Source organism: Spartinivicinus ruber (genome assembly GCF_011009015.1).
GTDB classification, from domain to species: Bacteria; Pseudomonadota; Gammaproteobacteria; order Pseudomonadales; family Zooshikellaceae; genus Spartinivicinus; species Spartinivicinus ruber.
In genome coordinates this window covers 6,076,595-6,134,265 of the sequence record NZ_CP048878.1, presented here as the reverse complement: position 1 = coordinate 6,134,265, position 57,671 = coordinate 6,076,595, and the positions used below count along the sequence as shown (strand labels likewise).

The 57,671-nt window shown below is 41.8% G+C and carries 45 protein-coding genes (2 of these 45 running past the window's edge); 23 read left to right on the top strand and 22 right to left on the bottom strand.

Annotated features, from left to right (window positions below; translation table 11 throughout):
• The 9 genes from hemW to G4Y78_RS27630 all read right to left on the bottom strand — a co-directional run.
• Nucleotides 1-347: the 5' portion of a radical SAM family heme chaperone HemW gene (gene hemW / locus G4Y78_RS27670; RefSeq protein ID WP_230425660.1), read on the bottom strand. It extends 799 nt beyond the left edge of the window; 347 of the gene's 1,146 nt are visible here — the first part of the coding sequence; its start codon is at nucleotides 345-347; the stop codon falls past the left edge of the window.
• A gap of 48 nt (nucleotides 348-395) precedes the next feature.
• Complete coding sequence (locus G4Y78_RS27665; protein WP_163836167.1) at nucleotides 396-1,001, bottom strand: XTP/dITP diphosphatase; 606 nt, start codon at nucleotides 999-1,001, stop codon at nucleotides 396-398.
• A gap of 7 nt (nucleotides 1,002-1,008) precedes the next feature.
• The gene (locus G4Y78_RS27660) at nucleotides 1,009-1,458 is read right to left on the bottom strand and encodes a DUF4426 domain-containing protein (RefSeq protein WP_163836166.1); all 450 of its coding nucleotides are present in this window, start codon (nucleotides 1,456-1,458) and stop codon (nucleotides 1,009-1,011) included.
• Nucleotides 1,459-1,632: 174 nt separating this feature from the next.
• Nucleotides 1,633-2,223, bottom strand: coding sequence for a methionine biosynthesis protein MetW (metW, locus tag G4Y78_RS27655; protein ID WP_163836165.1), 591 nt, complete (start codon nucleotides 2,221-2,223; stop codon nucleotides 1,633-1,635).
• Complete coding sequence (gene metX, locus G4Y78_RS27650) at nucleotides 2,213-3,370, bottom strand: homoserine O-succinyltransferase MetX (RefSeq protein WP_163836164.1); 1,158 nt, start codon at nucleotides 3,368-3,370, stop codon at nucleotides 2,213-2,215. Before metX ends, metW begins: the two co-directional genes overlap by 11 nt.
• Before the next feature lie 233 nt (nucleotides 3,371-3,603).
• Nucleotides 3,604-5,574 carry a dynamin family protein gene (locus G4Y78_RS27645; protein WP_163836163.1) on the bottom strand — a complete coding sequence of 657 codons (1,971 nt, stop codon included), beginning with the start codon at nucleotides 5,572-5,574 and terminating at the stop codon, nucleotides 3,604-3,606.
• A gap of 379 nt (nucleotides 5,575-5,953) precedes the next feature.
• Entirely contained in the window at nucleotides 5,954-6,559 is a 606-nt protein-coding gene (locus G4Y78_RS27640; RefSeq protein ID WP_163836162.1) for a YggT family protein, read from the bottom strand.
• A gap of 41 nt (nucleotides 6,560-6,600) precedes the next feature.
• Nucleotides 6,601-7,428, bottom strand: a complete 828-nt coding sequence (proC, locus tag G4Y78_RS27635) for a pyrroline-5-carboxylate reductase (RefSeq protein WP_163836161.1) — start codon at nucleotides 7,426-7,428, stop codon at nucleotides 6,601-6,603.
• Between the two features lie 18 nt (nucleotides 7,429-7,446).
• Nucleotides 7,447-8,136 carry a YggS family pyridoxal phosphate-dependent enzyme gene (locus tag G4Y78_RS27630; protein WP_163836160.1) on the bottom strand — a complete coding sequence of 230 codons (690 nt, stop codon included), beginning with the start codon at nucleotides 8,134-8,136 and terminating at the stop codon, nucleotides 7,447-7,449.
• A 231-nt stretch (nucleotides 8,137-8,367) separates the two neighbouring features.
• On the opposite strand from G4Y78_RS27630, the gene G4Y78_RS27625 reads away from it, so the two are divergent.
• Together G4Y78_RS27625 and G4Y78_RS27620 are read left to right on the top strand one after the other, a co-directional pair.
• On the top strand, nucleotides 8,368-9,402 hold the full coding sequence (locus G4Y78_RS27625) for a type IV pilus twitching motility protein PilT (RefSeq protein ID WP_163836159.1): 1,035 nt from the start codon (nucleotides 8,368-8,370) through the stop codon (nucleotides 9,400-9,402).
• 193 nt (nucleotides 9,403-9,595) lie between these two features.
• Nucleotides 9,596-10,735 (top strand): PilT/PilU family type 4a pilus ATPase, encoded by a 1,140-nt coding sequence (locus G4Y78_RS27620; protein WP_163836158.1) that lies wholly within the window; start codon nucleotides 9,596-9,598, stop codon nucleotides 10,733-10,735.
• Here the strand turns inward: G4Y78_RS27620 and ruvX are convergent.
• The 4 genes from ruvX to gshB form a co-directional block, all read right to left on the bottom strand.
• Nucleotides 10,732-11,199 (bottom strand): Holliday junction resolvase RuvX, encoded by a 468-nt coding sequence (gene ruvX, locus G4Y78_RS27615; protein ID WP_230425659.1) that lies wholly within the window; start codon nucleotides 11,197-11,199, stop codon nucleotides 10,732-10,734. The two genes, G4Y78_RS27620 and ruvX, sit on opposite strands and share 4 nt — an antisense overlap.
• Before the next feature lie 199 nt (nucleotides 11,200-11,398).
• On the bottom strand, nucleotides 11,399-11,974 hold the full coding sequence (locus G4Y78_RS27610; protein ID WP_163836157.1) for a YqgE/AlgH family protein: 576 nt from the start codon (nucleotides 11,972-11,974) through the stop codon (nucleotides 11,399-11,401).
• Between the two features lie 65 nt (nucleotides 11,975-12,039).
• The gene (locus G4Y78_RS27605) at nucleotides 12,040-12,918 is read right to left on the bottom strand and encodes an energy transducer TonB (RefSeq protein ID WP_163836156.1); all 879 of its coding nucleotides are present in this window, start codon (nucleotides 12,916-12,918) and stop codon (nucleotides 12,040-12,042) included.
• Nucleotides 12,919-13,061: 143 nt separating this feature from the next.
• A complete protein-coding gene (gene gshB, locus G4Y78_RS27600) occupies nucleotides 13,062-14,018 on the bottom strand; it encodes a glutathione synthase (RefSeq protein WP_163836155.1) in 957 nt (318 codons plus the stop codon).
• 320 nt (nucleotides 14,019-14,338) lie between these two features.
• Here gshB and pilG point away from each other — a divergent pair, with 320 nt between their 5' ends.
• The 8 genes from pilG (at nucleotide 14,339) to G4Y78_RS27560 (ending at nucleotide 27,063) form a co-directional block, all read left to right on the top strand.
• A complete protein-coding gene (gene pilG, locus G4Y78_RS27595) occupies nucleotides 14,339-14,734 on the top strand; it encodes a twitching motility response regulator PilG (protein ID WP_163836154.1) in 396 nt (131 codons plus the stop codon).
• A gap of 83 nt (nucleotides 14,735-14,817) precedes the next feature.
• Nucleotides 14,818-15,192, top strand: a complete 375-nt coding sequence (gene pilH / locus G4Y78_RS27590) for a twitching motility response regulator PilH (RefSeq protein WP_163836153.1) — start codon at nucleotides 14,818-14,820, stop codon at nucleotides 15,190-15,192.
• 11 nt (nucleotides 15,193-15,203) lie between these two features.
• Nucleotides 15,204-15,746, top strand: coding sequence for a chemotaxis protein CheW (locus G4Y78_RS27585; protein ID WP_163836152.1), 543 nt, complete (start codon nucleotides 15,204-15,206; stop codon nucleotides 15,744-15,746).
• Between the two features lie 94 nt (nucleotides 15,747-15,840).
• Nucleotides 15,841-17,877, top strand: a complete 2,037-nt coding sequence (locus tag G4Y78_RS27580; RefSeq protein WP_163836151.1) for a methyl-accepting chemotaxis protein — start codon at nucleotides 15,841-15,843, stop codon at nucleotides 17,875-17,877.
• Nucleotides 17,878-17,935: 58 nt separating this feature from the next.
• The gene (locus G4Y78_RS27575; RefSeq protein WP_163836150.1) at nucleotides 17,936-18,805 is read left to right on the top strand and encodes a CheR family methyltransferase; all 870 of its coding nucleotides are present in this window, start codon (nucleotides 17,936-17,938) and stop codon (nucleotides 18,803-18,805) included.
• A 15-nt stretch (nucleotides 18,806-18,820) separates the two neighbouring features.
• Nucleotides 18,821-25,480 (top strand): Hpt domain-containing protein, encoded by a 6,660-nt coding sequence (locus tag G4Y78_RS27570; RefSeq protein WP_163836149.1) that lies wholly within the window; start codon nucleotides 18,821-18,823, stop codon nucleotides 25,478-25,480.
• Nucleotides 25,473-26,543: a chemotaxis protein CheB gene (locus G4Y78_RS27565; protein WP_163836148.1), complete on the top strand. Its 1,071-nt coding sequence runs from the start codon at nucleotides 25,473-25,475 to the stop codon at nucleotides 26,541-26,543. Before G4Y78_RS27570 ends, G4Y78_RS27565 begins: the two co-directional genes overlap by 8 nt.
• A 58-nt stretch (nucleotides 26,544-26,601) precedes the next feature.
• On the top strand, nucleotides 26,602-27,063 hold the full coding sequence (locus tag G4Y78_RS27560) for a chemotaxis protein CheW (protein ID WP_163836147.1): 462 nt from the start codon (nucleotides 26,602-26,604) through the stop codon (nucleotides 27,061-27,063).
• Nucleotides 27,064-27,615: 552 nt separating this feature from the next.
• On the opposite strand, the gene G4Y78_RS27555 is transcribed toward G4Y78_RS27560, so the two are convergent.
• The 3 genes from G4Y78_RS27555 to G4Y78_RS27545 form a co-directional block, all read right to left on the bottom strand.
• Nucleotides 27,616-27,975 (bottom strand): hypothetical protein, encoded by a 360-nt coding sequence (locus G4Y78_RS27555; RefSeq protein WP_163836146.1) that lies wholly within the window; start codon nucleotides 27,973-27,975, stop codon nucleotides 27,616-27,618.
• Nucleotides 27,976-28,169: 194 nt separating this feature from the next.
• Entirely contained in the window at nucleotides 28,170-29,006 is an 837-nt protein-coding gene (locus tag G4Y78_RS27550; RefSeq protein ID WP_163836145.1) for a hypothetical protein, read from the bottom strand.
• 339 nt (nucleotides 29,007-29,345) lie between these two features.
• Nucleotides 29,346-29,612, bottom strand: a complete 267-nt coding sequence (locus G4Y78_RS27545) for a DUF4404 family protein (protein ID WP_163836144.1) — start codon at nucleotides 29,610-29,612, stop codon at nucleotides 29,346-29,348.
• 364 nt (nucleotides 29,613-29,976) lie between these two features.
• On the opposite strand from G4Y78_RS27545, the gene G4Y78_RS27540 reads away from it, so the two are divergent.
• The 7 genes from G4Y78_RS27540 (at nucleotide 29,977) to G4Y78_RS27510 (ending at nucleotide 48,170) form a co-directional block, all read left to right on the top strand.
• Complete coding sequence (locus tag G4Y78_RS27540) at nucleotides 29,977-31,140, top strand: hypothetical protein (RefSeq protein ID WP_163836143.1); 1,164 nt, start codon at nucleotides 29,977-29,979, stop codon at nucleotides 31,138-31,140.
• A gap of 235 nt (nucleotides 31,141-31,375) precedes the next feature.
• Nucleotides 31,376-34,075 (top strand): retention module-containing protein, encoded by a 2,700-nt coding sequence (locus tag G4Y78_RS27535; RefSeq protein ID WP_163836142.1) that lies wholly within the window; start codon nucleotides 31,376-31,378, stop codon nucleotides 34,073-34,075.
• A gap of 246 nt (nucleotides 34,076-34,321) precedes the next feature.
• Nucleotides 34,322-42,154 carry a retention module-containing protein gene (locus G4Y78_RS27530; protein WP_163836141.1) on the top strand — a complete coding sequence of 2,611 codons (7,833 nt, stop codon included), beginning with the start codon at nucleotides 34,322-34,324 and terminating at the stop codon, nucleotides 42,152-42,154.
• A gap of 233 nt (nucleotides 42,155-42,387) precedes the next feature.
• Nucleotides 42,388-45,387 carry a retention module-containing protein gene (locus G4Y78_RS27525; protein WP_163836140.1) on the top strand — a complete coding sequence of 1,000 codons (3,000 nt, stop codon included), beginning with the start codon at nucleotides 42,388-42,390 and terminating at the stop codon, nucleotides 45,385-45,387.
• Complete coding sequence (locus G4Y78_RS27520; protein ID WP_163836139.1) at nucleotides 45,377-46,159, top strand: DUF2927 domain-containing protein; 783 nt, start codon at nucleotides 45,377-45,379, stop codon at nucleotides 46,157-46,159. The genes G4Y78_RS27525 and G4Y78_RS27520 overlap by 11 nt, the downstream gene beginning before the upstream one ends.
• Nucleotides 46,160-46,239: 80 nt before the next feature.
• Nucleotides 46,240-47,559, top strand: coding sequence for a TolC family outer membrane protein (locus tag G4Y78_RS27515; protein WP_222937599.1), 1,320 nt, complete (start codon nucleotides 46,240-46,242; stop codon nucleotides 47,557-47,559).
• On the top strand, nucleotides 47,547-48,170 hold the full coding sequence (locus G4Y78_RS27510) for an OmpA family protein (RefSeq protein ID WP_163836138.1): 624 nt from the start codon (nucleotides 47,547-47,549) through the stop codon (nucleotides 48,168-48,170). The genes G4Y78_RS27515 and G4Y78_RS27510 overlap by 13 nt, the downstream gene beginning before the upstream one ends.
• Before the next feature lie 6 nt (nucleotides 48,171-48,176).
• On the opposite strand, the gene G4Y78_RS27505 is transcribed toward G4Y78_RS27510, so the two are convergent.
• The 4 genes from G4Y78_RS27505 to G4Y78_RS27490 form a co-directional block, all read right to left on the bottom strand.
• Nucleotides 48,177-48,521, bottom strand: coding sequence for a hypothetical protein (locus G4Y78_RS27505; RefSeq protein ID WP_163836137.1), 345 nt, complete (start codon nucleotides 48,519-48,521; stop codon nucleotides 48,177-48,179).
• 81 nt (nucleotides 48,522-48,602) lie between these two features.
• Nucleotides 48,603-49,157: a hypothetical protein gene (locus G4Y78_RS27500; protein ID WP_163836136.1), complete on the bottom strand. Its 555-nt coding sequence runs from the start codon at nucleotides 49,155-49,157 to the stop codon at nucleotides 48,603-48,605.
• A 19-nt stretch (nucleotides 49,158-49,176) separates the two neighbouring features.
• Nucleotides 49,177-49,803, bottom strand: coding sequence for an NUDIX domain-containing protein (locus G4Y78_RS27495; protein ID WP_163836135.1), 627 nt, complete (start codon nucleotides 49,801-49,803; stop codon nucleotides 49,177-49,179).
• A 16-nt stretch (nucleotides 49,804-49,819) separates the two neighbouring features.
• On the bottom strand, nucleotides 49,820-50,401 hold the full coding sequence (locus G4Y78_RS27490; RefSeq protein WP_163836134.1) for an adenylyltransferase/cytidyltransferase family protein: 582 nt from the start codon (nucleotides 50,399-50,401) through the stop codon (nucleotides 49,820-49,822).
• A gap of 463 nt (nucleotides 50,402-50,864) precedes the next feature.
• Here G4Y78_RS27490 and G4Y78_RS27485 point away from each other — a divergent pair, with 463 nt between their 5' ends.
• The 3 genes from G4Y78_RS27485 to G4Y78_RS27480 are packed head-to-tail and all read left to right on the top strand — an operon-like array spanning nucleotide 50,865 to nucleotide 51,648.
• Entirely contained in the window at nucleotides 50,865-51,224 is a 360-nt protein-coding gene (locus G4Y78_RS27485; RefSeq protein ID WP_163836133.1) for a transporter substrate-binding domain-containing protein, read from the top strand.
• Nucleotides 51,217-51,339: a hypothetical protein gene (locus G4Y78_RS31470; protein WP_268935031.1), complete on the top strand. Its 123-nt coding sequence runs from the start codon at nucleotides 51,217-51,219 to the stop codon at nucleotides 51,337-51,339. Before G4Y78_RS27485 ends, G4Y78_RS31470 begins: the two co-directional genes overlap by 8 nt.
• A gap of 39 nt (nucleotides 51,340-51,378) precedes the next feature.
• A complete protein-coding gene (locus tag G4Y78_RS27480) occupies nucleotides 51,379-51,648 on the top strand; it encodes a hypothetical protein (protein WP_163836132.1) in 270 nt (89 codons plus the stop codon).
• Nucleotides 51,649-51,768: 120 nt separating this feature from the next.
• Here the strand turns inward: G4Y78_RS27480 and G4Y78_RS27475 are convergent, their stop codons facing one another.
• Together G4Y78_RS27475 and G4Y78_RS27470 are read right to left on the bottom strand one after the other, a co-directional pair.
• A complete protein-coding gene (locus G4Y78_RS27475) occupies nucleotides 51,769-53,685 on the bottom strand; it encodes a flavin monoamine oxidase family protein (protein ID WP_163836131.1) in 1,917 nt (638 codons plus the stop codon).
• Nucleotides 53,686-53,890: 205 nt separating this feature from the next.
• Nucleotides 53,891-55,051: a DUF1624 domain-containing protein gene (locus tag G4Y78_RS27470; protein WP_163836130.1), complete on the bottom strand. Its 1,161-nt coding sequence runs from the start codon at nucleotides 55,049-55,051 to the stop codon at nucleotides 53,891-53,893.
• 288 nt (nucleotides 55,052-55,339) lie between these two features.
• On the opposite strand from G4Y78_RS27470, the gene G4Y78_RS27465 reads away from it, so the two are divergent.
• The 3 genes from G4Y78_RS27465 to G4Y78_RS27455 all read left to right on the top strand — a co-directional run.
• Nucleotides 55,340-56,191, top strand: coding sequence for a GNAT family N-acetyltransferase (locus tag G4Y78_RS27465; protein WP_163836129.1), 852 nt, complete (start codon nucleotides 55,340-55,342; stop codon nucleotides 56,189-56,191).
• Between the two features lie 496 nt (nucleotides 56,192-56,687).
• Nucleotides 56,688-56,957, top strand: a complete 270-nt coding sequence (locus G4Y78_RS27460) for a MoaD/ThiS family protein (RefSeq protein ID WP_163836128.1) — start codon at nucleotides 56,688-56,690, stop codon at nucleotides 56,955-56,957.
• Between the two features lie 5 nt (nucleotides 56,958-56,962).
• Nucleotides 56,963-57,671: the 5' portion of a HesA/MoeB/ThiF family protein gene (locus G4Y78_RS27455; RefSeq protein WP_163836127.1), read on the top strand. 56 nt of this gene lie beyond the right edge of the window; 709 of the gene's 765 nt are visible here — the first part of the coding sequence; it begins with the start codon at nucleotides 56,963-56,965; its stop codon lies off the right edge, out of view.

Below are 57,671 nucleotides of genomic sequence, written 5' to 3'. Positions count from 1 at the left end.
TGAAAAAAGCCGGAGAATTTTTCTTGTTCAAAAGTGCCTGGGTTAGCTTCCAGGGTTACTTCTATATTTTCAGCAAAAGATATATGTGACTTTAATCGAATTAATAAGTCTGCTATTCCTTTAGCTGAGAGCAGGCTTGGGGTGCCGCCACCAAAAAAGATACTCTGTAGTTCTCTGCCTTGGATATAAGGCTTTTCGTGAAGAAAATCATCAAGTAAAGCGTCAATATATTCATTTTCAGGCAGTTGTTGAGGGGATGTGTGAGAGTTAAAGTCGCAGTAGGGACATTTTCGCACACACCAGGGCACATGAATATAGAGACTTAATGGAGGTAATTGACTAATCACAATTTACGGCTTCATATATCCCGAGTATAAAAACTAATTAGTGGACATTTAACTTTGTTTGAGCTTTGTTAACAGTTGTTGCATTGCTTGAGCGCGGTGACTGAGCTTATTTTTTAAGTTGGCAGGCAGCTCTGCTGAGGTGCAGTGCTCGGAAGGCACAAAAAATAAAGGGTCATAGCCAAAGCCATTATCACCACGAACTTCTTCTAAAATAATCCCTTCCCATGTGCCATGACATATCAGCGGAGTAGGGTCTTCTGGGTGTTTTAGATATACCAATACGCAGTGAAAGTGGGCTGTACGCTCATTGAGAGATTTACCTTCTAGAAGCTGCAGCAATTTTTGGTTGTTGTCTGCATCAGAGGCATCTTCTCCTGCAAAACGAGCAGAATAAATGCCAGGGGCTCCGTTAAGTGCATCTACTTCTAGACCTGAATCGTCTGCTAGGGCAGGTAATCCGGCAATTTTGGAGGCGTGCCTTGCTTTTAAAATGGCATTTTCAACAAAAGTAAGACCAGTTTCTTCTACTGACTGGATGCCAAACTGTTTTTGGGGAAGCATTTTAAAATTAAGCCCCCCGAGTAAATGTTGGAATTCGTTCAGCTTACCTAAGTTATTGCTAGCTAGTACCACTTGCTGAATATTGCCTGACATAAAAAAATTATTCCTCGTATAGCTTGTGGTTAAAGTTAAGCTCAAAAGGGGCTTTATTAGGATCGGGTTGAATTTCTACACTGAATTTTAACTGTTCTTCATTGGTAAATTCAAAAGGTGCTAAATAATAGACAGCAGAGCCTTCTTCGATTTTTTTAAACGATAGTTTTTGTGCCTGTTGAATTAAATTGATGACTTTACCATTTAAAATAGCACTTACAGGCTTGCTGCTATCTTGTTGCTTTTTTTGTACGGAAATATTAACCACCCCCTCGCGCTTTCCTCTGGGGATACCATATTGAGCAGCTATATTGGGCTGTAAAAATGTGCTGTTAAAAACGGAATAATGAACTGTATAGTTATTAAACGATTTTGTTTCTGCGCTGATGGATGAGCTTAATAAAAATGCAAAAACCACACTAACTAAACCCGCCAGACTTGGTCTTATTTTCATCATTTTTGGTAGCCTTTGTTGTGGCGAGGCTTATTAACCTGAGAGTCAGGCTGATAGGCCTAAGTTGCTAAAAAAATTGTTATTGCTTAATTCAAGTATACAAGGGCCTGTTAATATTTGCCTCTAGCAGTATCTTCGGGCAAATGTGATTAGGTCCTAGTTTGATACCCGCTCGCACTAACGTGTAAGATGATAAATGGCAATTTCCCCAAAAAGGTTTGGCATTAAGCGAGATATCCAGTCACCTCGGTGGGTTTGATCAACTACCATGCGATTAAGTATGCGCACCTGCTTTTGTTGGCAAAGCTCTTCAAAATCTTTAAAGGTACAGAAATGGATATTGGGTGTATTGTACCAAGTGTATGGCATAAACTTGGATACAGGCATTTTACCCCTTTGAGTAAGATAAAGACGACAGCGCCAGTGACCGAAATTAGGAAAGGTAATTATACACTCACGACCAATTCTCAGCATTTCTTCTAGCACTAAATGAGGATAGTGAACAGCCTGGAGCGCTTGTGCCATTAAAACTGTATCAAAACTGTTGTCGATAAAATTGCTTAGCCCTTTGTCTAAGTCTTGTTCGATAACATTAATCCCTTTTTCAATACATCGTTCAATATTCTCTGGGTCAATTTCTAGCCCATAACCTTGAGTTTGTTTATGCTCTTTTAAATACTTGAGAAAAGAGCCATCACCACAGCCTAAGTCAAGAACTCTGGAGTGTGAGTCAATCCATGCTTGAATGATTTGAAAGTCAGTTCTCATTGGATTTCACCTCATCGGCAACTCGAGCTAGATAGGCTTTAAAGGCATTTTTATAACGTGGAATTGGTAATAAAAAGGCGTCATGCCCTTCTGGGGCATTAATATCCAGATAACTCACATCTTTTTTAGCTGAAAGCAATGCATCAACGATTTCTTTTGAGCGCTCTGGCAAGAAGCGCCAATCTGTTGTGAAAGACATGATAAAAAATTGGCACTTGGCCTGTCTTAATGCAGCTACCAGGTCATCGTTGTAATCTTTAGCTGGATCGAAGTAATCGAGAGCCTTGGTCATTAACAAATAGGTGTTAGCATCAAAATTTTCGGAGAAAATTTCACCTTGGTAACGTAAGTAGCTTTCGACCTGAAATTCTGCGCCAAAATCAAAGTTAATTTTTCCTGAGCGCAAATCCCGACCAAACTTTTGCCGCATTGCATCATCAGAAAGATATGTAATATGCCCGACCATTCTGGCCAACATTAAACCTTTTTTAGGATAATCATTTTGCTGTTTGTACCAGCCTTGATGAAACCCTTCATCAGACATAATGGCTTGCCTGGCTACTTCGTTAAAGGCAATATTTTGTGCTGTTAATTTTGGGGCAGAGGCTATAACTACTGCATGTTTGAGCCGATCAGGATAATCAATAGACCACTGTAGGGCTTGCATGCCTCCTAAACTACCTCCAATAACTGCGGCCCACTGTTGAATGCCCAACATATCAGCCAGCCGAGCTTGGCTTTTCACCCAATCTTTCACTGTAACTATCGGAAACTCGGGGCCATACAGCTTTTTGCTATCAGGATTGACGCTATTTGGTCCAGTAGAGCCATGACAGCCACCTAGATTATTGAGTGCCACCACAAAGAAGTGGTTGGTATCAATGGGCTTGCCAGGACCAATGTAGTTATCCCACCAGCCTGGTTTTCGGTCTTCCATGCTATGATATCCAGCTGCGTGATGATGACCGCTTAAAGCATGGCAGATCAGAATGCCATTAGATTTGTTGCTATTTAGCTGACCATAAGTTTCGTAGGCTAGCTCATAATGAGATAGGGTTTGGCCACAAGTAAGCTCCAAAGGACTGTTAAAAATGGCTAGCTGAGGCTCAACTAAACCTACCGAGTCAGGTGGGATTTGTTCTGGCATGATTAGCTTACTTCACTCCTAAACAGTATTTCTTTTTACATAAAGACTGTTGGGCATATCGAACGAACCAGTCGTATACCAAGTTGGTTAGGTGGAGAAAACTGACCCAAAGAAAGATGTACCTTACGTGAAGGGTATAATAAACAGATGTGCTGACTATAGCTATTGGCTGAGTAAGTTATTTGGCAGGCTTTTGTGACACCCTCTGAGGAGAGGGTGTTAAGTAAGAGAAGTTAAAGAGTTGAAGGCCAATCAGCGGGTAGTGTTGACTCTGCTTCAACCCCATTACCATTGTTGGATTTGCCTAAAAATCCATCGGCAAGTTCGAGCTGCTTCGCTGTATCATTAATAAATAAGCTGATCTTTTCGGAGCGCCAAAGAATACTTTGTGCATCCATAGTCAGGTTACGAAGCTGAACCATTTGCTGCTCTGTGAGCTGTTTTTGTTCTAGGGTATGTTGTAGCAGTGGCTGCAACACATCATTAGCCCAGTGAGTGGTATCTTGTTTTAGCAGCTTTAAAGTCTGGTTAATTTGGTTTAACAGCGTATTAAACAGGCGAGTAATAATAACTTTTGCTTCTGGTGATTGAGCGGTAAGCTGTTGATTAAAGCCTTCAGAGCGCGTTTGTAAAGACCTGAACTGTTGGGTATAGAACTCCAAGTCAATATTCGGTACAGGGAGTTCAAGCTCATCATGCTCTGGCTGATAACGTTCATATAATGAGCTGGCCATTTTGTTGGCCATACTCACTTCAAGCTTTAAGTTATTTAAGTCTAAATACAAAGCTCTAAAAAAATCGGCGATGCCTTGAGCAAGACCTGCTCCTGGCGTCCATTGGGTATTAACAGTATTTTTCAGTTTATTGGATAGCCGGTTAAACTGCGGTGTGTTAGCTGCAGTGTCTAATAACTCTGCTTGTCTGGATAATAAGCGGCGATTGGATTTTAAAGTCAGTAGCCGCTTATGGTAATTTTGATATTCCGCTTTAGTTTGATTGTTCAACTCTTCAATAATGGCTTTGTTTTCGCCAGAGCTTTTACCAATTAACTGGTGCTGGGCTTTTAAATCTTCCAGCCGTAGCTGCATTGAGTCCCTGCTGTTTTTCATCATGGTAAGGGTGCTTAGCAGGATTGGTGTCGCAGCTAGTTTAGATTGGTGTTGACTGACACGCTCACTCAATACTTGTTCTAATGCATCAATGTTGCTTCGATCAATTTGACGTTGGTTTTTGCGTACTTTGCCTAATAAAGCGTGTTTAGCGGAAACTGGTAAAATCTTTTCTGCTGCTAAACCTAGTTTTTTAGCGATAGATTTTTGGCGCTGGGCAATAGTCAGCTGAGCGTAGCGCTCACCCTCTAAGTCATCCCAAAGCAGGTCAGTTTTATTTAATACAGTTAATAGTTGAGCAGAGGGATCATCCTGAATCTGCTTCAGATAAAACTTCCATACAGCTAGATCACCAATGCTGATATTTTTTTCTGCGCTTACTACAAACACTACTGCATGACTGTGGTTAAGAATATCAAGTGCTAGCTCAGGCTCACATCCATAGCTGTTTAGGCTTGGAGTATCGATAATTCGCAATCCATGATTAAGCTGGGGGTGATCAAAACTGATAATGGCATAACGCCATGCAGGAATAATCACTTTGCCTGGCATGGCTTCACTAGCTTCAAGGGCGCCAGGGCTAAAGCCCAGTTGCCGTGCTTCTTCATAGCTAGCTTGACGGTTACGTGATACTTCATTAAAGGCCTTAGCCATTTCTGCCGGGTTATTGCCTGGTAGGTTGATCGTTACCCACTCATCAGGTGACGCTTTGTAATTAGCTATGGTCCGTTCTGTTTTACGGGTTTCAATAGGCAATAACCTTATATAGGCATTGGTTATGGCTTTATCAGATAGCACTTCCGTTGGGCACATAGTGGTACGGCCGATTTCAGAAGGAAACAGCTTTTGGCCAAAATGCGAAAAAAATAAAGAGTTGATTAGTTCTGTTTTGCCCCGCGAAGACTCACCTACAAATGATAGGGTAATGGCGTCTTCAACCAGTTTTTGTTTGGCTCGTGAAATGAGATCTTCAATTTCAGGGGAACTTAGCTGGTTTTTAGATAACCAACCAGTATATTGAGTTAGCTGGCTGTTGGCTTTCCGTTTCCACTCAATATGTTGCTCAAGTTGTTTTGTCAAACTGCTCGTGTTCATTGCTTGGTACCACTACCTTTTAATGCGGCGACTTCCTTAAAGCTGCATATTCAAGCAGGCTGTGTTAAAGACTGCATTTTATTTGATTGATATTTAGCCAGCTTTTTCAGGCCAGACGAGGGCCTACTATTTAATTAAACGAAGAGCTGCGGAAAGGGTCAATTAATCACTACAAGAAAATTACAGCACTGTGATAGATGACACGAATTTCAGCCGATAAGTGAAATTGATTGTCCAAATAGTGTGAAAGCTGTAGGGGCTGTTTCAGGTGATTTAGGCTAGCAGGTGTCGTATTCCAAAAGTACAGCACCACTTATGTATACCTGAAGAGTTTGTACTATAAGTGGCGCAAGTTTACTTAAGTAGCGGCTAGCCTCGTTTATACATAACCAAGAAAGAATCTTAAACCATAGTCAGCCATAGCAATATTGCGCAGTGTACCAACAGTGATTAGTTTTAGAATATATATCCCTAAAAACACCACCATGATTGAAAAGTCCAAGCCTCCCAGTGGAGGAATAACTTGTCGTATCCGTCGACACATAGGTTCAAATAGCTGATTAAGCATCATTAGAGCTGGGCTGTAACTTCCTGGTGCAATAAAGCTAGCAATGACAATGATTATGCCTGCAAATACATAAAAATTAAGTAGGATGCTGAACAGCCCAGCAATAGCTGCCACTATCACCATACCAACATTTAAACTGACTGGCGAAATTCCACCAATAAGTGAGATTAAATAAACCAATACTATTTGCACTAACAGTGCCAGCACCAAACTGGCTGTATCAGCCCCTCCCATACTTGGAATAAATCGTCTTAACGGAACAAGCGGGGGATTTGTTACTTTTACCACTGCCTGAGAAATAGGGTTGTAAAAATCGGCTTTAATCAGTTGTAAGATAAACCTGAGCAGGATGGCTAATACATATAATTCACCAATAAACCATATGATTAGGCCTAATACCATTTGCAGTGTATCCATAAGTTTTTTCTAATCCTTAGTGCTAATCGTAAAGGGTTGGATTATTTGTATTCAGTTGCCATTGATACTGAACGTTGATAACAGGCTTCCATTGCATCGTTTACCAGAGATTCAAAACCGTTTTGCTCAAAAAAACGAATAGCTTGTTCGGTTGTGCCTCCTGGAGACATAATTTGTTGCTTTAACTCTGTAACACTGTATTCGCCTTGTTGTGCCATTAAGCCTGCACCAATGGCTGTTTGTGAAGCAAGCTTAATTGCATCTTGTTCAGCTAGCCCCATTTTTTTTGCAGTGGTTACCATTGATTCAAGCAATAGAAAGAAATAAGCCGGTGCACTACCTGATACGGCAGTAACGGCATGAAGTAATGTTTCAGCTTCAACCCAAGTGCTGGTACCAATGGTAGCAAACAATGCAGTAATAAAATCTTTATCTGCTTGCGTCGTATGCTCATTGGCGTATAAACCTGCTGCCCCTTTACCGACTAAAGACGGTGTATTGGGCATGCTACGGATAATTGCAAGTGATTCATCACCTGCCCAGCTGGCTATTTGGTTGGTAGGAATGCCTGCTGCGACAGAAACCAACAGGGGCTTTTTGCTGATAATGATAGGCGCTAAATCAGCCAGCACATCCTTCAACTGTTTTGGCTTGACTGCTAATACTACGATGTCTGCTTGTTCTATAGCTTTCTTATTATCTGTCGTTAGCTGAATTCCCCATTGGCTAGGTAAATTATCCAAAGTGGCCTGAGTGCGTGCTGTTGCCCAAATTAATTGTGCTGGATAATTTTGCTGAACTAGTCCGCCAATGATGCTTCTGGCCATATTGCCAGCCCCAAGAAAGGCGATTGTTTTATCTGCTTTCATCTATATTAATTCCTGTAATTACTGGCTTCGAGCACCAAAGATTGCCGTACCCACTCTGACATAAGTGGCGCCTTCTAAAATGGCTGCTTCCAAATCATTGCTCATGCCCATTGATAAAGTATCAAGCGGCTGTGTTGGTAGCTGTCGCTGTAGCTTATGTAAGGCATTAAACAAGCGTGCAAAATTTGCTCGCTGTTCAGCGTGGTCATTTGTCGGAGCTGGGATAGTCATTAACCCTCTCAGTGACAAGTAAGGTAACCTGCTTGTTGCATTAGCTAAATCGGCTAATTCGTTAAGAGAAACACCTGACTTGCTGGCTTCACTGCTAATATTGACTTGTAAACAAATATTTAAAGGAGAGGCGGCAGTTTCTGCTCTAGCTTCATTAAGGCGAGTGGCAATTTTAAGTCGATCCACGCTATGCACCCAATCAAAGTGTTGGGCGATGGGCTTGGTTTTGTTGGACTGAATAGGACCAATAAAATGCCAGATCAATGGTAAATCTTGAAGGCTTTGTTGTTTATCAATTGCTTCTTGAAGGTAGTTTTCACCAAATTCAGTTTGGCCTGCTTCATATGCATCACGAATTAACTCAGCAGGTTTGGTTTTGCTAACCGCAAGCAGTTTTACTTGTTGCTGATGTGGGCTGGCTACAGCTGCTTTCGCAATTTGTTGACGAACAGAGCGTAGATTGTTTGCTATGGTCATTAATAAACACTTTCAAGCTACATGATGTTTCAGTTATACCCTTGGCGAATGTATTTTAGCTTCCCGTTGGGTGTACAAACATCTCTGATAATAAACTATGTACTGACAAATCAAAATGTTAGGGTCTGTTGACGTCAAGCGTTGTATAATTTCTACAGTTACTGACACTTGTTGTAAGAAAATTGGTAACAGCCGTAATAAAAGAAAGCAAAAAATAACTGAGGAACTAGCATGGACATAACTGAGTTGCTTGCCTTCAGCGCCAAGCAGGGGGCATCTGACTTACATATTTCTGCTGGGCTACCCCCCATGATCAGAATTGATGGTGATGTCAGGCGGATTAACCTGCCTGCTTTAGATCATAAACAGGTCCATGCGCTTATCTATGACATTATGAATGATAAGCAGCGAAAGGATTATGAAGAATTCCTTGAAACTGACTTTTCATTTGAGGTGCCGGGGGTGGCCCGTTTCAGGGTAAACTCCTTTAACCAGAATCGAGGAGCTGCCGCTGTATTCCGGACCATTCCTTCCAAAGTGCTGTCAATGGAAGAATTGGGGATGGGGAAAGTATTTAAGGATATTGCTGGCTATCCTCGCGGGATTGTGCTGGTAACCGGGCCAACAGGTTCTGGTAAAAGTACGACACTTGCAGCGATGATGGATTATATTAATGAAAATCGTTACGAGCATATTCTAACCATCGAAGACCCTATAGAGTTTGTTCATGAGTCCAAAAAATGTTTGGTTAACCAGCGGGAAGTACACCGTGATACCTTAGGCTTTAGTGAAGCCTTGCGTTCTGCCCTTCGGGAAGACCCGGATATCATCCTGGTAGGTGAGATGCGTGACTTAGAAACCATTCGTTTGGCGCTTACCGCTGCGGAAACCGGCCACTTAGTGTTTGGTACCTTGCACACCACCTCTGCTGCTAAAACTATTGACCGGGTAGTGGATGTATTTCCTGCTCAGGAAAAAGACATGGTACGTTCCATGCTCTCAGAGTCTTTGCAGGCAGTTATCTCGCAAACCCTTTTGAAAAAAATTGGTGGTGGTCGGGTAGCGGCTCATGAAATCATGATTGGTACACCAGCAATAAGAAACCTGATTCGTGAAGATAAGGTTGCCCAGATGTATTCAGCTATTCAGACTGGCGGCAGCTTAGGCATGCAGACGTTAGACCAGTGTCTGAAAGACTTATTACAAAAAGGTATTATTGGTCGAGACTCAGCTAAAGAAAAAGCCAAAATACCAGAGAACTTTTAAGCCGATAGTTCGAAGTATAAAAGTTACTGATTGGCATAACATGCTTATTGCATGAATTGCAGGCCAACTGCTAGCCGAATATTAATTCAGGCACATAATCTTTACTATCTGGTGAAATATCCGGGCTAGACTTAACCAATAGATGTGATTTGTAGCAGTTCACTATTGCTCCTGCTTTTAAAATGGTGCAGGTATGGAAATAAATAAGATATTAAAATTAATGGTTGAAAAAGGTGCATCAGACCTTTTTATAACAGCTGGTGTACCGCCTAGCATGAAAGTGCATGGCAAAATTGTCCCGATTACCAAGACTAATTTAAGCCCGGAAAAAACCCGGGAAACTGTCTATGGGGTAATGAACGAGTCTCAGCGCAAAGAGTTTAATGAAAGGCGAGAGTGTCAGTTTGCGTTAAGCGCCAGAGGTGTTGGCCGGTTCCGGGTAAGTGCTTTTTATCAGCGCAACTTAGTGGGAATGGTATTACGGCGAATTGAAACCCATATCCCTGAAGTAGATGATTTAGGCTTGCCATCAGTTATTAAAGATCTTGCTATGACCAAGCGTGGGCTAGTGATATTTGTGGGGGCGACAGGTACAGGTAAGTCAACTTCATTGGCGGCGATGATTGGACATCGTAACCAAAACAGCACTGGTCACATAATCAGTATTGAAGACCCCATTGAATATATTCACCAGCATCGTGGTTGCATTATTACCCAGCGGGAAGTAGGGATTGATACCGACAGTTTTGAGATTGCGTTGAAAAACACCTTACGTCAGGCCCCCGATGTAATTCTGATTGGTGAGATTCGTTCTCGGGAAACCATGGATTATGCGGTGGCATTCGCTGAAACAGGGCACTTATGTTTGGCTACCCTTCACGCCAATAACGCTAACCAAGCTCTGGATCGGATCATCCACTTTTTTGATGCAGATCGACAAGGTCAGGTATGGATGGACTTATCTTTAAATTTAAGGGCCCTGGTCGCACAGCAATTGGTACCCACTCCAGATGGTAAGGCTCGTCGTGCTGTTGTTGAGGTACTGCTGAATACACCACTTGCCTCAGATTTAATTCGAAAAGGGTCTGTGCATGAGTTGAAGCCACTGATGCAAAAATCTAATGAGTTGGGTATGCAGACCTTCGATCAGGCGTTGTACAAACTTTATAGCGCAGGTGAAATCACCTATGAAGATGCTTTAGCCCATGCTGATTCACCTAACGACCTGCGTTTGATGATTAAACTGGGCTCTGAAACTGACTCTGAGCATCTTACCAGTGTGGCAGATGCGTTGAGTATTCAAGAAGAGGAAGAACCAAGGAAGATGTTTTAAAGGTTTTCTTGGGCTGCTAGTTGGGCGAGCCACTCTTCCAGTAAAACCAGTGCGGCCAGGCTATCAACAGGTCGCTCTTGGTAGTTGCCACGGTGGCCTAAGTCTTCCGCTTTTTCTTTAGCACTTCTTGTTGATAATCGTTCATCAGCAGGATACCAGGGCTTGCCAAAGCGTCCGTGCAGACGGTTTGCAAATTTTCTTGCTCTTAGTCCTATCTCACCCACAGAACCGTCCATATTGAGTGGAATACCCACTAAAAAGGCATCTGGTTGCCATTCTTCGATGAGCTTCCCCAACATTTGCCAGTTGGGTATTCCTTCTTGGGCTCTAATAGTAGGTAGAGGAGAACTGGTGCCTGTTACTCGTTGACCAATAGCAACACCAATATTTTTTGTGCCAAAATCAAAAGCCATAATTTGGCTGATCTTGTCGTCTAATTTAGGTAAAGAAAAATCAATATTCACAGAAATATTTATATTGAGTTGAAGATAGCCAAAGCGAAGAGTTTTTAGCGAAGGCTGTCAAGCGATGAAGTCCCAGGAGCTTATAAATAATTAGTGATTGGGGTAAAGACAGAAAAATGCTCCTTACTTGATCTGCATTCCTACCATCATTGGTAATTAAACGAAAACAGCAAACCATAAAAATCATTCGTGAAGGGTATCAGGCGTGGCCGACTTCTGTGGAGAGTAAGTGTAAATCGACTCCAATTAATGCTGCAGCAGCTTCCAAACGTTTATCCATTGGGGTTTGAAATAAAATCAATGGATCAGCATCACAGGTAAGCCAAGCATTGTCTTTAATTTCACGTTCTAGTTGACCTGCTTCCCAGCCAGCATAGCCAAGTGCCACCAAGGCATTTTCTGGGCCTTCATTTTTAGCCATCGCTTGCAGAATATCTTTGGAGGTAGTCAATTGAATGTTAGGTGATACCGAAATGCTAGAGTCCCATTTATGCTCTCCAGGAGTATGAAGCACAAAACCGCGTTCGAGTTCTACTGGCCCGCCAGCATAAATAAGTTCGCTTTGATAGCGATTGTTAGAATTGGGCTCAATGCCTACCTGACGAAAAATTTCACCCAGAGTTAATTGAGTGGGACGGTTTATTACAATCCCCATTGCACCTTGCTCGTTATGTTCGCAAATAAAGGTCACTGATTGCGAAAAATTAGGGTCCATTAAATGGGGCATGGCAATGAGAAAGCGATTTCTTAAGCTGTCAGGCACTTGTGTTTTCATACCCCTAAGTATTGGGGTATGTATAAGGGAACACAAGGCTAAGCTTGGAAATTTTTTGCCTGCTGTTAAAAACTTGAAAGGTAATTGCCTTTTTCAAAGCGGAAGGTACGAATAATCTCGACTTTATCAAATTCTCTTAAATCATCACCAAAAGGTGCATACGGTGCTGCTAATTTAACGATACGAATAGCCGCATCATCGAGTACTTTTTTACCTGATGATGACGAAATTTCTACCCGATCGAGACTGCCATCAGCATTAATAACAGCGACTAAACGTAAACTGCCATAAATTTTATTCTGTCGGGCTTTGTCTGGGTAATTGATGTTGCCTACTTTTTCTACTTTTCTGCGCCAGGCTTCCTTATAAAAAGCACCTTTGTCTCGCATGGTAGAAGCAGCTGTAATCCGGTGAATTTTAGGACGTTTGGCATATTGCTGGGCTTGTTGGTCAAATTGTGCCTCAAGTGCAGCCACCTCGGCATTTAAGTCAATTTGAGGTTTGGTTTCTTCTCGACGATTGGTTTTCTGTTTTTCCTGTTGCTTAGTTTCTGCTGTAACTCTCTGCTTGGATCGGCTGGTGGTGGTTACCAGGTCAGACTTTTGCGTTTGCTGTTGTTTTACTACCTGCTGCTGTGGTTGTGGTGATACTTTTCGGTGCTTAGTGTCGGCAATTTGAGCTTGCTGGTTGGTTGTTACCCTGGCTTTTTCTTCCAGAGTACCACTGCCTTCCTGGTCGGCTTGAGCTAAGAAGTCGGCCTCTTTAGGGCGCTTTTTGCTTTCGTAAGAGGCCAGAGTGATTTCAAGGGCTTTGCTAACTTCTGGTGGGTCAAGTAGGTCAAAGCTGATAAGTAAGAGTAATAAGTGAGCGCCGATAGCAACAAAGGTCGCAAATAATAGCCTGTCCGTTGATGAATTATGTGCGTATGCTTCTGCTATAGCCATCTGCTTTTACATCCAAACTTAAGTCAAATGCCCATACTATGAGATAGTCGCTAGTTACTGAGCTAGAGCTGCTACATCTCATACTGGAGCTTAATTCAAACAAACCGCCGAGTCTGCCAACATTGCTGGGAAAAGTCTATGAATCAGCTTGCAGCTTTTATCTTTTGGTAAATGGTATCCATTAATTGTCCTGCAATGTCTAAATTGTAGGCCTTATCAATCTCCCTTATACAGGTCGGGCTGGTGACGTTAATTTCTGTAAGATAGTCACCGATAACATCAAGGCCAACAAAAATCAGCCCTTTTTCTTTTAATACAGGGCCAATAGTCGCTGCAATGTGCTTATCTCTGTCTGATAATGGCTGTGCTACACCAGAACCACCTGCTGCGAGGTTGCCACGAATTTCACCTACAGGAGGAATTCGTGCCAGAGCATAAGGTATTGGTTCACCATCAATCATTAGAATACGCTTGTCGCCTGTTTTTATATCCGGTACAAATTGTTGCGCCATAATTTGTTGCTGGCCAAAATTTGTTAACGTTTCTAGAATAACATTGGTATTCGCATCGGGGTGTTTTACTTTAAATACAGAGCTGCCCCCCATACCATCCAGTGGTTTATAAATAACCTCTTGGTATTCACTGGCAAATGCTTTCAGAATGTCGGCGCGACGACTAATTAAGCTGGCCGGCATTAGCTCAGGAAAATGGGTTGCAAAATATTTTTCATTGCAATCACGTAAACTTCTTGGCTTATTTACAACCAATGTGCCGTGTTGTTCAGCTTGCTCGAGTAAATAGGTGCTATAGATGTATTCGTTATCAAACGGTGGGTCTTTGCGCATTAAAATCACATCAAGCTCAGCTAATGGTTTATCATGGGCTTCTCCTAATGCGAACCAATTATTAGGATCGGCTTGAACAGATAATTCTTGCATGAGGCCTTTGGCTACACCGTTTTTTTGGTAAAGGTTGGCCTGTTCCATATAAAACAGTTGCCAGCCTCTAGCCTGAGCAGCAAGTAACATCGCCAGTGAGCTATCTTTGTGATAATTGATCTGGCTAATAGGGTCCATGACTATGCCGAGAGAAATATTCATTTAGTGACCTGTAGTTTTGCTGAGGACTAAAAATGCATTGAGCAAAAAATGTTATGTCCCGAAGTTTACCCTTATTTAGAATTGATAGCTAAACTATTATAAAGCTTGTTAAACCTTATACATCGAGAGTAGTAAAATGTCTTAATATTATGTGAATACTGCTTATCAGGCAGTTTATTTAGACCGCTTGGTTATAGTACTTTATAGATTGCACTAAGAATGTGTGTTAAAACAAAAAATGACGCGGAATTCTGACAGCTTCTGTGGTCTAACCACTGACTAAAGTTGAAGAGTAACCCTAAGGCTGAAGGCGTTAGAGTATGGAAGACAACTTCGAGAGTTTAAAGGTAATGGTGATCGACGATAGTAAGACGATTCGCCGCACTGCAGAAACTCTACTTAAAAAGGTTGGCTGTACTGTGGTAACAGCAACAGATGGGTTTGATGCACTGGCTAAAATTGCCGATACCCAACCCAACATTATTTTTGTGGACATTATGATGCCCCGTTTAGATGGCTATCAAACATGTGCCCTGATCAAAAATAACAGTGCATTCAAAGCCACCCCTGTTATCATGTTATCTAGTAAAGACGGTTTGTTTGATAAGGCAAAAGGGCGCATTGTAGGCTCTGATCAATACCTGACCAAACCGTTTAGCAAAGAAGAACTACTTGGTGCAATACGCGCTCATGTTCCTTCAGCTAACAATGCTTAACTTTTTTTTCAGGTGGTGCCAGTAACTGTAAAAATTCAGCATCTACAGTTAACTGGTATAAGTGAATTAATTTTGGGGGAATTATGGCTCGAGTACTGATTGTAGAGGACTCACCCACTGAACGATATAAGCTGAAAGAGATGCTTGAAAAGCATGGCCATGATGTACTGGAAGCTGAAAATGGCGCTGATGGGGTTGCATTAGCGAGAGATCAGAAGCCAGATGCCGTCTTAATGGATATCGTCATGCCTGGTTTAAATGGTTTTCAGGCGACTCGACAATTAACGAAAGATCCTGGCACAAGCCATATCCCAGTTATAATTGTTACTACTAAGGATCAGGAAACTGATCGAGTATGGGGTAAGCGGCAAGGAGCAAAAGACTATTTGACGAAACCTGTCGAAGAGTCTGTTCTCGTTAAAACCTTAAATAATGTACTGGCGGAAGCAAGTCGTTAAGGTTGCAAACAATGGCCGAGGTGCAAACTCCATTTAAAATCCTTCAGGATATTGCCAAACGAAGCAAACAGCATGCAGCTGGCTTGCCTGCTCAGGTTGAGGTTAAAGCTCACTGGAGTGGTGTAGGTTTTCGTATCGGTGACCAGCATTTTGTAGCACCGATGGAAGAGGTGGCTGAGATATTACCAGTCCCTAATTATACTCAGTTACCTGGTGTTAAGCCGTGGGTAAAGGGTATTGCTAATGTGCGTGGGCGACTGATTCCGATTATGGATTTACCTGATTTTCTAGGTGATCGACTTTCTACTGTAAGAAAGTTACGTCGGATATTAGTTGTCGAGTACAACGAAATAGTCAGTGGTTTGGTGGTTGATGAGGTGCTGGGGATGCAGCACTTCGCCATTGATGGGTTTATGAATCAAATCCCACGAGAAACACCAGAAAGTTTGCAGTCTTTTCTCACTGGCTCGTATGAGCGCGATGATGATCTATGGCTGGTATTTAGTCTGTTTGCCTTAGCAGAGCATCCTGATTTTTTGCAGGTAGCTGTTTAATGGGTATTCAGGGAAGCAGGCGGAGAGTCTGCTTGTGATGGTGAATTGCGATAACAAACATAAATGTTGTAGGCCATGCGGGGGCCATTAAAACATGAAGGGTAAAGCTAAGAACCAAGCCTTTGTGCTTGTGGCTGTTTTAATCGTAGTGGTTATTATTGCGGTGGTTGCAGCAGCGTTTATTTTGTACGACGTCAACGTAAAAGCCACGCAGGATAAGGAATATATCGGTCATGCGGGGGAGCTGAAAGTATTGTCTCAGCAGATCGCCAAAAACGCGACCGAGGCAGCCAGTGGTACAGAAGAAGCATTTTTATTGCTTAACCAGGCGCGTAATAATTTCCAGGCCCGGATGGATATTTTGGAAAATGGTGAAGCAAGTTTGCCACCAATCGTAGAGCAAGGCTCTACCAATGTTGATGGGCAAATGACCAGCTTGAAGTCAACCTGGGATAAGGTAAAAACTAACGCAGATAGCATCTTACAAACAGAGGATACGGTTCTATCCTTACACGACGTTGCGGCAACCTTGTCTGAAACTATTCCACAGTTACAAATTGAATATGATGAGGTGGTTGAAATTTTGCTCGACAATAATGCACCTGCAGACCAGGTTGCAGTAGCGCAGCGTCAGTCATGGCTGGCTGAACGGATTGTCGGTAGTGTAAACAAAGTATTGGAAGGTACTGAAGAATCAGTAATGGCAGCAGACAGTTTTGGTCGTGATGCCAGTTTATTTGGCCGGGTATTGAACGGCATGATTAATGGTGATGAGTCACTGAATATTACCAAAGTAGCTGATGAAGAAGCGATTGATCGCTTAAATGAAATTAGTGACTTGTTTGAGTTTGTTAGTGGTAGTGTGGACGAAATCTTGGAGACTTCACCTGAATTATTCCAGGTTCGTGAAGCATCTGACCAAATTTTTACCGATACCCAACAGTTGTTGAAAGATACTTCTGGTTTAGCAGAAGCCATTGAAAACCTGACTGAAGAAAGACCATTTAAGACCTATTTTGGGCTGATTTTTGGTTTAGTTGGTCTGGTTGCGGTAATTGGTATCGGCTTTGTACTAGTAATTGATACCCGTAACCGCTTGCGTGAAACAGCAGAAGCTAACGAAGCCAACCAGAATGCGATTTTACGATTACTGGACGAATTAGCCGACTTGGCGGATGGTGACTTAACCGTTTCCGCAACAGTCACCGAGGATTTCACTGGTGCGATAGCAGACTCTATTAACTTCTCTATCGACCAATTACGACAGTTGGTAACTACTATTAACGAAACTGCAGTACAGGTGTCGTCTGCTGCTCAAGAAACCCAGGCTACAGCAATGCACTTAGCCGAAGCATCTGAGCACCAAGCGCAAGAAATTGCTGGAGCATCTGCAGCGGTTAACCAAATGGCAGTTTCTATCGACCAAGTATCTGCCAACGCGGCTGAGTCAGCAGCGGTAGCAGAACGCTCGGTGGGAATTGCGAACAAAGGTAATGAAGTTGTACAAAATACCATCGCAGGGATGGATACGATTCGTGAGCAGATACAAGACACATCTAAACGTATTAAGCGTTTGGGTGAATCTTCTCAGGAAATCGGAGATATCGTATCGCTAATTAATGACATCGCCGACCAAACTAACATTCTGGCATTGAATGCGGCAATTCAGGCATCGATGGCAGGCGACGCAGGTCGTGGTTTCGCGGTGGTAGCGGATGAGGTACAACGTCTTGCGGAACGCTCTTCAGCAGCGACAAAACAAATTGAGGCGTTGGTAAAAACGATTCAGACTGATACCAACGAAGCAGTTATTTCGATGGAACAAACGACATCTGAAGTAGTTAAAGGTGCTCGATTAGCTCAGGATGCCGGTGTCTCTCTGGAAGAAATTGAGAAGGTATCCAAACACTTAGCAGATTTAATTCAAAACATTTCGAATGCCGCACGGCAACAGGCTTCATCTGCTGGCCACATTTCGAATACGATGAATGTAATCCAAGAAATTACCTCACAAACTTCTGCTGGTACAAATGCCACTGCGAACTCTATCGGTAACTTGGCAGAGTTGGCGACAGAAATGCGTAAGTCGGTAGCGGGCTTCAAATTGCCAGAATCAGAAGCATTGAATTAATTGGGTAATAGGAGGTCATTGACAATAACCAACGAGGTGCTTATTAGGTTGTGACACCATGACGGTGACAAATGAGTGGTCATTACAAGCTTTGCCTGATATGGATCAGGCTCAGTTCGAGCAATGGAAGACATTGCTCGAAGAACGCACAGGTATGACTATTACTGAACAGCGCAAAAGCTTTTTGCAAACCAGTGTCGGCATACGTATGCGTGAGCTTGGGTTCAGTAGTTACCAGGCTTACTACGAAGAAGTTGCCACTGGCCCTTCTGCTGCAAGAGAGTGGGCTACGCTGGTGGATCGCTTAACGGTTCAGGAAACGCGCTTTTTTCGTCATGAGCCTTCGTTTGATGTTGTCAAAGACTTCTTGCTTCAACGTGAAAATCAAGAAAAAAAATCTGTTGAAATCTGGAGTGTTGGTTGTTCAACAGGGGAAGAGGCTTACTCGCTTGCCATGTTGGCAGATCAATGCCTAAGCAAAATAGGCAAAGGTTACTACTTTGGAGTTACTGCAACTGACATTAGTGTGCCTGCCTTAGCCAAAGCCCGACAAGGTATTTACCATCACCGTAAATTAGAAACCTTGGATAACCAATTGTTGTCAGCCTACTTTGAAGATAAGGGGCAACAACGTTACGAAGTGGTTCCTCGGTTGAAAGAACGGGTCTGCTTTGCCAGAGTAAATGTATTAGAACTGGATAAAGCGCCCATGCACGGGATGGATATAATTTTCTGTCAGAACTTGTTGATTTACTTCCGTCGTTGGCGACGCAAAACCATACTTAATCGTTTGGTTGAGCGGTTGGCTCCTGGCGGCTTAATGGTATTAGGTCTGGGAGAGGTGGTTGATTGGGTTCACGCTGATCTTCAACGTACTCACAGTGACAGCGCGCTTGCTTTTTATCGTAGCAAGGCAAGCAGCAAATAGTTTGGTGGAGTAGTTATGGGCGATCGCCACGACTATGTAGCCCTGGACTGGGTTAAACCGGAAATAGATGAGGAGCTCAAACGCGCCAGACAAGCTTTGGAAGCGTTTGTAGAAAATCCACAAGACTCAACCCGGATGAGGTTTTGCCTCAACCATATTCACCATGTGCATGGTACATTGCAGATGGTTGAGTTTTATGGGGCTGCATTACTTGCCGAAGAAATGGAGGCATTGGCACAGTCTTTATTAAATAACACTGCGCGCAGCGTGACTGAGGCGCAGGAAGTGCTAATGCAGTCGATTCTGCAGTTGCCGATGTATTTGGACCGAGTGCAAAGTGGTCGACGGGATTTGCCTGTTATTTTGCTGCCTATTTTAAATGATATTCGGGCAGCTCGGGGTGAAAAACTACTCTCTGAAACGTCGCTATTTTCTCCAGCCTTAGAGCATAAATATCCAAAGCTAAAACCCACAGCTATTCAAAAACTACAAGGCGAAAATTTTAATACCTTGCTGAAAAAACTACGGCAGATGTATCAATTTGCCTTGGTTGGGGTTTTGCGTGACCAGCATATGGCAGAAAACCTTAATTATATGACGAAGGTTTTTGGTCGCTTAGAGCAGCTTTTCCTAAAAACGCCTTTAGGACAGTTGTGGTGGATTTCCAAAGGGGTTGTTGAAGGTATTGCCAATGGCTCTATTCATAATGGCAGCTCAGTACGTTCATTATTACGACAGATAGAACATGAATTAAAAAGAGTGGTAGATGAAGGCCCGGCAGCTTTAAATGAGCCTGCCCCTGATGATTTAATAAAAAATTTACTTTATTACGTTGCTAAATCAGATAATGAAACACAGCGTATTAGAGAAATAAAAGATAAATATAACCTCGATGATGCTTTGCCCAGCGAACAAACTATTATAGCAGAGCGTGATGCCCTAGCTGGCCCTGATAAGGAAGCAGTAGGATCAGTTGTAGAAGTATTGATTGAAGAGTTAGTAGAGGTTAAAGAAGCACTGGACTTATTTGTTCGAGATGCCAATAAAGAAGCAGAACACTTAAAAAAACAGCTACCTACATTAAAAAGAATTTCTGATACGGTTGGTGTGCTTGGGCTTGGTATACCGCGAAAAGTATTAGTTGAGCAAACCGAAATTATTGAAGCCTTGGCAAATAATGAACGTCCGCTTGATGATAACACCCTGATGGATGTGGCTGGCGCTTTATTATATGTAGAAGCCACTTTATCTGGCATGTTGCAAGAGCCTTTAGCCAAAGAAGGGGAAGAGGAAAAAGACGCATTAATTCCCGCTTCAAAAATTACTGAGGTGCATGGGGCTGTCATTCGTGAAGCACGTAATGGCTTAGAGCAAGCAAAAGACGCCATTATCGAGTTTATTGCTTCGCAATGGGATCATGAAAAACTAAAAGATGTGCCAACACAGCTCGATGAGGTGCGTGGTGGTTTGGCCATGATTCCATTAGAGCGTGCTTCTATTCTGATTGCCGCCTGCCAGCGTTATGTGAAATTGGACTTGCTGGTAAAAAAAGCTATTCCACAATGGCAGTCGCTGGATACTTTAGCGGATGCTATTACCAGTGTTGAATATTATTTAGAGCGCTTAAGCGAAGACAACACAGCACAAAACGAACTGATACTTGATGTCGCTGAAGAAAGCTTGATGCACCTTGGCTTTAAAAAGCCAGAGTTGCGTGGTGAGGTGCCATTGGCACCAATGCCTGCTGAACCTAAACCAGAAGAAGCAGAACCAGAAGAAGAGTTTGATGTTGAAGGCCTCATTAGCGATGACATGAAGCCTGGCAAGCCAGCGGTAAAAGAAGAACAGCCGCCTGAGTTAGAAGAAGCAGTAATTGAGGAAGCTGTCACTGAAGAGCCAGAAGCTGAGATAGCTGAAGAGGAGATCACTGCAGAAGAATTACCAGAATCACCAGAAGCTGAAGGTGTCGAAGAGGTTGAGTTCACCTTAGATACTGAGGCATTGGAAGCAGAAGAACCAAAAGTATCAGAAGAACAACCTGCTGAAGCAGTGGCTGAAGAGGTAGCTGAAGCACCAGTAGAAGAGCCTGTTGCTGAGGTAGAGGAAGAAGATGATTTAATTGATGATGAAGTCATCGAAATCTTTATTGAAGAGGCTGGTGAAGTTTTAGAAACCATTGGTGAGTTTTTCCCACAATGGAGAGCCAGCCCAACTGATAATAATGCCCTGACAGAAATACGGCGTTCATTCCACACTCTCAAAGGCAGTGGCCGTTTGGTAGGAGCAACTGTTGTAGGTGAGCTAGCCTGGTCAGTTGAAAATATGCTGAACCGGGTAATAGATGGGACCATTGAAACGACCGATGCGCTATTTAGCTTAATTGAGCGAGTTCGGCTTGCACTGCCAAGCTTAGTGGCTGACTTTGAACACCGACGACAGAAGCAGACACCACTGGTTGACTCTTTAATAGCAGAAGCTGATGCTTACTCGAAAGGCCAGCCTTATGAGGCACCTACTCCCATTGTGGAAACCCCAGAAGGGGAAGGAGCTGCTGCGCAAAAGGAGTCTCAAGCCGCTGAAGCTGAGGAGGCAGTCGCCCCCTCAGAGGAAACTGGTGGCCGTTTAGCAAGACTAGAGGAAGCAGAAGAAGAGGAAGTCGATCCAATCCTGCTGGAAATTTTCCAGAACGAGGCTGCTTCGCATATCAAAACAGTGGGGCTGTTTATTGACCACTGTCGAGCTTACAACGAACCACAACCTATCTCTGATGAGCTGCCACGGGCTTTACATACTTTGAAAGGCAGTGCGCACATGGCAGGGGTAGAACCTATTGCACTGTTGGCAGGGCCGCTGGAAACCTTAGTGGTTGACTTACGTAACCACATAATCAAGGCCGATGCAGACATCGTTAACTTACTTGAGGAAGCTAACAACTTATTTGAAGCGAGTGTGCCTCAAGAAGGGAAAGTTGCCCCATTTAGTCAGCCACAGCTAGAAGCGTTTTTGAATAAAGTGGCGCAAATTCAGCAAGAGAAAATTGTCTCGGCTGTTGAGGGCGAACAGCTTGGAGAGGTTCGTGAGCCACAAGGCCTTGGCTTTTTATCCGAAGGGATGGAACTGCTGCTGGATGCTGGTGAGATACTCATGCAGTGGAGCCAAAAGCCTGTACCAGGAGACGAGCTGGATCAGCTGATTAATGAGTTAACATCGCTGGTTGAAGGTGCTGAAGAAGCTGAGCTGTATGCATTAGCTGAGCTTTGCGAAGCATTGCGTGACACCTATGTGGCGGTTTTAGAAGGGCGTATTTCGCTTAGCGACGAGTTCTTCCAAGTTGTGAAAGATGCTCATGAGCAGCTGATCAGCATGATGGATAACATTGCTGCTGTTCAATCTGTTGAGCCTGCTCATGAGCAAATTCAGCAATTGACCCAGTTATTAGAGTCTGCTAAGCCCGCTTCAATCAGTGAAATGGAAGAAGAAACCATTGATTTGGGTGAAATGCCTACTCTTGAGGTCAGCACCGATGTAGACCTTGATATTGAAGCAAAAATCTTTGCTGCAGAAGAAGGCTTGGAAGCGGGGTATGAGCAATATGATGGGCTGGAAGAGCCTGGAAAAGACGATTTAATCCCTGAAGACGTTAACCTTTCTGATTTGGCAATCGAAGAGCAAATTGTAATTGAAGAGCCTGAGGAAGAACTCTCAGTTACAGAAGAAGCAGCAGGGCCAACAGAAGAAGAAATCGCTAAAGCAGAACTAACCCGTGATCCTGAATTGGTTGAAATCTTTTTGGAAGAAGCCAATGACATCATGGAAAGTACGGCCACCTCGCTCCATAAGTGGATTGAAGACCCTAGCAGCATGTTTGAGGTTGAGGAACTGCAGCGTGATCTACATACCCTAAAGGGTGGTGCCAGAATGGCAGAGATCAGTGAAATTGGTGATCTTAGTCATGAACTAGAGTTCTTATATGAAGGCCTTAGTGATGGACGCTTAAAAACAGCCCAGCCATTATTTGATTTGCTGTTGCAGTGTCATGATCGTTTGGCAGATATGCTTGATGAGTTACGCAGCACCAACTATTGCCGACCAGCTGATGACCTAATTGCTTGTTTACATGCTTTCCGTACCCATCCAGAAGCAGGCGTGCCTGATTTAAAAGAGTTTGCACCAGCTAAACAGCCTGAGAAAAAAGCAGTATCAACTGAACAAGTGAAGCCTGTTGCACTGCAAGAAGTGCCTACGTTAGCAGTCGATTTAGATGATTTAAGCCTGGCTGATGAAGATGTGTTGGAAATCTTTCTAGAAGAAGCCAGTGAAATAGTTGAAAGCATTGAGCACACTGCTGACAACTGGAGCAAAGAGCCAGCAGCGGCTCAATATGCTGATGAGTTATTGCGTCATTTGCATACCCTCAAAGGGGGAGCCAGGTTAGCGGGGCTAAGTAAGTTAGGTAACTTTACTCACGACTTTGAGTTATTCATTACTGAAGCTCAAAACAAGCTGCCAGATGTTGAGCCTGATTTCTTTAAAGAAGTGATGTCTCGACAGGATATCCTGCTGGTACATGCAGATGCTGTAAAAGGCTTTATGAAGGGTGAGCAGCCAGTAGTGCCTGCTATTAGTGGAGAGCTTGAACAGCCGGCTTTTGAAGTTACAGAGGAAGAGGGTGAGCTGCTGCGAGAAGAAGCATCGGCAGATATTATCCCGTTTACTCCACCTAAGCCTGCTGAAGGACGACAGTTGGCAAATGGTATGCCTGCTAAGGTCAGCCCTATTTCTAAAGCACAACAAATGCTGCAAAGCAGTCGCCGGGCACCGCAGGAAATGGTGAAAGTACCTGCTGACCTACTGGAAAGTTTGGTGAACTTGGCTGGTGAAACCAGTATTACTCGTGGTCGGGTTGAGCAGCAAATCAGTGACATCAGCTTTACCTTAGAAGAGATGCATACCACTATCGAGCGGGTACGTGAACAGCTGCGCCGACTGGATATGGAAACGCAGGCTCAGATTATCTCTAAACATGAAGCCGACTCTGGCATGCACATGCTGGACTTCGACCCGCTGGAGATGGACCAATATTCAGAGTTGACCCAGTTATCTCGCTCGCTGTTTGAGTCTGCCTCTGACTTGATGGACTTAAAGGACGCTCTAACAGACAAAAACCGTGATGCGGAAACCTTATTGTTGCAGCAATCCAGGGTAAATACTGAGCTGCAAGAAGGCCTGATGCAAACTCGAATGGTGCCCTTCAGCCGATTGTTGCCTAGGCTTCGCCGGATTGTGCGGCAAGTGTCTACTGAGTTAGGCAAACGGGTTGAATTCAACGTGTTAAATGCTGAAGGGGAAATGGATCGTACAGTGTTGGAGCGGATGGTTGCCCCGCTAGAACACATGTTACGTAACGCCGTGGACCATGGTATTGAGTCTGAAGAAGCCCGAGCTAACTCAGGTAAAGAGCCTGTCGGTCATATCACCCTTAGTCTATCTCGTGAGGGTGGTAATGTGATGTTAGAGCTAGCTGATGATGGAAGTGGCGTCAACATTGAAGCCGTGCGTGCCAAAGCCATTGAGCGTGGTTTGATGGATGCGGATGCAGACCTGTCTGACAGCGAAATAATGCAGTTTATTTTGGAGGCAGGGTTTAGTACGGCGAAAGAAGTTACTCAGATATCCGGACGTGGTGTGGGGATGGACGTGGTCCATAGTGAAATCAAGCAGCTTGGTGGTAACGTAGTCATTCAGTCCCAGCCAGGTCAAGGTACCACCTTTGTGGTCCGACTGCCATTTACAGTGTCTGTTAACCGGGCATTGATGGTTTACATTGGTGATGACCTATATGCTATTCCATTGAACAGTATTGAGGGTGTGGTACGTGTTAGCCCCTATGAGCTGGAAGCTTATTATGAAGAAGATGCACCAGATTTCGAATATGCTGGCCAGGATTACAAGCTCAGATACTTAGGCGATATTCTCCATAAACGTGGTAAGCCTAACTTGCAAGGAATCATGGCACCATTACCTGTAATCTTGACCCGTGGTGCAGAACATACCGTTGCACTGCAGGTAGACAGTTTAGCGGGTAGTCGTGAGATCGTGGTAAAAACCTTGGGTGCACAATTTGCGTTGGTGAATGGTGTGTCAGGTGCCACTATCTTGGGTGATGGCCGGGTGGTGATCATACTTGATCTGGTTGCTCTGATTCGTACTGACTATGCTCATCATGCCCTAGCACCTGTTGGTGTCACTATTGAGGCGCCAGTCGAAGAAGTTATTGAAGAGGCTGAGATTGAAGAGGCTAAGATCCCAACCATTATGGTAGTCGACGACTCAGTTACTGTACGTAAAGTAACCTCTCGCTTGCTGGAACGTAATGGCTATGAAGTAATGACAGCCAAAGATGGTGTAGAAGCTATAGCTCAGCTGCAAGACAGAAAGCCAGATGTCATGCTGTTAGATATTGAAATGCCACGGATGGATGGTTTTGAAGTAGCCAGTACTGTTAGAAATGACCGACGTTTGAAAAACCTACCTATCATTATGATTACCTCGCGCACAGGTGAAAAACACCGTGAGCGGGCAATGTCTATAGGGGTTAATGAGTACCTAGGCAAACCATTCCAAGAAGGGCCTTTATTAGAAACCATAGAACGAATGGTAAAAGTGAATGGTTAGAGCGGTAAGCAATGTACACCACGGTAAGGTGGGTGTTATTGCTGATACCTCTTTACAGCGTCATCTTATTCAAGCACTGATCCAGGCGGAGGGTTATCAGGTTACTTTTAACCTAGCGCCAGATCGTGTTGATATTGACACTTTAAAGTCAGCAGTTGCAGCCTGGTATGTTGATTTAGTTTCTGATGAGTCAGACTGGTCTGACTTTATTGAGCTAATTCTTGAATATAGCGATGTTCCGGTACTATTTGGCGATGGTGAAGAAGCACCACCAAGAACCTCTGAATATTACCATCGATGGGAGCGCAGGCTTTTAAGCAAACTGGCTAATGTGGTACCTCTACCTCCAACTCAGGTAGCTGAAGCGGAAGAAGCGACCCCTCTTGCTTTTGATGCCCCTAAAGAAGCTGTGCCTCTACCAAGTATATTGGCTAACTTAGCCGCTGAACCACCAGAAATTCCGGAACGCGTTTGGGTTTTAGGGGCATCTCTAGGTGGCCCAAGTGCAGTTAAACACTTTTTAGACTGTTTACCTGGCAAGCTACCCGTTGCCTTTATTTATGCGCAGCATATCGATTCCAGCTTTGAAGAGGTGCTAGGTAAGTCAGTAGGACGGCATAGTGAGTTTAATGTGGTGTTAGCAAAACATGGCCAACAGCTGGCCCATGGTGAAGTGCTGATAGTTCCTATTGATCATGTAATAACCTTTGACGAGCAAGCCCGTGTAGTTAAAGAGTCTAAAGCATGGGATGGGCCTTACAATCCCTGTATTGATCAGGTGATGAATAATACCTTGCAGCGTTTTGGCCAGCATAGTGGGTCCATTATTTTCAGTGGTATGGGGCAAGATGGTGTAATAGCCGCAGCCAATTTTAAAGAAATTGGTGCGCCTGTTTGGACTCAGGCACCTGAAAGCTGTGCTAGCAGCTCAATGCCTGATGCTGTAATTGATGCAGGGCTCAATCAATTTAGTGCAGATCCGGTTGGGCTGGCAGAACAGCTAGTGCAACATATTGCTGATGAGGTAAAAAATAACCCTCCACAGCGAATTAAAACCAGTTGATTGTGTTAATTACATAGTTAAAGCAAAAAATATTTGCTTAAAATATAGGTAGTTGAATATGGCAACAGAACAGGAAGGCCAACTATCCGCTTTACTGGTACCAATACAAGATAAAATGCTATTGGTACCTAACGTAACCATTGCAGAATTAATTAATTTTGAAAAACCCAATGCATCTGGCGATACCCCTGATTGGCATTTAGGTCAACTCACCTGGCGTGAGCAAACTATTCCGGTAGTATCATTTGAAATAGCCAATGGTGAAGAATATCGCGGTGACACTTCCAACGCCCGGGTAGCCATCGTCAACGGCATAACTGGCCAGAGAGAATTACCATTTTACGCCATTATTGTGCAAGGTATCCCCCACTCAGTAAAACTCACGGAAAATGAAATAGTAAAACAGGATGAAAATTTAGGTGAAGTTGAAATGCTTGCTGTCCAAGCGTCAGGAGAGCCAGCCGTCATTCCAAATTTAGATAAATTAGAAAAAATGATTCTAGATTTTGGGTTAGCATAAAAAATTAATAATAAGGCGCCCAAAAGAGACATGGTCGCCTTATTATTGTAAGCAATGTAAAGATAGTTGAGTGGAAAAAAACCATTTGCTATTTATATTAACGAGTCTCTTAGTATTTTAAATTAAAGCTTGCTTTGATAATACTAAGAATATTTGCCTCATGCTTATTTATTGCATATAGCCCAATCAGCTAACGTGGGTACTTGAGTTGGCTGATTGGTTTTTTTTATCTCTTCGAAGAAGCTAAATATCATAGTACAGAGTCGCTTCTGTTATCTTTTCATTCCTCTAGCTGTAAAAATATGTGGTTTGTTAATTTGTATGAAATAAAGTTGCCTTCATACTGGTTGTTTAAATATTTTATAAGAGAGTGTTACCCATTTTTCATCACCCAGGCTAAACGTTTTTTTATAAATGTCCATATTAACAATAGTGAATATTAATTTTTGAAACAAATTTACTTGGTCGGAATATAGTTAAATAAAAGGGCTTCACTACTTAGTGAGGCAATTAATAACTTGTTATAAAAAGTAGCTGTTATTTCCTATAGTATTATTTTGAGTTCTTAAATACACCTTGAGCGAGTGCTTTATAGCTTGTGTATCCAAATAAGCTTTCCACTTGATGCAAAGGAAGGCGCACTATATATGGTTCTTCACTAACCTGGCATTTTGTGTTAAGTAGTTCGGTGTTTTTAATCTGCTCTTTACTATCTATGCAGAGCTCTAATTTATCTGCATATTCTACATCACCTATTTCCAGCTGGTCAGCTAATGCTAACTCTTTTTTAATTTCAAAGTGATATAGAATCTCATCCTCAACAACAAACTGCGTAGTTGCTGTTGTTGAAATGGCCAATAATAAACCTGCTAATTCCTTCTCCTTAGCTTGAAATTTTTCATTGTTCTTCAAGGGAGTAAATTATACTACATGTGAGGTAAAAAATAAAGATTTAGTGTTAATAAGTGCATAGGGCAATGTCAGGTTTTGATGTTGCGCAGAGGCTATTTTTTGTTGGTTTTAAAGGCTAAATAATTAGCTTTTTATAGTGCTTTTCTATGATTTTTTGTGTTAACTTGCAGTGTGGTTATAAGTATTTAATGTGCTTACTCACTATCAGTTTTCGTATTGATACTCTGTTTTTCCAGTAACCGTTGAATTTTTGTTTGCACAGCGCTGGCTACTGCTTTGGCGATAATGCCATGTTGGGTGAACAGTGGGGCGATTGCGGCTTTTAGTTCATCTTTGATAGTGGGGATGAGTTGATTAAATGGCCCTAAACTGTTGATGCTTATATTGAGCTGTTGGTATGGCATGCGAAACTCGCTTACTACTAGCTCAGTTAGCTTCATTTGTTTAGTGCTCATGGTGACGTCGATATTGGCTTGTGGTGCTAGGCTTTCGATGATTGCGATAGCTGTGGCTGATGATGGGTTAGCGATTAGTTTGGGGCCTCCCTCGGTTTTGACATAACCTATAACAACCAAGTTGTCCAAGTAGAAATTCACGCAGCCGCTTGCTTGGATTTCTTCACTGCTTGGTGTACTAACGTCGTATATGTGCAGGTTATTTATGCGTAATGTAGATAATCCTTTTAATTCATCAAATCCAGTGCTTACTGAGCCATTGGCGCATACTGGCACAGAGGGTACTTTAACTGTTACCCCTAATATGTGAGTGCATTGTTGTGGCATACAAATGGGGCCAGAAATTTTAGCCACCATTGTTTGATTAAAACCAAGTGGGTCTAAGTGGTTAATAACGTCGCCAAATAGGTTGGTGGTAATATCAGCTATTTTGTGTAGCTCTTGGTTAGCTTGTTGTACAATCTCTTGCAACAGCTTATTGAGCACTTCCAGGTAGGGGCTCTCCTGGTATGCCTGTAGCACTGCTTTATCACCAGTAGGTGACTTAAGTGCTTGTGCAATTAGTGCTTGCGACATTAGTAACAGTCCGTCTTATAAGCTCTATAGTTATATATAACCAGTACAACTCATTTTAGGTGTGGATATCTACAAGTATATACTCACAGCGAAGGTTTTTTAGGCAAGGCATCGAGCAATGAAGCCCCAGGAGTTTATATTCAATAAATGACTGGGGTGACAGTTAATTGCTCCTGTATTAACTGCATTTCCACCAATCCCTGGCGGTCAAGAGCGAAGATAACAAAGCCTAAAAATTATTCGCGAAGAGTAACAGTCTTTATGGATATAGGTGATACTGCACATGTTGTAAAGTTATAAAAATGTTGCATAATTTTGGCGCTTATATAATATCAATTATTACACGCCAATATTTTTCAAACCGTCCAATAACTGTTGTATAGCTTCGGCTAATGCAGGGTGTTTATCTGAAAATTTGATTAATTCCTGTTCTAACTGGTCAATGATAGTATCCACAGGGGTGCCTTGGTTAGGGTTGGCTATGGCCAGGTTAAGTTCTTCTGCAATGGCTTTTAGTTCACCAGTGGTGCATTCGTCTGCTGCATCCATTGCCTGGATAATATTTTGAATTTGATCTACATGGGGCTTAAGCCGTTTCGGTGCCATTATAAATCCTCAGTTAGTTTTTACTTTGACTTTATCATTTGACAGGTTATTTGTCGTATGTATCAGCTTATCTTTAAATTTTTATTTAAACTGTAGTTTCACTTTATAAGATTAACCTGTAGCAATTATTTTAAAAATTCAGGAAGGATCTGCTTATAGTATTGACTGAGTTGTAAGTAGATTTCCATTTATTATTTAAACTTTTAACTATATGTAATTAAAACTATATTAGTTATTCAGAATAAGAATTAAAGTTTTTCTAGTGGCTGAATGCGTGATTAGTACCACGGTACAATTGTGATATATCTTCAGTTTCCTTAAATTTGCGCCTTTTTTTGACCAAACAGTTAACATAGAGGCGGCAATGATAAACCAGAGTTCAGAAATTCCTTCTCCCCAGCAACAGGTTTTTATTGGGAAAGTTAAGTCAGCAAATGGCAAAGTAGTCATTATTTCTGAAACAGGTTTACAGCGTTTCGTTGAAGCAGGTGGTTTGGTATTTCGTAATGATAAGGTGTTAGGTCAAGGGACTGAAACGGTTCTTGAGTTCATCGATGGTAGTCAGGTGGTTTTAGGTAGACAAGACCAAGTTACTCTGACAGAAGACGTTTTTGCCAATGAGAGTTTAGAGCAATTGGTAAAAGAAGCTAGCACTGACCTTGATACTTTGCAGAATGCTAGAAGTGAACTAACCAATGCAGATGTAGCTGAAAATAGTAAGCCTGATCAAGGCTCGACGATTTACACCACTATTGAAAGGGATTTTGCTGAAATAACTGTAGAAACAGAACTGGTAGATTCAATCCCTGAAGAAAAAACGCCATTTGAGCAAAAGCAGCAACCGCTGATTGTGCAAGATATTTTAACTGAGGATTTAGTACTATTTAATAATGTCAATCAGCTGGTAAATAACCAACCTGAGGCTCCAGTTGAATATCCTTTACTAACTGAGGTTGTTTCAACAAAGGGTGCTGAAAAATTTGAATTAAGATCCCAGAAAACTAATGAGAAACTGGCTGAGGGAGCATCTGATACAGTAGAGCCGCTAAGCAAACGCTTTGTTAAGCATAGTGAATTATCAAAAACTGGTAGTAAAGTTATTACTGAGCAAGAGCTGATTGACCTATATAAAGGTAGTTTAAAGAAATTTTTTGTTGAAGATGTTGATTTGAAATGTAATGAAGTGGGTGAACTTACTTATATAAAAGAAAAAAATAGCTGGAAATTTACGGCTGCACCTGACTTTTCTACTGATACTCTTAGTATTAAATTGCTGGTGACAATCACTGATGGGAATAAGCGTGATGAGCTAACGGTGAAATATTCTGTGGGTCAACAAACGTTATCTGTTGTGGAGCAAAACCCACTACCAATAAAAGACTTAATTGTAGAAAAAGATGGGGCTGAAGTTGTTTTTTCTCAACAACCTACAGCACCTAAATATGTATGTAGTGGGTCATATGAAGCTTCGGTTACAGTTATATCAAGTCAGGAATTAATTGTTGATAATAATCAATATGATATATAGTTCCCCCATAACCTTATAAAGTACTTTAGTACAAAAAAGCCAGTATTTGCTGGCTTTTCTATATTAATAGAAGTCAAAAGCATAGTTTATAAATAGAAACACTATTAATACCTTACTTATAACTAGATAGATGTAGTAAATAATGTGACTAGTACCCAAGTACAATTGTGATGTAGTTTGCAATTTAGTTACAACTAAAGCCTAAGTGTTCTCCCATATTGTAAGGAGTTACAAAATGGCTTCTCATCAGAGTGATTCAGTTGACCCAATCCCCCAGCCCATTGGTTATGTAAAGCAAGTAGTTGAGGCTACTGTAATTGCAGCCAAAGGGGGTTACCGACAGTTATACTCAGGTGAGCCAGTTTACCCGTTCGATAAAATGATTAACCACAAGGGCGTAATCGTTGTTGAGTTTGTTGATGGTTCCAGGCTTGATATGGGGCCAAGTGATCAAACAGTGCTTGATCAAGATGTGTTTGACCCAGAGGAAATACCAGAATCAGCAATAGAAACAACAGATGTTGATGCTTTACAACAAGCTCTGCTTGCAGGAGCAGATCCTACCCAAGTATTAGCCCCAACAGCGGCAGGTCCAGCAGCGGGTGCATCTCTAGAGGTTTTAGGCAATGATGGGACTGGTGGTATAGCTACGATTGTTCGAGAGGGCTCAGAGACCATCGCGACTAGTGGCTTTACCACCAGTGTTCTGAATCTATCAGAACCAGCAGATTCTATAGTATTTGCTGGTGAGCCAGAGGTGCCTTCACTTGGTCCTTCGGAACCGGAAGTACTAACAGAACCTTCACCCTTTGAATTTCCTGATGAAAATACCCCGACGGAAATACCTGATGAGCAGTTTCCAGAAGATGCTAATGGTGAAGCTGGAGGGGGCACTGAGCCTGTAGACACAACTCCTCCCTCTATCAGCTTAAATCCACTTGGTTTAACTAGTAATAATGCTCCAGAAATTTCAGGCACGGCAGAGCCGGGTAGTAATATTGTCGTGACAGTGGCAGGTCAAACATTAGCTACGGTAGCAGCAGAGGATGGTAGCTGGAGTGTAGCATTACAACCTTTAGTAGATGGTAGTCATACTGTAGCAGCGAGTGCTACTGATGCCAGTGGTAATCAGTCAGAAGATGTTACTGAGATAATGACAGTTGATGCCTCTGGCCCAGAAATTAATACCACTAATTTTGCTCTATTTGAGCAAAGTGTTGCTGGTGATATTGTAGGGCAGGTAACTGCAATAGATGTTAATGGGCCAGTTAATTATCAATTTCAGACTGCAACTGACTTATTTGAAATCGACAGTGAAACAGGTTTGATAACGCTTACTAGCGCTGGTGCGGCTGCCGATTTATTAAACTATGAAACTGGCCCAAACTTGGCCGAGTTAACAGTAATAGCCACTGACAATTTAGGTAATCAAACCAGCCAATTAATTAATATTAATATTATTAATGTCAATGAGGTGCCTGTTGCAGAAGATGATACAGGCATTATTAAACTTGGAACCTCTGCTAATTTAACCGGTAATTTATTGATAAATGATACAGAACCTGATGGTGATCACTTAACTGTTAATGAAGTGAATGGTGCGCAACTAGGGGCAGGTAATAATGTTATTAGTGGCTTGTATGGTGACTTAACTATTCAGCAAAATGGCAGTTATAGCTATCAACAACATAATATAGATTTAAATGACGGACTAGTTGCTCATTGGACATTTGATGAGCTTAAAGGCAAGCAATTCGATGATATTGCAGTAGGTGATGCTGTAAATGATAAAGGGAAATTAAAAGGTAACGCTACTTTGGTTGATGATGCTATTAGTGGCAAAGCATTAAGCTTGGATGGAGCTGGCGACTATGTCGACTTTGGTAATTCCAACGAAATAAATAATTACCAAAGTAATAAACCTATTGGTGGTGCTGGGTTTTCAGGTCGTTCAATAAGCTTTGGCTTTAGAGTAGATGGCTCTGATCTGGACAGCCGCCAAGTGATTTACGAAGAAGGCGGAAATGTTCGCGGTCTAGTTATTTATATTGAAAATGGCGAATTAATTGTTGGTGGTTACAACAGGACAGATGGTGTTAACTGGCAGGGTAGTTATGCCAATACAGATATTACCAATCTCGATACTAACGAGTGGCATCATGTAGCACTTGTGCTAGACCCTGATAACAAGCAATTAACAGGTTATTTAGATGGTGATAGCTTTCATCAAGTGCAGGGGGATTTACTTTATCGGCATCCAGGGGATATCAGTATTGGTCGTACTGGGGATCAAAATGTATTTCTCGATAATGATGGAGTAGCACGGGTTGATACCAGTCCTAATTACTTCAAAGGCTTGGTGGATGACGGCTTGGTTTATAACCGGGTATTAAGTGATGTTGAAGTTAAAGCCTTACATACCGGAGAGTTATCAGAAAACTTTGATTATCAATTATCTGACAGTGAACTTGTTGCACAGGCAAGTTTAAATATTACATTAACAGGCAATTTAACAGGTGGCGCCACTGATGACACAGTATTAGGCGGTGATACAATTGATTTAATAGCGGGTGGTGCAGGCAGTGATACCTTAACGGGGGGGAAAGAAGGCGATCAGTTTATATGGTCTCTGCAAGATGAGGGGACTGATGAATTACCTGCTATTGATATTATTAAGGATTTTAATGTCCAGCAGGGAGACACACTAAACTTAGCAGATCTACTCATTGATGAGGAATTTAATAGTTTGGATCAATATTTAGCTTTTAATTTTGAAAATGGCTCAACCACCATTAATGTAAGCCATGCAGGAAATGGTGAAATTACCCAGCAAATTGTTTTAGAAAACTTCGATTTGTCCAACCATTATGGCACAACGGATACGGCAGAATTAATTGATAATCTATTGGATGATGGCCATCTGATTGTGGATTAAATTTTAGTTTTTATTTCCTATATTTATTCTTTTCTTTTTATAAGCACCATAACCAAAAAAATGGTGCTTATTTCTTTTTTATTTAAATATTATTACTTGTTTCGCGTTTGGTTAAAAAATGTTGCGGTATGTCGGTAAATTTGTGTGATTAGTACCTATGTACCATTGTGACATATTTGTTATTAGCCTAAAAATTACACAGGTTTTTTTATCCTGTAGTAGCGGAGACGACTGATGGCAAATGAAATGGATAATTTGACAAATATTACACCAGACCCAATCGGATTTGTTAAAAAACTAACTGGCGAAGCGGTAGCTGTATCGTCAACAGGAGCAACTCGTGATTTAAATGTGGGTGACCCTGTTTATCCATTCGAAAAAATAGTTAATAAATCAGGGGTAATATTGGTTGAGTTTAATGATGGTTCCTCTATGGATATGGGACCTGAAGATTCAACCGTATTAGATGAAGATGTCATTCCTGAAAAGCATGAAGTAGCAGATGCAGAAGAGGCTGCTACAGATGTTTCCGCTATTCAACAAGCATTACAGGCAGGGGCAGACCCCACTCAAGTAGCTGATGCTACCGCAGCTGGTACATCAGGCCAACGAGCAGCAGCCACTATTGATCATAGTGAAGGCTCTGAAGGGGGCATGATAGTCGCTCGTGATGCTCACGAAACTATTGCTGATGCTGGTTTTGATACAACCGGGCCTGCAGGATTAACAGGCGCAGCAATTGAACGTGAAGTGGGTGATGTTGCAGCTGGTGTTTCAGCAGAAATAGCTGCGGCAAACCTCGGTCCATCTGTACCATTCCTGGTTATTAATCCGGTTGGGCCAACCGATGACGCAACACCTGATATTACAGGAACAGCCACACCAAATAGTAACGTAACTTTACTGGTAGGCAATCAAATATTAACTACAAAAGCCGGACCTGATGGTTTCTGGAAAGTAACCCCTACAGATCCTCTTCCTACTGGTAGAGTGATTACTGCAACAGGGACAACCACCGATGAAAACGGCAATACCTCACCCCCAACTCAAGCACCTATCAACATTATTGACACTTCAACTTTTATAACCATCGATGGCCCCATTGAGGTGGATAATATTGTTGATGCAGCTGAACAGACCGATGTATTAGTTTCCGGTACTTCTGAGCCTAATACAAAGGTGGTTGTTAGTTTTATTGATGAAACAAATGGTGAGGTTGTTAGCAAGCTAGTTACCACAGACCCTAATGGCAAATGGTCGCTAACGGGTAATGAGGTTGATTTAACGCCTTTGAAGTCTGGTAACATCACTGTTCAGGCGGTTGGTACAGACCCTCATAACAATACTGCAACAGCTACCACCAATATTACTTTACAGCCTAGTGTTGAGGTAACCGCTATTACCGATGACACTGGTAACCCAACTGACCATATTACCTCAGACCAAACCCTTGAAATTAGTGGTACTGCTGAGCCTAATAGCACCGTTGAAGTGTTTGTTGACGGCACTTCTATTGGCACTGTGCCTAGTGATCCAAACGGTAACTGGACCATTGATCATACGGCTACAACTTTGCCTGAAGGGCCCCATACAATAACGGCCACAGTCACGGATTCATCTGGTAACACAGGTACATCGACAGAGTTTCCAATTACTATCGATACCACTGCACCCACGGTTGATATTACTCAAATAACAGATGACACCGGAAACCCAACCGATTACATAACCACAGACCAAACCCTGGTCATTTCGGGTACTTCAGAGCCGAACAGCACCGTTGAAGTACAAATTGATGGTACACCAATTGGGACTGTTCAGGTTGATCCAAATGGTAACTGGAGTATTGATCATACGGCTACTCAATTACCCGAAGGGCCACATACAATTACGGCTACTAGTACCGATCCCGCTGGTAACCAAGCTACCACAACCCAGCCTGTTACCATTGATGTTACGCCACCAGCTATTGCCATTACAGGGATTACTGATGACTCAGGCAATCCAACTGACTTTATTACTAATGATCAAACCTTGGTGATTTCAGGTACTTCTGATAACCCAAATAGCACAGTCGAGGTCTTTATTGATGGCACTTCGATTGGCACGGTACCCACCGATGCGAGTGGTAACTGGAACATTGACCATACCCCAACGACTTTGCCAGAAGGTCCGCATAATATTACTGCCTCAACTACAGATACAGCAGGTAATACAGCGACAACTGCTCAGCCACTCACAATTGATATCACACCACCAGCCGTTACTGTTACTGCGATCACTGACGATAGTGGTACACCAGCTGACTTTATTACTAACGATCAAAATCTGGTGATTTCTGGTACCACTGATGATCCAGCTAATACTGTTGAAGTATTTATTGATGGAGTGTCTATTGGCAATGCAGTCGTTGACCCCAATGGTAACTGGAGCATTGATCATACGGCGACAACCTTACCAGAAGGCCCTCACAATATTACTGCAACCAGTACTGATCCTGCTGGCAACACTGCAGATGCTAATCAACCGCTGACAATTGATGTCACTGCACCAGTCATTGCTATTACCGCTATAACCGATGACACAGGCAACCCAACGGATTTTGTTACTACTGATCAAACCTTGGTGATTTCAGGTACTTCAAATAACCCAAATAGCACAGTAGAAGTGTTTATTGATGGCACTTCCATTGGCACAGTCCCAACTGATGCCAGCGGTGCTTGGAGCATTGATCACACGGCGACAACCTTACCAGAAGGTGCCTATAACATTTCAGCAACGACAGTTGACGTGGCAGGTAATCCAGCAACGGCTAATCAAGCGTTAACAATTGACTTAACGCCACCAGCAGTCTCTATCACGGCAATTACAGATGATAGTGGCACACCAGCTGACTTTATTACTAATGATCAAAATCTGGTAATTTCAGGTACCACTGATAATCCGGCCAATACTGTTGAAGTATTTATTGATGGAGTATCTATTGGCAATGCAGTCGTTGATCCCAATGGGAACTGGAGCATTGATCATACGGCGACGACTTTGCCAGAAGGGCCACACAATATTACTGCGACCAGTACAGACCCTTCTGGCCAACAGGTGACGACAGACCAACCATTAACGATTGACGTTACTGCACCTGTTATTGATATCACCAGCATTACCGATGATTCTGGCAATCCAACGGATTTTATTACCAATGACCAAACGTTGGTGATTTCAGGAACCTCGAATAACCCAAATAGCACAGTCGAGGTCTTTATTGATGGCACTTCGATTGGCACAGTACCCACCGATGCGAGTGGTAACTGGAACATTGATCATACGGCAACGACCTTGCCAGAAGGGCCACATAATATTACGGCGACTACGGTAGATACGGCAGGTAATGTGGCTAATACCGCTCAGCCATTAACCATCGATGTGACGGCACCAGCTATAGATATCACAGGCATCACTGATGATTCCGGTAATCCAACCGATTTTATTACCAATGATCAAACCTTGGTAATTTCAGGTACATCTGATAACCCAAATAGCACAGTCGAGGTCTTTATTGATGGCACTTCGATTGGCACAGTACCCACGGATGCGAGTGGTAACTGGAACATTGACCATACCCCAACGACGTTGCCAGAAGGGCCACACAATATTACGGCGACTACGGTGGATACGGCAGGCAATGTGGCTAACACTGCTCAGCCACTAACTATTGATGTGACGGCACCGGTTATAGATATCACGGGCATTACCGATGACTCCGGTAACCCAACGGACTTTATAACCAACGACCAAACGTTGGTGATTTCAGGTACTTCGAATAACCCGAATAGTCCAGTCGAGGTCTTTATTGATGGCGCTTCGATTGGCACAGTAACAACGGATGCCAGTGGTAACTGGAGCATTGACCATACGCCAACGACCTTGCCAGAAGGGCCACATAACATTACGGCGACAACGGTGGATACGGCAGGCAATGTGGCTAATACTGTTCAACCACTGACCATTGATGTTACGGCTCCGACCATCGATATCACGGGCATTACCGATGATTCCGGCAACCCAACCGATTTTATTACCAATGACCAAACCTTGGTAATTTCAGGTACATCTGATAACCCAAATAGCACGGTAGAAGTCTTTATTGATGGCACTTCAATTGGCACAGTCCCAACAGATGGAACCGGTGCTTGGAGCATTGACCATACCCCAACGACCTTACCAGAAGGGACGCATAATATTACGGCGACTACGGTGGATACGGCAGGCAATGTGGCTAACACTGCTCAGCCGCTAACGATTGATATCAGTGCGCCAACCATTACTTCTCCTGATAATTTCTCAATTGGTGAAAATAGCCCAGCAGGTACTGTTGTTGGCTCTGTGGCTTCATCTGATGTGACCAACGTGACTTATAGTTTCCAGGGCGGCAGTTTAACTAGCCCGGATGGTTACTTCGCCATTGACCCTAATTCAGGTCAAATTAGCCTAACGCAGGCAGGAGCAGACACTGCAGGAACTAGTGGTCTACTAGACTTCGAGAGCGGTATTCATACTGATACGCTGGATGTTGTGGTGAGTGACAGTGCTGGAAATCAGTCAAGCCAGCAGCTGACTATTAACATTCTTGATGTTAATGAGCCACCGACGATTACTACTAATACACTGGATATTGATCAAGGAGAGACTGTTACTCTACAACCCACAAATCTAGCCGCGACAGACCCGGAAACCAATAATCCTGACTTAGTATTTACTGTTAGTAATGTTCAAAATGGCCAGTTTCAGTTGGTGAGTAATGGCTCAGTTGTCACAAGCTTTACTCAAGCTCAGGTTACGAATGGTGAAATTCAGTTTGTTCACAATGGTACTGATAACCCTCCAAGTTACACTGTAACTGTCACCGATGAAGGTGGTTTAACGGATGCTAGTAATGTGGGAGTCAATTTCACTAATGTGAATGAGGCGCCAATTGTGGGTGATGTAGAGCTATCACAAGTGCTTGAGGATAATGTGCTGGTTATTAACCAGTCTGATTTGCTGGCTAACTCATCTGATCCGGATGGTGATGCGTTATCTGTTACCAGCCTTTCAGTTGACCCACAATATGGCTCGTTGGTTGACAATGGCAATGGTACTTGGAACTTTACGCCTACTGAGCACTATTCTGGTGATGATGTTCCATTTAGTTTTACTGTTTCTGATGGATCGCTAACAACAAACGGTACCGCAACGCTTGATATTATCCCAGACGCAGACATACCAAACTTAAATATTGGTGATCCAGCAATGGGGCCAGGGAATGGGTTACTAGGTGAGTATTATGGCGTTAGCGCGACCGTTGGTGCATATAATTTAAGCAATGTATCAGACACAATTGCTAACAATAATCCTGATGCTACCTTTGTTTCTACCACTGTTAATTACACTGGAGGCACTGATAGCCTGGGTACAGGTAACTCGCTACAGCAGTTTTTGAAGCAGGATGCAGCTTCACTGAGCGCAGACCCTGGTGATACTTCTCATGCGGTTATAAATTTGAAAGGCTTTATATACCTTGAGGCGGGTACTTATGATTTAAGTGCTTTACATGATGATGGAATTGCAATTGATATTGGTGGCGAGAGAGTTCTGTATGAAGACAGCTTCACTGATGTACGAGCCACTAGTAATTTTACAATAGCGAACAGTGGGGTTTACTCATTTAACTTGGAATATTATGACCAGGGAAGTCTTCATAACTTGGATCTATTGCTAGGTATTCAGGGACAAGCACTACAGCCATTATCTCAAGCCTTTACCTATCAAACACTAGAGGCTGCTGAAAATGCTGTGGATGATGGTGGTCTGGTGTATGTGAATAACCCATCAGGCATGGATTATTACACAGTAACAGGCAACACCGGCTACGAAGATACTTTCATCGACCTGGTTGATTTAAATGCAGCTTTAGTGGATGTGGATGGCTCCGAGTCATTAGTGATGACTCTAGAAAATATCCCTGAAGGCTCTGTATTAACCGATGGTAGTAAAACTTTTACCGCAACAGCAGGTAATACTGCTGCGGATATAAGTGTGGGTTGGAATCTTGGCAATTTATCAATTAAACCACCTGCTAATTTTAATGGCACTTTTGATCTTAACTTCAAAGCAACATCTATTGAGCAGCTGAACAATGATCAGGCGGCTAACTCTCAGACTATTACTGTGACTGTGTTGCCGGAAGCTGATGTGCCTACTGCCAATGACTTTACCATCGATTTAAATGAGTCTACGGCACCAGGTGGACTAACCACATATACCTTTAGCCCTGCAGACTTTACTGATGCAACGAAAGGTAATTATTTTGATGAGCAAGGCGATGCACTAAGTTCAATTACCATTACCAGCTTACCTACCAATGGTACCTTGATATTCAATGGTACCCCTGTTATAGCAGGGCAAGTGATTAATACCAGTGATATTAATCAGTTAAGCTTTCAAGCTGATGGTAATGCTAGCGGTGATAATTTTGCCAACTTCAATTATCAAGTAAGTGATGGCAGTGATAACAGTAATGCCCATACGATAACCTTTGATATTGCCGCTCAGGCCGATACGCCTGCTATAAACATGACTCAAGAACAAGTGACAACAATTTTTGAGTCAAGCTTTGAAGATCCATCAGTAGTTATCCCTGCTGGCTCGAGAGGGACCTTCCTTGATACGGTTGATGGCTGGTCTACCGATAGTAATAGCAAAATAGAGTTTTGGCGGACAGACAGTGCTGACCTTCAGTATAAAGCGCATTCAGGGTCTAGCTTTATTGAGCTAAATGCAGATCCTACAGATGCTCTACCTGATGCGCTGAATATTTTTCGTGACATCAATACCGAGTCAGGGGCTGAATATGAGTTATCTTTTTACTACTCACCAAGGCCAGGATTTGATGAAACGGCTACTAAAATAGAAGTGCTTTGGGGTGGAAAGCTGATTGATACAATTGCCAGAGATGGAGGAGATATTCAAACGGCTGTAAATACCTGGGAAAAATTTACCTACACTTTAGCAGGAGATGGAACGGCTCAACAATTAGAGTTTCGTATCGCAGGTATACCTCAAGTTCAGGGAAGGGGAGCTTATCTTGATGATTTGAAAATTGTTGAAACCAAAGGTGGTAGCCAAGCGATAGGTTATGAAAATAGCACAATTAAAATTCCAGGGGTTGATGTTAGTACAGTTGATCCTAGTGAACAGAAAACAGTTCATCTAGATGGTATGCCGACTGGTACTCAATTATCTGATGGAGTAAATAGTGCTACATACAGTGGTGGACAACTGGATGTTACAAGTTGGGATTTACAAAATCTTTCGCTAACCCCTCCTAGTGATTATGATGGCATTTTTAGCCTTAACATAACGGCAACAGCCACTGAGCCTTCTACAGGCAGTACCAGTCAGACAGCAAGTAGTATCAATGTTAACGTATTGCCAGGACTGGAGCCTGCAGGTGATTTTACATACCAGGAAGGGGACGATGCGGTACAAAATATTACTCTTGGAGAGGGTACTGATATCTATGCAGCAAAAGGTGGAAATGATGTTGTTGCTGGAGGGGGAGGTGATGACACCATTCTAGGCCAAGCAGGAAATGACTTTCTATCAGGTGGAACGGGAGATGATATATTAGTTGGTGGCTTTGGGCATGACACTTTGACTGGTGGAGATGGAGCTGATCAATTTGTTTGGCAGCGGTACGACTCTGGGCAGCTTGATACTTTTGATGCAGGAATACCTGTTCCAGCAGCAGACCCAAGCAACCCTCAGGTTGATCATGTCACTGACTTTGAAGCACATAAAGATATTTTGAATGTAAAAGACTTACTTCAAGGCGATAATCCTCAGAATATAGATAACTTTTTAACTCTAAACTTCAGTGGTGGTTCTACAACCATTGATGTTAGCCCTAAAGGTGATGGGCAGGTTTATCAAAAAATTGTCTTGGATAATGTTGATCTATCTACCCAGTATGGGGGTGGAACTTCCCACGATATCATCCAAAACATGATTCAAGAAGGAACCCTTGTTATTGACCAGTAGCAGGTCATTATCGAAAGCCGGCGTAATGCCGGCTTTTTTGTTTTTAGTGCCTACCCTTTTTTGCCTGTCTATTTTGAATTGCTCAAAAAGCATTCCAAAACGCCAAATATTTATAAAATCGCCTGTTTTTTGTTGAATTTGTGCGACTCGTACCGTTGTACAATTGTGACTAATTCCATTTTTCTATAAAAATCACACTTTATTTTAACTGTTTATTTAATTAAGGGTGTGTTGTGGCTGAGCAGACGAAACTACAAGCGAATATCGACCAAAATCCTGTAGGTTTTGTAAAAAAACTGACGGGGCAATCTCTTGCTGTTTCGTCAACAGGTGCAGAAAGGACTTTGAAAATAGACGATCCTGTTTATCCAGGGGAAAAAGTTGTCAGTAAATCAGGAGAAGTATTGGTTGAGTTTTCTGATGGCTCTAGTTTGAACATGGGGCCTCATGACCAAACGGTACTATCGGATGATGTTATTCCCTCTCAGCAAGACTCTATGGATATCACTAATGAGGCTGCCACAGAATTAAGCACGATTCATGGTGCAATTCAGGCTGGGGCTGATCCCTCACAAATAGCAAAAGAACCTGCTGCAGGTATACAGCAAGCTTCCCCATCAGAAGGAACAAATGGGATAGTGGAAATGGCTAGAGATGGCCATGAAACTATTTCAGATACAGGGTTTGGTACTGGTGGCATTGAAGCTTCAGTAGGTGTGGTTGAGCACAATGATGAAAACACTTTGAAGGAAAGTGCTTTCCCTGATACTGCCTCTGAAAAAATGAAGAGTAGTGAAGCGAATGACCCATTAACTTCAATTCCTTCAAACACTACTGGCAAACCTTCTACTACAGACCCTAGCACGCCATCAACAACTGATCCTGGAACTACAGATCCTAGTACACCCCCAGCAACTGGTTCTAATCCAGTTCCACCTGTCATTGCCACTCCCATTGAAAGCGATAACATTGTTAATGCACAGGAAGATGACCATGTGTTGGTGGAAGGAACTTCCGAGCCGAATAGCCAAGTTACAGTCACTCTCAGTGATGGCAGTAATTCCAAGACAGCGACAGTGACGACTGATGATCAAGGGCGCTGGACCCTACAAGGTAAAGAAGTTGATTTAAGTAAATTTAATAACGGTAAGATCACCGTTGATGCGACTGCTACAGATGCTGCTGGCAATACCAGCTCTGCCAAAACAGCAGAGATCACACTTGATAACCAAGTCCCCTTTACTAATCATGAGTTTGATTTGCCTGAAAACAGTCAAGTAGGGACGCAGGTTGGTAAGGTTAAATCAGACGACACTGGCAACGTAACATACAGCTTTGCTAATGGTACCCAAACCAGCGACGACGGCTATTTCCAGTTAGATGAAAATACCGGAGGGATTACGCTTACTAATAAAGGCGCTGCAGCAAACTTATTGGATTTTGAAAATGGTGATAACACAGATCGGTTGAATGTAGTTGCAACTGATGATGTGGGTAATACTGCTACCAGCGAAGTACAGATTAATATTACTGATGTTGATGAGCCGCCTACGGTTGGCAATGTGGAATTACCTGCCATCAATGAAGACAGCAGTATTATTATCAAACCAGCAGATCTGTGGGCAAATGCCAAAGACCCTGACGGTGACAGCTTTAGTGTAACTGATCTGAAATTAACAAACCCTACTGTAGGGGGGGTGGTGGACAATGGTGATGGCACATGGACATTCACCCCCAATAAAAACTATGCAGCAGATAATGTAGAGCTTGGGTTCACAGTTACCTCAACCAAATACTCTATTGAAGCCAAAGCAACAATTGATGTTATCGCTGTTGCAGATGCGCCAGCACTTTCTGTTAGTTCAAACACCCAGACGTTTAATGCGTTAAAAGACGCCGTCAATAATCCAGATGGCTCTATCCAGCTGACAGCTGAGGAAAATAATAAGCATGGGACAGCTTGGAGTGAAGAGAAAATCGATTTAACCAAAGATTTTACTTTAAATTTCCAGCTGAACTTTGGTAACAAAGATAGTGATGGGGCTGATGGTATTGTTTTTGTTTTGCAGAATAATGAAAAAGGCATTGAGGCGGTAGGCAAGTCAGGTGGAGGACTCGGATTTGAAGGGTTGGAAAACAGTTTTGGAGTGGAGTTTGATACTTGGAAAAATGAGACTGACCATGATGAGGATCATGCAGCTTTTGTAAATGGAGGATATGTAAAACATGATAAAGAGCTTACTACTCTTCAGCAGCTAGACAATATTGAAGATGGTAAGTGGCATGATGTTCAAATAACCTGGGATGCCAGTGAACAACGTATAACCTATAAATTTACTAACCAAACAACAGGAAAAGAGATAACTGACTCAATTGTACGAGATATCGTCAACAAGGACTTGGGTGGGAGTGCAGAAGCCTGGTTTGGTTTTACTGCGAGCACCGGTGGCTCTAACAATACGCAAAGTGTCAGGAATGTTGAGTTGCACAATTCAACAATTTCTCTGGATATAAAAGTGGCGGTGACTGATGACTCTGAAACGTTAGGGGATGTCATTATCAGTCAGGTGCCTACAGGCATTGAGCTGTCAGCAGGAACCAATAATAACGATGGCAGTTGGACGCTTAAGCAAGCAGAACTAAAAGGCCTGTTCTTGGATACCCAACACTATAGTGGTGATCAAGATTTCAGTTTGGTAATACAGGCGACAAGTAGTGAGAAAAATGGCTCAGCAGCAACAACACTGCAAGTGATTAATATTGAAGTGAATGGGGCAGATGCAGTTAAACCGGGGGCGACTGTTTCAGGTAGTTCAGGTCATGATGCAATTTTGGGTGATGCCGGTGATGACATTATTTTTGCAAGTGCAGGCAGTGACAGCCTGACGGGCAGCGGTGGTGCTGATCAATTTATCTGGAACAAAGATGCGGTTGCTAGTGGAACTGTCGCTAAACCGATAGAAGATCACATAACAGATTTTAATAAAGGTGAAGATATTCTTAACCTAAAAGATCTGCTTGAAGGTGAGAATGTAGATACAATTGATGACTACTTAGCAATAAACATTGATGGCAAATCTACTACAATTGAGGTAAGCCCCGCGGGGGATGATCAAGTTGTACAGAAAGTAGTGTTGGAAAATGTAGACCTGTCTAGCCAATACGGTACAGCTGATTCACACACAATTCTTCAGAATATGATAAATGATGGGACACTAATCATTGACCAGTGAAGTATCTCGCTTTAACTACTGGCAATTTTTTTTGTGTTTGCTTAAGCCCGCAATAGTCTCCAGTTGTGGGCTTTACTTTTTATTATCTCGGTGTCATGCAAATGACATAAATTCATGGCAAGACCTAGAATATTTAACGGCAGCATTTAAGCGTACGGCTTTTTACTCTGAATATCCCCCTCAAGAGGTGCCATTGCGAAAGTGGCAAAGCCCTATAAAAATCTACATTGATAGTCGTGTTGGCTTTAAAGATATACAAACTCAGCTTGTTACAGCTCAGGCAGAAGAGCTTGCAAAAATTACAGGGCATTCGTTGACAATAACTCAAGAAAAAAATGAAGCTAATGTCATTATAGTATTTGCACATTCTACTAAGATTCCTAATATAATTGTTGAAAACGGTGGTGGAATACCACTGTTGAATGTGGCGTCGAAAAGCTTGTGCTTTTTTCAAATTAAAGTAACTCAGCAGGATTGGGTGATTCAGCAAGCAGCAATTTATATCCCGCCAGATACGGCGCGAGCTGTTGCTCGCTTGCCAGGGTGTGTTGCTGAAGAAATGGCTCAAATAATGGGGCTGACAAATGATGATGATCAGCTATTTCCAACTGTATTTAATGACGAAAGTGTTTTTGATGAGTTGACGCCGTTGGATAAAACACTATTGAAAGTGCTTTATAATGATAAACTCAAGCCAGGTTTAGGGTGGGAGCAAAGTAAGGGAGTAGTAGTGGAAATCATCCAACATTTGCTGACTAACACAAAAAAATAGCTTGATATACTTTGCACCTTTGTTATTACCTTGCTAAAAAATAATGTAACTTTAGAGAAATAATTTGGGGGCGTTACATCGTGAGATTGTTTGTTCGCACTGGAAAACCATTAGCACTTGTTTCTTTTTTGTGCTACGCGATGCCTAATATGGCAGCCACTTTGGAAGAGACAGTAGCAAAAGCATTGGATACCAACCCGCAAACGTTAATTAGCTTGCAACGCTATCGGGCAGGATCTACAGCAATCACTTCGGCAAAGTCTGGGTATTTACCCTCCTTAGACTTGGCTGCAGGTATTGGTCATCAACGTAAGTCATCCCCTGGCACGCGAGCAAGCGGTGAAGATAATACTGATTTTACTCGGCGCGAGTTATCTTTATCACTACGACAGATGATTTTTGATGGGTTTGCCACTTCTAATGAAGTGGATAGAACCACTAATGAAAATCTGGCTCAGGCAACGACCTTAACCTCAACAGCAGAAAACGTTGCTCTTCGAGTATCAGAAGTTTATCTAAATGTATTAGAAAAACAAAAATTACTGGAGCTTGCTGAGCGTAACCTGAAAACGCACAATCGGATTTTCCAGCAAATTCGATTAAGAGCGGAGTCTGGCGTTTCTCGTAGCTCAGATTTAGCCCAAATTACCGGGCGTCGTGCTAGAGCACAAACTAATGTAATTAACGCAAAAAACAATTTAATGGATGCTGAAGCCGAGTTTTTTCGGGTAGTTAATATGGTTCCAGCTAAAATGATTGTTCCTAGTCCAAATCATAAGTTTTTGCCTGTTAACCTGCAATCTGCAATTAAACAAGCGACAGAAAATCATCCCACTTTGGTTTCTGCCGATTATGATATAAAAGCGGCTGAAGCTCAGTATGAAGCCAGTAAAAGCCCATTTATGCCAAGGGTAGACTTTGAAGTAGACCAGGCTTGGGATCGGGATAACGATGGCGTTCATGGCAGAGATAATGACTTAATTGCTATGGTTCGGATGCGTTATAATTTATTTAATGGTTTTGCTGATAAAGCAAGAAAAGAAGAGACGGCTTACCGGGTTGAAGAGTCGAGAGCAGTTAAGAAAAATGCCTATCGTCAGGTGATAGAAGGCTTAAAACTGTCTTGGAATGCTTATCAATTTTTAAATGAGCAAAAAGTTTCACTAAAACAACACGTTAATTCAAGCAGACAAACAGTAACGGCTTATCAGAAACAATTTAATATTGGCAAACGTACTTTGCTGGATTTATTGGATAGTGAAAATGAACTGTTCCAGGCCAGACAAGCCTTTATTGAAGCAGATTATGATGAGCTACTGTCGCGCTATCGAGTATTTAATGCAACAGGGCAGTTGTTACCTGCACTTAATGTTAAATTACCAAACGAATGGACCCGCTAACGGCTACTAAAAAGCAATACTGGCGTTTTTTTTGCGGCTGGCTATTACCTCCTGCCATATTAATGGCAGGCATGTTAGATGAATACTCCCGAGGCTATACTGAACCAATAGTACATCAAGGCTTGGGAGATAAAGATGGTGATGGGGTAATTGATGCAAGAGATCAATGTCCTAATACCGATAGCCAGTTTGCAGTTAATAATCAAGGTTGCCCTGAAGAGGGCATGAAAACAATAAAAAAAACAGTAGTTATCCCTTTTTACCCTGACACCCCTGAAATAAAAACTTTAAAAGTATCGCAAATACAGCAGCTTGCTATTTTTGCAAGAAAATATCCTACCGCTAAAATTACACTTACTGGACACTCAGAAAACTTAGGTAATAGCCAAAAAAATAAACGGCTAGCGTTAACTCGTGCTGAAACAGTTAAAAAAATTTTAATTACGCAATTTGAAATTAAGGAAAACCGAATAAAACTGCATACGGTTGGGGCTATGCAGCCTTTAATGACCATTGCGGCTGAGCTTGATAAAAAGAAGAACCGCCGAGTAGTGGGAGAAATTAAAGCCGTAACAAAAGGACAAAAAAAACGATGGGATGTTTTTCAATAAAAAATACTAAATTAAGCCTTCATTATCGTCCATTAGGTTAGATGGTTGTCTTTGGCTGGAATGTTCTCGATACCAACGTCGACTTAGCAGTTTTTCCTGAACTGGTGTTGGTAATTCAGTAAATTGAAAAACCTCTTTGTTGATTAATAGCTCGATTATATCTTCTAAAACCCTTATAAAGTCCGCATCGGCATCTTCTAAAATCTGATGCTTCAATGTTTCATCTTCATTGCGAGCCAAAAACTCTCGCATTGTATCGTCAGTAAAAGAAACAGGTTTCCATTCATCGCCTTCTTTTTGTTGAGAAATGGCGACAATCAGCCCTGTCTCATCTTTTTTTGCATATAGCATAGATAAGTAGCTCCTGTTCGGAGTGATACTTAATAAGTTTAGCGTCCTTGCTGTAACATCGCTCTTGAAAATGGACCACAGTTATTCATTCGTATTCAAGGGCAGGCTAACAAGCAAGGAGCTAATTAGAGGGCGGGTGATTTCATATACTGATTGGCCGCGCATGCCTTCACTGCTTCCACTGATGGTCCAAAGTAGCTCGTTACTTTTAAGGTCGTACACTTCCAAAGTGAGACTAATCATTGCAGGCTGGTTGATGTCTGCATCGGCATCTGTCCAGGAGAGTACTTTGCCCGTTAAGCTATATTGAAAGTCCTGTTGGTTAGCCCACTCTTTAGCTGCCTGGATACGACTGGCATCATCGAGCAAACCTGTTTCAGAGGCTATTTCAGGATCAGGTGGGCGGTTGAGGTTTTTTAGGCCGATCGCAGGAGTTAACACAGTCACCATTCTTTCAACTTGCTCATCGGCATCAGAAGAAGGGGAGAAGTTGGCGACTGGAACTAAAACCCAGTTAGCATCTGCTGCAAGTTTGTCGCTACCAAACAGGTTGGTTAGAGAGAGTGTGCTGCAGCCAGTCATGGTAAGTATACCGCTAAGTAATAAACTGGCTTTTAGGCTGGGTTTGAATCGCATCTGTTACCTCATAGAACCTTTATTTCTGGCAAAAGCGCTCCTGAATATCTGTTTTATTTAGGGACAACCACTGTAGAGCAATAATTGCAGCAGCGTTGTTTATTCGCCCATCGGCCAGCATAGTGATGGCTTGCTTTGCCGGGATACAGCTTACGCGAATATCTTCTCCTTCTTCTGCCAACCCGAACACACCTTCAACCACAACCGAGGTATCTATAATGCCGCAAAACAGGTGAAGTTTTTCAGAGCAGCCACCAGGGCTAGGATAGTATTCACAAATAGGTAAAAGCTGTTGTACATCACAGTTGGCCTCTTCCTTGGCTTCACGAATGGCTACATCTTCTGCAGTTTCTCCTGCTTCGATAATACCGGCAACAATTTCTGTTAGCCAGGGATTATTGTCATTAGCGGCCAAAGCACCGACCCTGAATTGCTCTGCTACAATGACTTGATCATGGTAAGGATCGAAGAGTAATACGGCAGCTGCTGGACGTCTGACCATGACTTCTCTAGACAGTGGTTGGCTCCAGCCGCCCTGAAATAATCGATGCTTTAACTGGTAGTGGTCAATTTTGAAAAAGCCATTATAAGTACGGTCTTGCAGAATAATTTCAGTATCTTGTAGATTAAAACTTGGTTTGGCCATAAATTTAATTACCTTATTATACTTGATGTGATTGGTAGAAACCTGTTTTAAAAATATACTCAGCCACTTCAGGGGCTAATAGTCCGGTTAATTCTTTTTGGGTTGCGCCTGTTGCAAGTAGGTTTCTTACATTAGTGCTACGGATAGGCTGTTGTTCTTGCACAGGATATAACGCCCAGCGTTGCTTAATCTCATCGGCTCGATAAAACTTTTTCCAGGTGTTTGGGGCCATATTATCAGGTCCTAAAATAAAACTCAGTTGCACCTGTTGACCGCTTGCCTGATAGTTTTTTTCTAGTTTATCCAATAGGTCATAAGTAAACACAGGTTTGTCTGGCTGCTGTTGTAACATTTCCGCTTCTACTGGGTAGATGCTGAGTTGACAGGGCAGATTTTTAAACTGGAGGATAAATTTTTCCAACAGAGTAACCCGTTCAGCAAAACCCAGCATTTCTTTGTCAAAGGCGTGAGCGGCACTGGGTACGAGTAGAATTTGATCAAAATCATTGGCTGCCTGCTCAATAACACTGGCATGGCCTTGGGTTGGTGGGTTGAAAGCAGAACCGAATACACCGATTCGCTTAGTTGCATGCTTCATAAAATAAGTAGCTTCCTGTGAGTTTTCTTACAAAAAGTTTAAAAACTTATATCAGGTAAATGGAGTTTAACTATCTGTATTTAAAGGCTTTGTATATACAGAATAGGCGTTTTCCGAAGTGCTGTTATGTATAAGTACTGATACGGGCTTTGATTTAATTTGATAGGATTGCCGCCGTTAAGACACTCCTTAACTTTATGGAATTTCTTAGATGCCCTAACTTCCCCGATTGTTAGGGCTTTTTTTTGTCTTTTGGTAATACCAATGTCAACTCTTCCCTTTCTGACAAAACCTTAGCAAGTAGCTTCTAATCTAAGCTGACACCCAATTAGCTAATATTTAAATCAAAAGAGCTAAACCAATATCTCTCCATCCTCTATGTGATTAATAAGCAATACAACAAAGCTTAGTTTATTAGACTAATATATTGAACTATCTGTAATTATTAAAGATAGGCCTAGTTATGAAGCGGTTAAGTGCAGGTGTTTCGTGGATATGTTTTATATTTTCAAAAAACTTGCATGCAAATCAAGGTATGATGGCCTGCAGTGTTCATTACCCGCCTTTTGTAATAGAGAAAGGAGACTTGTTAGCAGGAATTATTCCTGAAGTATTAACTATTGTTTTTGAAAAGAAAATGGGCATTTCCATTAGTTTTCGTCGGTGGGGAAGTTGGAAACGATGTCAAAAAGCAGTTGAATCTGGTCGATTTGATATAATGATGGCTGCTGTTCACAATGATGAAAGAGAAAAGTATGCAGTTTATACTAAAGTTCCTATTGTTGAAGACCCTCAGTCAGTTTTTGTTTGCTCCTATGTCTAAAAAATCAAAATACATTGAGTATTTTTCTCAATATGAAAAAATTCTTGAAAGCCTAAAGGAAAAAGGTGTTATCGATGAAATTATTGAGCGTAATGAAAAAGCGCTTCTTGATTGAAAAGGCCCTAGTATTTTATATTATAGAGTAGGAAAAATAATGGACGTTGAGTACTTTAACTTTAATGATCACATCAAGTCAGTTGAATGGGTCTACCAACTTCCAGCTGGGTTAGTCAGTGAAAAAATTGATCTTCGATATAGTACCGTTACTATCAATAAAGAAAAAAATGGATACCAGATTCTCATTGGTCCTAAAAATATAAATGAAGGTGGAGATGGTCTGTTAATTAATCTTGATAATAACTTGAAGTTAATAGATTATGTTGTTGAGCGTATAGACCCGCCACCCCAAATTGAAGGTAAATAATCTATACAATTACAAGCATGCGTAAGTAAAAAATTATCTACGCATGCTTGTAAAGTGATGATGATAATCCATCAGTTTTTAGCTTTATACTTCTATATTAATCACCAATTCTACTCGAAATTAAATACTTTCTACTATCACACGAGTATCAGGTAAAACAGACAAGTGAGGTATTTGCAAGTCTGGGCGTGACAAGCGGCTGATAGCATTTAATGCTGATGCTATTGCACCCTCTTGCCAACCAGGTAAAGAAGATACTTGGTCGCCTACGATAAAAAAATTTGGCTTTTCTTCCCCATCTACTCCAGTTCCTTGAATTAACTGGTTAAAATGTTTCACACTTTCTTGAGAATCTTTGCCAACCAAATACCACTGTGCCCAACCGCCCTTAATATACGGCATATTTTGCCAAGCGATGGCAACACCATGGGTCAAGCCTTTACCGAATGCTTCGCCAAAAAGCTTGGCTCCTTCTCTTGCTTGATCAAGCCGCTTGCTAATGGGTTCGTTACCCATCTTAAAAGCATTCTCTTGAAAGTTGTAGCAACCTGTTAATGTACCTTTTTGGTCGTGATAACTAGTTGAAGGATACCAAATTTGGGTAATTGGGTTGTCGGTCCAAGAAATGCCACCAAAAATTGGTACCACTCCAATTTCAGCGTCAGGAACACTCAATATTTCTTCTCCAACCTCTTTATTGTATACATTACCGATCTTACTGCCTTGCCATAAATAACGATCGGCTTGCCAACCTACTTTTGTGGTACAAGCTAAAAATTTTGCTTCAGGAAACTCAGGTGTTTTACTGGGAGCTGGTGAAAACTGTGCTTGATAAACCGCTTGAAGAGCTTGTTTGAAGTTTTCTGAAAATCCTTTTCTTGAGGTTTTGCATTGTAGTCGTTCAGAAAGTAATTCTTTGAGGAAAGGGATAGCAGCATTACTAAAACAGTAATCGGCTGTATAGACTTGACTCTCTGTACTACCCATTTTACTAACATAAATAACAAACTGTTGTTTTGTATCATCCCAATCTATTTTTTGTACAGGACTATTTAGATGTATCGTACCACCAAGCGCAGCAATTTGTTGGGCGAAAGCATGCTGAACTCTGTCCATTCCTCCAACGGGCTGGAAGAGAGTAGGCTGCCAAAGAAAGTCTTCTGGTTGATAGAAGCGGGTCTTCTTCCAAAACTCAGAGTCTAATAGACTATTTAAACTTAAGGCTTCTGCTACTTCTCCACTGTCTACTCCAGGTAGTACTGTGTAGCCTGCTCTATCTGATGCTCCATCATCTTGGCCTTCGATGTTGGCACTAACTTGGTATTGACCTTCACTATTTAAATTACCAAAAGTAACCATTAAGCATTGTAATTTATTTATTAACTCTTGTTTGTTGTCATCGTCATTCGTATCGGTTGCACTTTCAATTAGTGCTTGTGCATTTTGGTATACCATTTCAGCTAGCCAACCCCGAGTATTATGATCTAATCGTCGATTAACAATTGGCTTACCGTGAAAAGGCCCTCCTGCCATTTGGGTTAAGTTTGAGCCACTGTTCATTACATATACTTCTAGGTCAACACCAAACTTTTTCAAATAATGCAGCAGTCGTTTATGGCTAGAAGGAATTCGGCCAGGGCCGGCGTTTAAATATGGCTCGCTATCATTTAGTGGACGCACAAAACGAACAACTTGTGTTTCTCCTGGAGTAGAGTTAAATAGCTCTCTATCTTTATCTTCAGTTAAAGTATCGCCAGTACGTAAGGTTAAGCAACGACCTCCTGTGCGGTTATGTGCTTCTAGTATAATAACTTCCATGCCTGATTGCTGAGCTAACAGCTCATAGGCAGTTGTTAAACCGCCAATACCTGAGCCAATTATTACTGCTCGTTTACCAGAGAAAGCATTACTCTTTATTTTAACTGGGCCTGGTGTAGTCTTTTGTTGTTGATTCACAGCATGATTTAAAGCAGACCATGCACAAGTGTGAGGGTTTTTTTTCAAAAAATCTAAACGACTTTGCCCTGTTGTTGTCATCTCTCATCTCCTTGATTTTGATTTGATCAAAAACGTTAGATAAGGCTAGATTATATTGGCAAGAGCACCAAGTGAGTATTTTTTTAACATTCCTATCATGATTTAGTAAGGTGAATATGACCATTTTGTAGATATTTAAATATAAAAAAGTATACCTTTTGTTGTAGGTATACTTTTTTATTTTAACAGTGCTTGTAGAGAAGTATTACAAATAAGATAGCCACCAATTTTTTCGCTTTGCTTTAATATCTGCAAACCATTTACAGGCGGGATAAAGAGCCAGTATGATAATTAACCAAACTAGATAAACTACTGGCAAGCTAAAACCAAAGTCTGCTGGTATTGCTGTAGCATGAACGAGTAAAGAGCTGGCAGGAAAACCCATAATCATTCCGGTGCATAAGGCTGCCAGATGAATAAGGTAGATATGTAATACATAATAAAATAAGGGTACCCGGCCGATAGTTACCATTGCGGTATAACAAAAGAATTTATATTTTTCTAGAAAAGCTAATAGTAAAAAGTTAATCCCTAAAGTAATGGATAAGTATAATAGAGAGGGTGAATATTTATCAACATTAATAAAATTTATTATTGTACGCATAATAGTTTCACCTGGTCGCCAGGGAGTGGGGTCACCATAGATGTTGAAAAAACGAAATAGAAAAAAGAAGATTAACAAGCCTATCCCCATTTTTAATAGTGAATATTGTCTTTGTTGTTGAGGTTGTTTATATATATCTGCCAAAAGATAGCCAAAAGCCATTACTCCAATCCAGCTTAGAGTGGGGTAAATAACTATTACTATATAGTTGCCAAGCTCCCAAACTATTTGCCTGTGTATACTCATCCATAATGGATAGGTTTGAGAGAACGAGGAAGTAGGCATAATTATATCAAGGATGCCGCCACTGGAGACTAAAGTAAGAGCAATAAACCCTACTACTATTTTAGGTAAATGAATTAGTATAGCCATAACGATCATGGCAACGCCTAATGCCCAAATCACCTGAAAAATAATGCCAATAGGTTCATTAATGTAATTAAATTTCCAAGCAAAGGTAATTACAGTCATTTCCAGAAAAATTAACCAAATACCTCGAGTAACTAGAAACTGGGTTAAATTGATTAGGGAACGATAACGTGCCATTAAGCCTATAGAAACTCCAGCTAATAAGATAAATGCAGGAGCACACAAATGGGTTATCCACCGTGTAGCAAATAAGGGGAATGGGGCTGTAGGGTCATGAGTTGAATATGAAAAATAAGCGCGAACATGATCTAAAGCCATCAAAATCATCACTATCCCACGCATGCAATCAATAGATGTTAGGCGGTAGTTTCTTACTTCTGTATTATTTGTCATTCCAATTTCCTTGTAGAAAAGACACCTATGCTTAATAACGACTAATAGGAAAACAGAAAGTTATTCTTTGCTGCAAGTAATAAAGGCTTAATATTCTGTCAGAATAATGCCAATACTTATTTACACATAACCTACACCAAGGCTTATTTAAATAAGCCTTGGTGTATTGAATTAGTTAAGTCTTTTAGGTGAAATACACTTTTGGTAGTATTTTGTCAGAAAGAGGCTGAGCAATGTTATCAGTGTATAAAAAGTATATTTACTTCTATAACAGCGGAAAGGTATCCAATGAAAAATAATAAGTATGTTATTCGGACAATGCATCGAGAAGAGGTGAGCATTGCCATTAACTGGGCTGCTGAAGAAGGATGGAATCCTGGTATTAATGATGCTGAATGTTACTATCGTGCTGACCCTAATGGTTTTCTTATAGGACTTCTTGATGATGAGCCTATAGCAACGATTTCAGTGGTCAAATACGGTGAATCGTTTGGTTTTTTAGGTTTCTATATTGTTCACCCAAATTACCGTGGCAAAGGATATGGGCTGAAAATTTGGGAGGTTGGGATTAACTATTTGAAAGGATGTAATATTGGTCTGGATGGTGTAGTTGAACAACAGGAAAACTACAAAAAATATGGTTTTCAACTAGCTTATCGCAACATTCGCTTTGAAGGGTTAGGTGGTGGTAGTTCAGCCATTCAATCAAACATTGTAGATCTTTCTAGTTTGCCATTTGAAACTATTGAGCGATATAGTCGCCCTTTTTTCCCTGAAAGAAGAGATCGGTTTCTGAAATCATGGCTCAATCAAAATGATTGTAATACACTAGGTGTTGTGCAAAATGATTGTTTGGTAGGTTATGGTGTTATTCGTAAAGCTTTGAGTGGTTATAAAATAGGGCCTTTATTTGCCAATACACCAGAGCTTGCCAATGATCTTTTTTTAGCATTAAAGCAAGGGGTAGAAGCATCCCAATCAATTTATCTTGATGTGCCAGAGGTTAACCAAAAGGCACTTAAATTGGCGCAACGCTATAACATGCAAAGTGTGTTTGAAACGGCGAGAATGTACTCAATTAAAGCTCCGGATTTACCTCTTGACCGTTTTTATGGTGTAACCTCCTTTGAGGTAGGATGAAAGTTGTTCGCTTGGTCAGTATGTAGGTAATATTTATAAAATTAATGGCTATTAAAGAACTAGTTCTGCCATTGAGTCAAAGCCTGATATAGGCACTTAGTCTTCGTTGAACTTGTTAAATGTCTGTTTTATTAGGTTAGCATTCATTACATTAAGTATAATCCACAGTGTTGCTCGTAAAATTACGGATTTGTATTTTTTTGTAAGTTTACTATTATATTCTCCAGCAGTTGAGTTAACCCCCTTAACTCCTAGGCAAAGTAATTGATATGCCCTGATCCCCCTATGATCAGGGCTTTTTTTTGCCTAAAAAATATACCGCTAGTTTTTGACATCTGGCTAGGGCCTGTAAACTGTCAGTTACGCAATAATTCAAAAGTCTATTTGTAAAACAATAAGTGATCTAAATACGACACTGTAAATAGCAGGTCGTGATGAATTTTTAATAGTTTTTTAACATAGGGAAACATTAATGAAACACCAAGGATGATATGGGATGAAACTACAAGTTAAACTATTTGGGCCTTTGCGGCTGCGAGCTGGGGCTGAATCATTTACTATTGAATTAATTAACAACAACCTTGCTTCGGCAATAAAGCAGCTTTGTAACTTCAGCGAGTTAAAGGGGGCCTTGTTACGGTCTGATGGTGAGCTGTGTCAATCGGTTATTTACCTAATCGGTAATGAGCAAGTGAATGTCGATGATAATCCGGGTTTTCAGCAAGGTGATGTGCTGACGCTTTTAGCCCCTATTTCTGGAGGTTGAGTGAAATGAGCAGTGCTGAACCAGTCAAACTATCAGAAGAAGAACAAGCTATTTATCAGTGGCAAATGTGGGTGCCGGGTTTTGGAGAGCAAGGTCAGCAAGCTTTACGTAATACAACAGTATTAATATCCAGGGTCGGTGGACTTGGGTCAGTAGTTGCTTATGAGCTGGCTGCGGCAGGTATTGGGCGAATGGTTTTGGCTCATGAAGGAAGTATCAAATATTCAGATTTAAACCGACAATTGCTGATGACTTACGATGGTGTAGGGGTCACTGAGCGGGTACGCTCTGCAGAACAACGGTTAAAGCAGCTTAATCCTCGTTTGGAAATTATCTCTTATGCAGAAAATGCTAATGTAAACAATATCAGTAAATTAATGGAAGGGGTTGACATTGTTATCGACTGTGCACCGTTGTTTCAAGAAAGGTTCGCAATGAACCAAGAAGCAGTTAAGCGTGGTATACCACTAGTTGAGTGTGCTATGTATTCGATGGAGGCACAAATAACCACGATTATTCCTGGAAAAACACCTTGCTTGTCTTGTATTTATCCTGTTGAGCCGCCCCAATGGCGACGTGAATTTCCAGTTTTAGGTGCAACATCTGGCACGGTAGGATGTTTAGGGGCTATGGAAGCAATTAAGTTAGCAACAGGTATTGGTAAACCGCTAACTAACACCTTGCTAACTATGGACTTAGCCAGTATGGAGTTTA

Bases quoted from the DNA above. Each gene is read 5' to 3' on its own strand.
- G4Y78_RS27665 (WP_163836167.1), bottom strand. From the start codon at position 1,001: ATGTCAGGCAATATTCAGCAAGTGGTACTAGCTAGCAATAACTTAGGT.
- G4Y78_RS27660 (WP_163836166.1), bottom strand. From the start codon at position 1,458: ATGATGAAAATAAGACCAAGTCTGGCGGGTTTAGTTAGTGTGGTTTTT.
- metW (WP_163836165.1), bottom strand. From the start codon at position 2,223: ATGAGAACTGACTTTCAAATCATTCAAGCATGGATTGACTCACACTCC.
- metX (WP_163836164.1), bottom strand. From the start codon at position 3,370: ATGCCAGAACAAATCCCACCTGACTCGGTAGGTTTAGTTGAGCCTCAG.
- G4Y78_RS27645 (WP_163836163.1), bottom strand. From the start codon at position 5,574: ATGAACACGAGCAGTTTGACAAAACAACTTGAGCAACATATTGAGTGG.
- G4Y78_RS27640 (WP_163836162.1), bottom strand. From the start codon at position 6,559: ATGGATACACTGCAAATGGTATTAGGCCTAATCATATGGTTTATTGGT.
- proC (WP_163836161.1), bottom strand. From the start codon at position 7,428: ATGAAAGCAGATAAAACAATCGCCTTTCTTGGGGCTGGCAATATGGCC.
- G4Y78_RS27630 (WP_163836160.1), bottom strand. From the start codon at position 8,136: ATGACCATAGCAAACAATCTACGCTCTGTTCGTCAACAAATTGCGAAA.
- G4Y78_RS27625 (WP_163836159.1), top strand. From the start codon at position 8,368: ATGGACATAACTGAGTTGCTTGCCTTCAGCGCCAAGCAGGGGGCATCT.
- G4Y78_RS27620 (WP_163836158.1), top strand. From the start codon at position 9,596: ATGGAAATAAATAAGATATTAAAATTAATGGTTGAAAAAGGTGCATCA.
- G4Y78_RS27610 (WP_163836157.1), bottom strand. From the start codon at position 11,974: ATGAAAACACAAGTGCCTGACAGCTTAAGAAATCGCTTTCTCATTGCC.
- G4Y78_RS27605 (WP_163836156.1), bottom strand. From the start codon at position 12,918: ATGGCTATAGCAGAAGCATACGCACATAATTCATCAACGGACAGGCTA.
- gshB (WP_163836155.1), bottom strand. From the start codon at position 14,018: ATGAATATTTCTCTCGGCATAGTCATGGACCCTATTAGCCAGATCAAT.
- pilG (WP_163836154.1), top strand. From the start codon at position 14,339: ATGGAAGACAACTTCGAGAGTTTAAAGGTAATGGTGATCGACGATAGT.
- pilH (WP_163836153.1), top strand. From the start codon at position 14,818: ATGGCTCGAGTACTGATTGTAGAGGACTCACCCACTGAACGATATAAG.
- G4Y78_RS27585 (WP_163836152.1), top strand. From the start codon at position 15,204: ATGGCCGAGGTGCAAACTCCATTTAAAATCCTTCAGGATATTGCCAAA.
- G4Y78_RS27580 (WP_163836151.1), top strand. From the start codon at position 15,841: ATGAAGGGTAAAGCTAAGAACCAAGCCTTTGTGCTTGTGGCTGTTTTA.
- G4Y78_RS27575 (WP_163836150.1), top strand. From the start codon at position 17,936: ATGACGGTGACAAATGAGTGGTCATTACAAGCTTTGCCTGATATGGAT.
- G4Y78_RS27570 (WP_163836149.1), top strand. From the start codon at position 18,821: ATGGGCGATCGCCACGACTATGTAGCCCTGGACTGGGTTAAACCGGAA.
- G4Y78_RS27565 (WP_163836148.1), top strand. From the start codon at position 25,473: ATGGTTAGAGCGGTAAGCAATGTACACCACGGTAAGGTGGGTGTTATT.
- G4Y78_RS27560 (WP_163836147.1), top strand. From the start codon at position 26,602: ATGGCAACAGAACAGGAAGGCCAACTATCCGCTTTACTGGTACCAATA.
- G4Y78_RS27550 (WP_163836145.1), bottom strand. From the start codon at position 29,006: ATGTCGCAAGCACTAATTGCACAAGCACTTAAGTCACCTACTGGTGAT.
- G4Y78_RS27545 (WP_163836144.1), bottom strand. From the start codon at position 29,612: ATGGCACCGAAACGGCTTAAGCCCCATGTAGATCAAATTCAAAATATT.
- G4Y78_RS27540 (WP_163836143.1), top strand. From the start codon at position 29,977: ATGATAAACCAGAGTTCAGAAATTCCTTCTCCCCAGCAACAGGTTTTT.
- G4Y78_RS27535 (WP_163836142.1), top strand. From the start codon at position 31,376: ATGGCTTCTCATCAGAGTGATTCAGTTGACCCAATCCCCCAGCCCATT.
- G4Y78_RS27530 (WP_163836141.1), top strand. From the start codon at position 34,322: ATGGATAATTTGACAAATATTACACCAGACCCAATCGGATTTGTTAAA.
- G4Y78_RS27510 (WP_163836138.1), top strand. From the start codon at position 47,547: ATGGACCCGCTAACGGCTACTAAAAAGCAATACTGGCGTTTTTTTTGC.
- G4Y78_RS27505 (WP_163836137.1), bottom strand. From the start codon at position 48,521: ATGCTATATGCAAAAAAAGATGAGACAGGGCTGATTGTCGCCATTTCT.
- G4Y78_RS27500 (WP_163836136.1), bottom strand. From the start codon at position 49,157: ATGCGATTCAAACCCAGCCTAAAAGCCAGTTTATTACTTAGCGGTATA.
- G4Y78_RS27495 (WP_163836135.1), bottom strand. From the start codon at position 49,803: ATGGCCAAACCAAGTTTTAATCTACAAGATACTGAAATTATTCTGCAA.
- G4Y78_RS27490 (WP_163836134.1), bottom strand. From the start codon at position 50,401: ATGAAGCATGCAACTAAGCGAATCGGTGTATTCGGTTCTGCTTTCAAC.
- G4Y78_RS27485 (WP_163836133.1), top strand. From the start codon at position 50,865: ATGAAGCGGTTAAGTGCAGGTGTTTCGTGGATATGTTTTATATTTTCA.
- G4Y78_RS31470 (WP_268935031.1), top strand. From the start codon at position 51,217: ATGTCTAAAAAATCAAAATACATTGAGTATTTTTCTCAATATGAAAAA.
- G4Y78_RS27480 (WP_163836132.1), top strand. From the start codon at position 51,379: ATGGACGTTGAGTACTTTAACTTTAATGATCACATCAAGTCAGTTGAA.
- G4Y78_RS27475 (WP_163836131.1), bottom strand. From the start codon at position 53,685: ATGACAACAACAGGGCAAAGTCGTTTAGATTTTTTGAAAAAAAACCCT.
- G4Y78_RS27470 (WP_163836130.1), bottom strand. From the start codon at position 55,051: ATGACAAATAATACAGAAGTAAGAAACTACCGCCTAACATCTATTGAT.
- G4Y78_RS27465 (WP_163836129.1), top strand. From the start codon at position 55,340: ATGAAAAATAATAAGTATGTTATTCGGACAATGCATCGAGAAGAGGTG.
- G4Y78_RS27460 (WP_163836128.1), top strand. From the start codon at position 56,688: ATGAAACTACAAGTTAAACTATTTGGGCCTTTGCGGCTGCGAGCTGGG.